The 45799-nt window shown below is 52.6% G+C and carries 42 protein-coding genes, 9 tRNA genes and 1 rRNA gene (1 of these 52 running past the window's edge); 25 read left to right on the plus strand and 27 right to left on the minus strand.

Annotated features, from left to right (window positions below):
• A protein-coding gene (locus GNT65_RS16060) for a methyl-accepting chemotaxis protein (protein ID WP_160798052.1) crosses the window boundary here: on the plus strand, positions 1-560 show its end. Its footprint begins 880 nt before the window's first position; 560 of the gene's 1440 nt are visible here — the last part of the coding sequence; its start codon lies beyond the left edge, outside the window; it ends in the stop codon at positions 558-560.
• Positions 561-567: 7 nt separating this feature from the next.
• On the opposite strand, the gene GNT65_RS16065 is transcribed toward GNT65_RS16060, so the two are convergent.
• From GNT65_RS16065 to GNT65_RS16090, 6 genes are all read right to left on the minus strand, one after another.
• Positions 568-1452 (minus strand): DMT family transporter, encoded by an 885-nt coding sequence (locus tag GNT65_RS16065; protein WP_160798054.1) that lies wholly within the window; start codon positions 1450-1452, stop codon positions 568-570.
• Between the two features lie 212 nt (positions 1453-1664).
• The gene (gene kdsA, locus GNT65_RS16070; protein WP_160798056.1) at positions 1665-2513 is read right to left on the minus strand and encodes a 3-deoxy-8-phosphooctulonate synthase; all 849 of its coding nucleotides are present in this window, start codon (positions 2511-2513) and stop codon (positions 1665-1667) included.
• Positions 2514-2564: 51 nt separating this feature from the next.
• Entirely contained in the window at positions 2565-3842 is a 1278-nt protein-coding gene (locus GNT65_RS16075; protein WP_160798058.1) for a DUF819 family protein, read from the minus strand.
• Positions 3843-3970: 128 nt separating this feature from the next.
• The gene (locus GNT65_RS16080) at positions 3971-4759 is read right to left on the minus strand and encodes a transglutaminase family protein (protein ID WP_160798060.1); all 789 of its coding nucleotides are present in this window, start codon (positions 4757-4759) and stop codon (positions 3971-3973) included.
• Positions 4759-5145, minus strand: a complete 387-nt coding sequence (locus GNT65_RS16085) for a SirB2 family protein (RefSeq protein ID WP_160798062.1) — start codon at positions 5143-5145, stop codon at positions 4759-4761. Before GNT65_RS16085 ends, GNT65_RS16080 begins: the two co-directional genes overlap by 1 nt.
• Positions 5146-5262: 117 nt before the next feature.
• On the minus strand, positions 5263-6177 hold the full coding sequence (locus tag GNT65_RS16090) for a LysR family transcriptional regulator (protein ID WP_244952207.1): 915 nt from the start codon (positions 6175-6177) through the stop codon (positions 5263-5265).
• A gap of 94 nt (positions 6178-6271) precedes the next feature.
• Between GNT65_RS16090 and GNT65_RS16095 the strand changes: the two genes are divergently transcribed.
• Positions 6272-6685, plus strand: coding sequence for a GNAT family N-acetyltransferase (locus GNT65_RS16095; protein WP_160798065.1), 414 nt, complete (start codon positions 6272-6274; stop codon positions 6683-6685).
• A gap of 119 nt (positions 6686-6804) precedes the next feature.
• Here GNT65_RS16095 and prmC read toward each other — a convergent pair whose 3' ends face one another.
• Genes prmC through hemA form a run of 3 tightly spaced genes read right to left on the minus strand, consistent with a single transcriptional unit; the run spans position 6805 to position 10035 of the window.
• On the minus strand, positions 6805-7647 hold the full coding sequence (gene prmC / locus GNT65_RS16100) for a peptide chain release factor N(5)-glutamine methyltransferase (protein ID WP_160798067.1): 843 nt from the start codon (positions 7645-7647) through the stop codon (positions 6805-6807).
• A 38-nt stretch (positions 7648-7685) separates the two neighbouring features.
• Positions 7686-8771, minus strand: coding sequence for a peptide chain release factor 1 (gene prfA, locus GNT65_RS16105; RefSeq protein WP_160798069.1), 1086 nt, complete (start codon positions 8769-8771; stop codon positions 7686-7688).
• A 13-nt stretch (positions 8772-8784) separates the two neighbouring features.
• Positions 8785-10035: a glutamyl-tRNA reductase gene (gene hemA / locus GNT65_RS16110; protein WP_160798071.1), complete on the minus strand. Its 1251-nt coding sequence runs from the start codon at positions 10033-10035 to the stop codon at positions 8785-8787.
• Between the two features lie 321 nt (positions 10036-10356).
• Between hemA and lolB the strand changes: the two genes are divergently transcribed.
• From lolB to GNT65_RS16125, 3 genes are all read left to right on the plus strand, one after another.
• On the plus strand, positions 10357-11007 hold the full coding sequence (gene lolB / locus GNT65_RS16115; protein WP_160798073.1) for a lipoprotein insertase outer membrane protein LolB: 651 nt from the start codon (positions 10357-10359) through the stop codon (positions 11005-11007).
• Complete coding sequence (gene ispE / locus GNT65_RS16120) at positions 10994-11848, plus strand: 4-(cytidine 5'-diphospho)-2-C-methyl-D-erythritol kinase (RefSeq protein WP_160798075.1); 855 nt, start codon at positions 10994-10996, stop codon at positions 11846-11848. Before lolB ends, ispE begins: the two co-directional genes overlap by 14 nt.
• A gap of 66 nt (positions 11849-11914) precedes the next feature.
• On the plus strand, positions 11915-12862 hold the full coding sequence (locus GNT65_RS16125; RefSeq protein ID WP_041509157.1) for a ribose-phosphate pyrophosphokinase: 948 nt from the start codon (positions 11915-11917) through the stop codon (positions 12860-12862).
• A gap of 80 nt (positions 12863-12942) precedes the next feature.
• On the opposite strand, the gene GNT65_RS16130 is transcribed toward GNT65_RS16125, so the two are convergent.
• The 13 genes from GNT65_RS16130 to GNT65_RS16190 all read right to left on the minus strand — a co-directional run bounded on the left by GNT65_RS16130 (position 12943) and on the right by GNT65_RS16190 (position 22019).
• Entirely contained in the window at positions 12943-14298 is a 1356-nt protein-coding gene (locus GNT65_RS16130) for a winged helix-turn-helix domain-containing protein (protein ID WP_160798077.1), read from the minus strand.
• A gap of 180 nt (positions 14299-14478) precedes the next feature.
• The gene (locus tag GNT65_RS16135; protein ID WP_160798079.1) at positions 14479-16854 is read right to left on the minus strand and encodes a multiheme c-type cytochrome; all 2376 of its coding nucleotides are present in this window, start codon (positions 16852-16854) and stop codon (positions 14479-14481) included.
• 829 nt (positions 16855-17683) lie between these two features.
• Positions 17684-17768, minus strand: a tRNA-Leu gene (locus tag GNT65_RS16140).
• A gap of 83 nt (positions 17769-17851) precedes the next feature.
• Positions 17852-17926, minus strand: a tRNA-Gln gene (locus GNT65_RS16145).
• Positions 17927-17973: 47 nt separating this feature from the next.
• Positions 17974-18058, minus strand: a tRNA-Leu gene (locus GNT65_RS16150).
• 133 nt (positions 18059-18191) lie between these two features.
• A tRNA-Met gene (locus GNT65_RS16155) sits at positions 18192-18268 on the minus strand.
• 20 nt (positions 18269-18288) lie between these two features.
• Positions 18289-18363: transfer RNA gene (locus GNT65_RS16160), tRNA-Gln, on the minus strand.
• Positions 18364-18388: 25 nt separating this feature from the next.
• Positions 18389-18463 (minus strand) — tRNA-Gln (locus GNT65_RS16165).
• Between the two features lie 48 nt (positions 18464-18511).
• Positions 18512-18596, minus strand: a tRNA-Leu gene (locus tag GNT65_RS16170).
• Positions 18597-18685: 89 nt separating this feature from the next.
• Positions 18686-18762, minus strand: a tRNA-Met gene (locus GNT65_RS16175).
• Between the two features lie 267 nt (positions 18763-19029).
• A complete protein-coding gene (gene ychF, locus GNT65_RS16180; protein WP_160798081.1) occupies positions 19030-20121 on the minus strand; it encodes a redox-regulated ATPase YchF in 1092 nt (363 codons plus the stop codon).
• A 70-nt stretch (positions 20122-20191) separates the two neighbouring features.
• A complete protein-coding gene (pth, locus tag GNT65_RS16185) occupies positions 20192-20779 on the minus strand; it encodes an aminoacyl-tRNA hydrolase (protein ID WP_160798083.1) in 588 nt (195 codons plus the stop codon).
• Between the two features lie 103 nt (positions 20780-20882).
• Entirely contained in the window at positions 20883-22019 is a 1137-nt protein-coding gene (locus GNT65_RS16190; RefSeq protein WP_181006337.1) for an FAD-dependent monooxygenase, read from the minus strand.
• 254 nt (positions 22020-22273) lie between these two features.
• Between GNT65_RS16190 and GNT65_RS16195 the strand changes: the two genes are divergently transcribed.
• From GNT65_RS16195 to lnt, 6 genes are all read left to right on the plus strand, one after another.
• Positions 22274-22576, plus strand: coding sequence for a hypothetical protein (locus tag GNT65_RS16195; RefSeq protein ID WP_160798087.1), 303 nt, complete (start codon positions 22274-22276; stop codon positions 22574-22576).
• A 98-nt stretch (positions 22577-22674) separates the two neighbouring features.
• On the plus strand, positions 22675-24099 hold the full coding sequence (gene miaB / locus GNT65_RS16200; protein ID WP_160798089.1) for a tRNA (N6-isopentenyl adenosine(37)-C2)-methylthiotransferase MiaB: 1425 nt from the start codon (positions 22675-22677) through the stop codon (positions 24097-24099).
• A gap of 243 nt (positions 24100-24342) precedes the next feature.
• Positions 24343-25386, plus strand: a complete 1044-nt coding sequence (locus GNT65_RS16205; protein WP_160798091.1) for a PhoH family protein — start codon at positions 24343-24345, stop codon at positions 25384-25386.
• The gene (ybeY, locus tag GNT65_RS16210; RefSeq protein ID WP_181006338.1) at positions 25379-25849 is read left to right on the plus strand and encodes an rRNA maturation RNase YbeY; all 471 of its coding nucleotides are present in this window, start codon (positions 25379-25381) and stop codon (positions 25847-25849) included. Before GNT65_RS16205 ends, ybeY begins: the two co-directional genes overlap by 8 nt.
• A 27-nt stretch (positions 25850-25876) precedes the next feature.
• Positions 25877-26752 (plus strand): CNNM family magnesium/cobalt transport protein CorC, encoded by an 876-nt coding sequence (gene corC / locus GNT65_RS16215; RefSeq protein ID WP_160798095.1) that lies wholly within the window; start codon positions 25877-25879, stop codon positions 26750-26752.
• Between the two features lie 26 nt (positions 26753-26778).
• Positions 26779-28347, plus strand: a complete 1569-nt coding sequence (gene lnt / locus GNT65_RS16220) for an apolipoprotein N-acyltransferase (RefSeq protein WP_160798097.1) — start codon at positions 26779-26781, stop codon at positions 28345-28347.
• Between the two features lie 110 nt (positions 28348-28457).
• Here lnt and GNT65_RS16225 read toward each other — a convergent pair whose 3' ends face one another.
• The gene (locus tag GNT65_RS16225; protein ID WP_160798099.1) at positions 28458-28958 is read right to left on the minus strand and encodes a zinc ribbon-containing protein; all 501 of its coding nucleotides are present in this window, start codon (positions 28956-28958) and stop codon (positions 28458-28460) included.
• Positions 28959-29079: 121 nt separating this feature from the next.
• Here GNT65_RS16225 and leuS point away from each other — a divergent pair, with 121 nt between their 5' ends.
• The 14 genes from leuS (at position 29080) to lipA (ending at position 43134) form a co-directional block, all read left to right on the plus strand.
• A complete protein-coding gene (gene leuS / locus GNT65_RS16230; protein WP_160798101.1) occupies positions 29080-31671 on the plus strand; it encodes a leucine--tRNA ligase in 2592 nt (863 codons plus the stop codon).
• A 68-nt stretch (positions 31672-31739) separates the two neighbouring features.
• Positions 31740-32234, plus strand: a complete 495-nt coding sequence (locus GNT65_RS16235; RefSeq protein WP_160798103.1) for an LPS-assembly lipoprotein LptE — start codon at positions 31740-31742, stop codon at positions 32232-32234.
• A complete protein-coding gene (holA, locus tag GNT65_RS16240; RefSeq protein ID WP_160798105.1) occupies positions 32234-33265 on the plus strand; it encodes a DNA polymerase III subunit delta in 1032 nt (343 codons plus the stop codon). Before GNT65_RS16235 ends, holA begins: the two co-directional genes overlap by 1 nt.
• A gap of 10 nt (positions 33266-33275) precedes the next feature.
• Entirely contained in the window at positions 33276-33917 is a 642-nt protein-coding gene (nadD, locus tag GNT65_RS16245) for a nicotinate-nucleotide adenylyltransferase (RefSeq protein WP_160798107.1), read from the plus strand.
• A 144-nt stretch (positions 33918-34061) separates the two neighbouring features.
• The gene (gene rsfS / locus GNT65_RS16250) at positions 34062-34391 is read left to right on the plus strand and encodes a ribosome silencing factor (RefSeq protein ID WP_160798109.1); all 330 of its coding nucleotides are present in this window, start codon (positions 34062-34064) and stop codon (positions 34389-34391) included.
• Complete coding sequence (gene rlmH / locus GNT65_RS16255; RefSeq protein ID WP_160798111.1) at positions 34391-34861, plus strand: 23S rRNA (pseudouridine(1915)-N(3))-methyltransferase RlmH; 471 nt, start codon at positions 34391-34393, stop codon at positions 34859-34861. The genes rsfS and rlmH overlap by 1 nt, the downstream gene beginning before the upstream one ends.
• A gap of 77 nt (positions 34862-34938) precedes the next feature.
• Complete coding sequence (gene mrdA, locus GNT65_RS16260; RefSeq protein ID WP_160798113.1) at positions 34939-36822, plus strand: penicillin-binding protein 2; 1884 nt, start codon at positions 34939-34941, stop codon at positions 36820-36822.
• Positions 36809-37915 carry a rod shape-determining protein RodA gene (gene rodA / locus GNT65_RS16265; RefSeq protein WP_160798115.1) on the plus strand — a complete coding sequence of 369 codons (1107 nt, stop codon included), beginning with the start codon at positions 36809-36811 and terminating at the stop codon, positions 37913-37915. Before mrdA ends, rodA begins: the two co-directional genes overlap by 14 nt.
• 62 nt (positions 37916-37977) lie before the next feature.
• Positions 37978-38934: a lytic murein transglycosylase B gene (gene mltB, locus GNT65_RS16270; protein WP_244952210.1), complete on the plus strand. Its 957-nt coding sequence runs from the start codon at positions 37978-37980 to the stop codon at positions 38932-38934.
• Positions 38915-39712, plus strand: a complete 798-nt coding sequence (locus tag GNT65_RS16275) for a septal ring lytic transglycosylase RlpA family protein (RefSeq protein ID WP_181006336.1) — start codon at positions 38915-38917, stop codon at positions 39710-39712. The genes mltB and GNT65_RS16275 overlap by 20 nt, the downstream gene beginning before the upstream one ends.
• A 135-nt stretch (positions 39713-39847) precedes the next feature.
• A complete protein-coding gene (locus tag GNT65_RS16280) occupies positions 39848-41020 on the plus strand; it encodes a serine hydrolase (RefSeq protein WP_160798121.1) in 1173 nt (390 codons plus the stop codon).
• 134 nt (positions 41021-41154) lie between these two features.
• Positions 41155-41421, plus strand: a complete 267-nt coding sequence (gene ybeD, locus GNT65_RS16285) for a DUF493 family protein YbeD (protein ID WP_160798123.1) — start codon at positions 41155-41157, stop codon at positions 41419-41421.
• Between the two features lie 95 nt (positions 41422-41516).
• Complete coding sequence (lipB, locus tag GNT65_RS16290) at positions 41517-42167, plus strand: lipoyl(octanoyl) transferase LipB (RefSeq protein WP_160798125.1); 651 nt, start codon at positions 41517-41519, stop codon at positions 42165-42167.
• A 1-nt stretch (position 42168) separates the two neighbouring features.
• Positions 42169-43134 (plus strand): lipoyl synthase, encoded by a 966-nt coding sequence (gene lipA / locus GNT65_RS16295; RefSeq protein WP_160798127.1) that lies wholly within the window; start codon positions 42169-42171, stop codon positions 43132-43134.
• Between the two features lie 105 nt (positions 43135-43239).
• Here the strand turns inward: lipA and rimI are convergent, their stop codons facing one another.
• The 4 genes from rimI to rrf all read right to left on the minus strand — a co-directional run.
• A complete protein-coding gene (rimI, locus tag GNT65_RS16300) occupies positions 43240-43683 on the minus strand; it encodes a ribosomal protein S18-alanine N-acetyltransferase (RefSeq protein ID WP_239881681.1) in 444 nt (147 codons plus the stop codon).
• Positions 43667-44017: a DNA polymerase III subunit psi gene (locus GNT65_RS16305; protein WP_160798131.1), complete on the minus strand. Its 351-nt coding sequence runs from the start codon at positions 44015-44017 to the stop codon at positions 43667-43669. Before GNT65_RS16305 ends, rimI begins: the two co-directional genes overlap by 17 nt.
• A 146-nt stretch (positions 44018-44163) precedes the next feature.
• Positions 44164-44240 (minus strand) — tRNA-Trp (locus GNT65_RS16310).
• Positions 44241-45686: 1446 nt separating this feature from the next.
• A 5S ribosomal RNA gene (gene rrf, locus GNT65_RS16315) occupies positions 45687-45799 on the minus strand; the annotation flags it as partial.

Below are 45799 nucleotides of genomic sequence, written 5' to 3' on the forward strand. Positions count from 1 at the left end.
CCTCGGATTCGGTGAGCACCCTCAAGGTCAATGCCACCAAGATCAACGAAGTGATCACCACCATCAACGCTATCTCGGAGCAGACCAACCTGCTGGCCCTTAATGCCGCCATCGAGGCCGCCCGTGCCGGTGAGATGGGCCGCGGCTTCGCCGTGGTTGCCGATGAGGTGAGAACCCTGGCCAGCCGCACTCAATCGGCTACGGTCGAGATCCAGGCGATGATCGAGAACCTGCAGCAGGAAACCAACAACATAGACAACATCACCCAGCGCACGGTGAAGCAGGCCGAATCCAGCCAGTCGCTGATCACCGAGATAGGCACAGACGTCAGCGCCATCAACGAGTCATCACAATCGGTTATCGACATGAGCTTCCAAATCGCCGCCTCCTCAGAGGAGCAGAGCGCCGTGGCCAACGATATCGCCTCCGAGCTGAGTGAGATACGCCAGCAGGCCAACGTGATCAAAGAGCTGGCCAACCAGTCCTCGATAGGCGTCAGCCAGCTGTCTCAGGCCTCCGAGAGCCTGGGTAAGATCCTCGCCCGCTACCAGACAGCCTAAGTCCGCATCATCCCCAGATGACTAAGATGGCCGCCACTGCAATCAGCAGCAAGGCGGTCATCTCTTTGGGCTTCACCTTCTGCTTCAGATAACTCCCCGCCACGATTAGGGTAAAAAACACCTCAACTTGACCTAAGGTCTTCACATAGGGCACCGCCTGCAAGGCCATGGCGCTGAACCAACCGATGGAGCCAAGACAACTTGTCACGCTAATAGCCAGGGTCAGCTTAGGCCGACGCCACAGGGCCGCCAGGGTCTGACGGTCCCGCCACCAGAGAAACATTAACAGGACTAGGGTCTGCACGCTTATCACCCAAAACAGCACCCAGGCGGCGCTGTGGGGAAAGGGCAGAGCCAACACCAGACTCGCCTCTCTGACCCAGAGTGAGGTAAGTGCAAAGGCGCTGCCGCAGGCGAGTCCCAGCAACAACACCTGGGGCGAGAGCCTGGCCCCTCCAGCCCCCTTACTCATCAGGAGCACTGCCACCGCGCCAATCACCACGCCGAGCCAGCCCAGCAGGCTCAATTGGGTGCCGAAGAACAGAGCGCCAAACAGGGCGGCGACAATCGCCTCGCTCTTGGCAAGACCTGCGCCGATGGCGAAGTCTCTGAGCTGAAACAGCTTCACCATCAGGCCGGTGGCCACAATCTGCATCAAGCCGGCGCCGATCACAAAGCCCCAGAATGGGGTGGGAAAAAGCGAGGCGCCAATTGCCTGTTCTGGCGGCAGCCAGATATAGAGGGCCATGAGATAACAGGCGGCGATAGGCCCTGCCCAAATAAAACGCGCCAGTGTCACCCCGGCGACCTTGACGTCCCGGCTCAGCTGACTCTGGAGGGCGTTACGCCATGACTGCATGAAGGCGGCGAGAAAGGTAAAGACAATCCACATAAGCGACTCTCTGGCGAAGGGGTTACTAGCCTAGCGTCAAACGACTTACCGCGCGAGTGAAAATGCCTCATGGAAGGTGGACTGTGATATTAAGCGTTGGGACGATGGCAAGCCAAGGCAAAGATGCCTCAACGGGCAACAAAAAGCCCCGCACTGGCGGGGCTTAAGCTTAACTGCAACTTTGACTTAATACAGTCTGAGTGAAGGCTCGCTTACTTGCTGGTATCGATTGGGGCGAAAGACTTCACCAGGTCGTCGATCGCCTTCATCTGGGTCAAATAGTTTTCCAGCTGATGCAGTGGCAATGCACAAGGGCCGTCGCACTTGGCGTTATCCGGATCTGGGTGGGCCTCGATGAACAGACCTGCCAGACCGAGTGCCATGCCGCTACGGGCCAATTCGGTGGCCTGGGCACGACGACCGCCGGCGCTGTCACTGCGTCCGCCTGGACGCTGCAGGGCGTGGGTGGCATCGAAGATCACAGGGTAACCCGACTGCTTCATCTCATCCATCCCCAGCATGTCGACCACCAGGTTGTTATAACCGAAGCAAGAGCCGCGCTCACATAGTATGATCTCGTCGTTACCCGCCTCGTTAAACTTAGTGATGATGTGACGCATTTCATGGGGCGCCAGGAACTGTGGCTTCTTGACGTTGATGATGGCGCCAGTCTTGGCCATGGCGACCACGAGATCCGTCTGACGCGCCAGGAAGGCCGGCAGCTGGATGATATCCACCACCTCGGCCACAGGCTGGCACTGGTATGGCTCGTGCACGTCTGTGATCAGCGGTAGCTTAAAGGTATCTTTAATCTCCTGGAAGATCTTCAGCCCCTCTTCCATGCCGGGGCCGCGATAAGAGTTCACCGATGAGCGGTTAGCCTTGTCGAACGATGCCTTAAACACATAAGGGATCCCCAGCTTCTGAGTAACTTCCGCATAGGTCTCTGCGATCTGCATGGCAAGATCTCGCGACTCGAGCACATTCATGCCGCCAAACAGGACAAAAGGCTTGTCGTTTGCAATTTCAATGCTACCTAACTTTATGGTTTTATTACTCATCGCTACTTCTCTCTTAAGAAGCCGGGGCATCCCCGGCAGGAATCAAATTCTTTATTGGGCCACGACCTGCAGTATCTGACCACACATCCATGCCATATAGGTGCCTACAGCATAGCCTAATACGGCCAGGAGTACACCGACAGGAGCTAGGGCCGGGTGGAAGGCCGCGGCCACCACGGGCGCCGAGGCTGCGCCGCCGACGTTAGCCTGACTGCCCACCGCCATATAAAACAGCGGCGCACGAATCAACTTGGCCACCAGCAACATGAAGCCGGCGTGGACTATCATCCATATGATACCGATGGCGAAATACCACAGGTTGGCCGGGTCAAACAGTTTCAACACGTCCATATGCAGGCCGATAGTCGCCACCAAAATATAGAGGAACGCCGAGGCGACCTTAGAGGCACCCGCCGCCTCGAGGTGGCGCACAGGCGTAAAGGACATAGCCAGGCCTATGGTGGTCACTGTCACGATCAGCCAGAAGAACTTAGAGGTCAGGCTGTAATCCCGGGTCCAGGGATAGTTAGCCTCGAAGAAGGGGCCGAGGAAGTCGGCTATCACATGGGCCAACCCCGTGATACCAAAGCCTACGGCGACTATCATCATCAGATCTCGCAGGCTGGCGATACGGGCATTTTCGGCGTGGTACTTCTCCACCTTCTGCTTGAGGGTCTCGATGGCGCTGGTATCGGCGCCCGTCTTAGCATCGATCTCCTTGGCCTTAGAGGCCATAAACAGCAGAACCGCCATCCAGATGTTGGCCACGATCACATCGACCGTCACCATGATAGAGAAGATGTTACCACCGGCCTCGTAGATCTCCTTCATCGCCGCCTGGTTGGCGCCGCCGCCGATCCAGCTACCGGCCAGGGTGGTCATGCCGCGCCAGACCGCATCCGGGCCGCTCACCCCGAGGATCTCAGGATTGAGGGTCGACACGATAAGTAAGGCAATTGGGCCCCCTATCACTATGCCGACTGTACCGGTTAAAAACATCACGATCGCCTTGGGGCCCAGGCTTAGGATCGCCTTGAGGTCGACACTTAAGATCAGCAGCACCAGACAGGCGGGCAATAGATAGCGGGAGGCGACAAAATAGAGGTTTGAGGTATCGCCATCCAGGATATGGAAGGAGTTGAGCAGCGAAGGCAGGAAATAACAGAGCAGTAGCGCCGGAATGAAACGGTAGAACTTGACCCAGAATGGGTGCTGGCTACTGTTAGTGTAAAACACAAATCCTAAGATCACCGCCAACAGGCCCAGGCCCGTGGCATCATTGGTGACTAACGCCGTGGCGTCATTGCTGACTATCGCGGTACTGCTCATCTCATCTCCCTTTTTATTTTTTGTATTGGTTATTTATTGTTGTAGTTATATTGCTCGCCACAAGTGCCAAATAGCACCGGCGGTAAGTTTCACCCGGCGCTGGGCCTTCCCGGCCTCGACGCTAAGGGTTAATGATAGACCTCAACCTCATCGTTGAGCTCTTTTAACTGTAATTTGACCAGCTCTGTCACCGGGTCATGGGGACTGTTGTCGACAAAGTGTTGCAGGTCCGCTGCGGCGACGCTGATGCAACCTAGCTGCTGGGCGATAAAGGCCCGCTCCCGATTAAGATTCAGATCGTCCTCATGCCACTGCAGCAACAAGTTACAGCACTCCATGGCACTCTCAAACTGGCTCGACAGTATGGCACCGGCCTTGAGCTCATGAAGCATGCGTGATACCAGGCGCTTGAGGCTGGCGGGCTTTAGATAACGCGGCTTAAAAGGCGCCCCATTACCCAGCTCGCCACGCACCAGCACGTGTAGCTGATGACGGCTCAGAGACAACCCGGTAAGCGGATCGATATAGCGTACCTTATCGTCGATACGACAGCTCAGTACCGTGGTACCCGGCAATAGTAGCGGCTGTAACTCGAGATCCAGCTGCTTACCCAGCAGCATTAGCACGGTTGCCAATGTAGTACTGTTACCCTGACGCGTGGTGATACAGCTAGCCAGATCCGCGGCCTCGACACTGAAATAGGACTCTCGTGGGCAGAAGCCGAGATCTTGATAGAACCACTGCAGCAAGGCCGCCAGACGCGCCTCTCGGTCCACCAGATAGTGACTCAGCACAGAGCCAGCCAGCTCAAACCAGGCCCACTTCGCCGCTTCTTTGTCGGAAAATCCCAGGTGCTCGGAAATATCAAAGGCGCTCTCTGGCAGAGAGAGCGCCTCATTTAAGATAAGGTTTGTCATTAACTCATTAATATTGCTTGTTTAAACATGGCTATTTTTGCAGCGTACATCACCCAGGCCAGCGCGCCCAGAGCGGCAAAGGTCTTGAAGAGTTTGTTACGGTTAGCCTTGAGCGAGATAGCCGCCAGGAAGATGTAAGCGATCACTGCGCCTATCTTCTCTGTCAACCAAGCATCCTGAAACGGATACTGCTTGATGATGAAACACAAGGTTAGGCCGGAGAGCAGCAGGAAGGTATCGATCACATGGGGCGCAATCTTAACAAATTTCTTGTCCATGATGGCCGATTGTTTCAGATGCAATGCAAATCGTACGATAAAAAACAGCACACTCACGCTAATCAGGGTGAGATGTAAATGCTTTATAACTGGGTATAAACTGTCCATTATATCTTCTTTCGTGGCTCGCAAAGGCGCTAGTGTACCCGATCAAGGGCCGGGGCACCAATATCGACACAAGCGAATTCAACATATCCACTTAAATTGAGTTAACCCCCTGGTTCATCACGCCTCATGGGTATCGAATAAGCCGTTAATCTGCTCCCTCAGCCAGAGATTCTCCGGGGTATTTTCGGTCGGCTTATAGCTCATCAAGGTCAGCTTGTAGCTAGGCATAGGCAGAGGGACATCGAACTCATTGAGCGGCAGGCTATGGGCAAGCAGGCGCGCCGCCTGACGCGGCAGGGTCACCAGATACCCCGACTCCTCCACCAGAAACGGCGCGTTGATGACATTTGGCAGCTGTATGGCGATATCCCGGCTCAGCCCCTGTAAGGCAAGTACCTGATCCACTATCCCTGTATCTGTTCCCCAGGGGGAGACCAAGATATGCCGACTGGCGAGAAAGATGTCGCGGTTCATCTTCATCACCTTAGAGCTTGCCAGCGTGCAATAGTCTCCCTCCCACCACAGGGACTCGGAAACTAGCCTGTGGCCCTCCGCGTCATCATGGGAAAAGCCCAAGGCAAGATCCAGCTGGCCCGTCTCGAAACGACTCAGGGGCATGCGCTGCTCATCGTGAATAAGGTTGAGGCGCACCTTGGGCGCCAGGGTGCTGATCCGCTTGGCGAGACGGGACATCAACATCAGGGCGGTAAAGTCGGTCACCGCGATGCGAAATGCATGCTGACTCAACGCCGGCGAAAATGCCTGCTTGGACAAAAGGCAGTCGCTGAGCCTGTCCAGCACCTGGCCGACCTCAACGCTGATGGCGTCGGCGTAGGGAGTCGGGATCATCGCACTGGCCGAGCGGATAAATAGGGGATCGTCCAGCTGCTGGCGCAGGCGAGAGAGCGCATGACTAAATGCCGACTGACTCAGATGCATCTGCTGGGCCGCCTGGGTCACACTGCGACAACAATAGAGCGAGTGAAACAACTTAAGAAGATTTAAATCAATATGATACAAACCATTATGCATAGATTTCATTTCCCAATGCAGATAATGCACTTATCAGATTAACACCGCTAGTTTAAGCTAGTCGGCATAGGAATCAACATCAAGGTAGTTATCCATGACCATGACATTTACCCAAGACACCAGCGCCGAATTTGCCGAGGCGGTGCAGCAGAAAATCGCCGAGTTTAACTGGCAGCGCTGGGAGGTGAGCGAGCGCTTACCTCTGGGACTAAAGCTTGAGAATGAAGCGGGTGAATTAGTAGCCGGCCTGTCGGCTCGCACCTTCGGCAACTGGCTGATGATAGACAACTTCTGGGTGAGCGAGTCGCTCAGAGGCCAGCATATCGGCAGCAAGATGCTACAAGAAGCCGAACGTATCGCCAGGGAACGCGGCTGCATCTACGCCATCCTGGATACCCTTAACTTTCAGGCGCGGCCCTTCTACGAGGCCAGAGGCTATCGACTGGAGTGGACACAGGAGCAGTATCCAAAGACGGGTTGCAAGTACTTCATGACCAAGACGCTCTAGTCGAATCTCAGTCTTATTTTACTACAGAGTAAAACGCCACGGACAGATCGCCGTGGCGTTTATGGTTTGAAGCGATAGGCTAACTCAGGCCAGAACTCTAAAATCGCCGACTAGCGACATTATCTGGGCCAGCGCCCCAGGGTACACCTGTCGTTGCTGCCGAAGTCACGTACCGTAGCTACCGCCTCGTAACCCAACTCGACCATCTTGTCTCGCACCGTGAGGGCCTGGCCGAAACCATGCTCCAGCAGCAGATAGCCGCCTGGTGCCAGGTAATCACGAGCCGCCTCGGCAATATGAAAGAGATCCGCATAGCCATGTTCACCGGCGGTGAGCGCGCTATGGGGCTCGAAGCGTACATCCCCTTGGGACAGGTGCTCGTCTTCTTCATCGATATAGGGCGGATTGGAGACGATCAGGTTAAAGTCATAGCGATTGATGGCGTCGAACCAGTCACTCTGAAGCACCTCCACCTGAGGCAGCTTGAGGTTGTCGCGGTTGGCCTTGGCCAGGGCGACGGCCTCGAGTACCTTATCCACAGCGGTGATCTGCCAGTTGTTTCGCTCGAAGGCCAGCGACAGGGCGATTGCCCCGGTACCTGTACCCAGGTCCAGCACCTTGGCATTCTCCGCCAACGGAAGATTGAGAGCTGTCTCCACCAAGATCTCTGTGTCGGGGCGCGGGATCAAGGTGGTGGGATTGACCATGAAGGGCAGCGACCAGAACTCACGCTCGCCGACGATATGGGCAATCGGCGTGCCTAGCTCTCGGCGACCGACCATCTGCTTATACTCGGTTACCTGCTCGCTGGTCAGACGCTCGTCTGGCCAGGTATAGAGGTAACTGCGCTGCTTATGAATGATATGCAGCAGCATCACCTCGGCATCGAGCTTGGCACTGTCAGACACATCCTGGAGTCGAGTAGAGGCCCATTCGAGGGCCTGTGCTAACGTCTGAAACAAAAAATTTCCTTAATCACCTAGCGGCAATGATAGCGAGGTTAGCCTTCGGAAAGGGCTGCTAACATGTCGGCTTGGTTTTCCTGCATCAGAGGGCCGAGGATGGCATCGAGATCCCCTTCCATCACCTCGTTAAGGCGGTAGAGGGTTAAGTTAATTCTGTGCTCGCTAACACGTCCCTGTGGGAAGTTATAGGTACGCACACGCTCAGAGCGGTCACCACTGGCCACCAGGTTACGACGAGTCGATTCCTCTTCGCTGCGGCGCTTTTCATCTTCCACAGCCTGAATACGCGCCGATAGCACGCTCATGGCCTGGGCACGGTTCTTATGCTGAGAACGTTGATCCTGACACTCCACCACGATACCCGAAGGGATATGGGTAATACGGATAGCAGAATCTGTCTTGTTGACGTGCTGACCACCTGCGCCCGAGGCGCGGAAGGTATCGACCTTAAGGTCGGCGGGATTTATCTCGATCGCTTCGGCTTCTGGGATCTCAGGCATGACCACCACGGTACAGGCCGAGGTATGAACTCGCCCTTGTGATTCGGTTTCAGGCACACGCTGCACGCGGTGACCGCCCGACTCAAACTTGAGCTTACCATAGACGCCCTCGCCCGAGACCTTCATGATCAGTTCTTTAAAACCGCCATGTTCACCTTCGTTGGCGTTCATGATCTCTATCTGCCAGCGATTAGCCTCGCAGTAGCGGCTATACATGCGGAACAGGTCACCGGCAAAGATAGCGGCCTCGTCACCACCGGCACCGGCACGGATCTCGACAAAGGCGTTGTTATCGTCTTTAGGATCTTTCGGCAACAGCAGGATCTGCAACTCGCCTTCCAGGGTTTCCAGGGTCGCCTTGGCTTCTTTGATCTCTTCTTGCGCCATCTCTTTCAGATCGGCGTCATCTTCATTGAGCATCTCCTGCGCCGAGGCAAGGTCTTCCTCTGCCTGACGATAGGCCTTGAAGCTCTTGACCACTTCTTCGAGTTGAGAATACTCTTTGGACAGAGCGCGAAAACGCTCCTGATCGGCGATGATTTCCGCATCACTCAGCAGCGCCAAAACCTCTTCATTACGCTCCAGCAAGCCTTCGAGCTTGCGAATAACACTGTCCTTCATTACAACGCTAACCTTAGTCTTTATCTAGTCCGAGCGCTGTTCTTAATTGTCCTAAGCTATTGAGGTCACCGCGGCGACTCGCCTGGGTGAGCGCCTGGGTCGGCGCGTGGATCAACTTATTGGTCAACTTATTCGCCAGTTCCAGTATTAGCTGCTCGCTATCACCGCCCTGGGCCAACTTATTGATTGCCCGTTCGACCAACTCATCTTTGATCGCCATGCTCTGGCTTCGGTATTCACGAATGCTGTCGACCGACTCTAACGATCGAATCCATTCCATGAATTGATGAGATTCCTCTTCAACAATTAATTCAGCTTTCTCGGCCGCCTCACGTCGGGAGGCCATATTCTGTTCAATAATGCTTTGCAGATCGTCAACCGTGTATAAGAAGGCATCGTCCAGCTCGGCCACTTCGGCCTCGATATCTCTAGGAACTGCTATATCAACCAATAACATAGGTTGATGACGACGCTGCTTAAGCGCTTTTTCTACCATGCCTTTACCCAGTATAGGTAATGGGCTGGCGGTAGAGGATATCACGATATCGGCCTTAGGGAGAAAATCTGGTATCTGTTCGAGCGTAATTGCCGTCGCACCGAACTCTTCGCACATGGCTTCGGCACGGGAAATGGTACGGTTAGCGACTATCATAGAGTCGACACCATTGTCTTTCAGGTGGCGCGCCACCAGCTCTATGGTCTCACCGGCGCCGATAAGCAGCACCTTAGTGGCGCTCAGTGCCGAGAAAATATGTTTGGCCATGCTCACCGCCGCGAAGGCAACAGAAACGGCCGCGGCGCCAATTTCGGTCTCGGTGCGCACCTTCTTGGCTACGGAGAAGGTGTTTTGGAACAGTCTGTCCATGGTGACTGCAACCGTGCCAGCCTCTTTGGCCTTCACGAAAGATTGCTTCACCTGACCTAAGATCTGCGGTTCACCCAGGATGAGGGAGTCGAGTCCCGACGAGACCCGCATCAGATGCTGTACGACCTGCTGCCCTTGATACTTGTACAGGCAGGGCAAAACATCTTCGTGGGATAACTGATGATAAGACTCCAGCCAGCTGATCACATCCGCCTCATCACCCGTGTTGCAATAGAGCTCGGTGCGGTTACAGGTCGAGACGATCACCGCCTCCCCTGTCTTAGTCCGACTGGCAAGACTCTTCATCGCTTCATGAATTTTATCAGGCGCAAACGCTACCTTTTCACGTAGGTCTACAGTGGCTGTTTTATGATTAATACCGATTGCTACAAGGCTCATCTGACTCTTTCTGGTCTCTAGGGTCTGTTAATCTTGCGAGTTCATTGACTACCGGCCCATAGGCCTGAATCGTCTCACTTAATGCCAGCCATTCTACGCAATTGAGTCGACTAAAAACAGAATACGCTTAACAAAACCGAATAATAATCTGGCTTGTCACAACTTTTTTCTATTAAACCTGAGGCTTAAAATTGAGCCGTCACGGGCTCGGACAAAATTAGTCATTGCTAACCCTAGCCTAGGCTGGCAGGAAATTTGGGATTAGTCGTTGGTATTTAAAGTCAGCCCTCGTATGATATGCGCTAGTCATTTTAGCCATAGATGAATAATTTGAACTACTTCACAAAAATATCGGCAAGCTGTGCGGCCTTACTGCTAATGACCCTCGCCGGCTGCGCTTCCCATATACCGACCGACTATGTCCCCACACAGGTAAAAACCGCTAATCAGGCAGAGGCCTGGGAGCTGCAAGGCAAGTTGGCGGTGCGTACCCCGGACGATAAATTCAGCACCAACCTTTACTGGTTCCATACCCAGACCAACGACGACTTGACCCTCACCACTATGCTGGGCACCACTGTCATGACACTCAACAAGACCCCAAATCTTGCAAGCCTGGAAATTGAAGACAAGGTCTATGAGAACGCCGACGCCGAAGCGTTGCTTAAACGCCTCACCGGTTGGTCGATTCCGGTCGAGACCCTGCCGCTGTGGATCACCGGGCAGATCTCCTCGCTGGATGAGGTGGTCGCCGTCGACGACCAGGGTCGCCCCAAGGAGGTGCTTAACCACACGGGCAGCAGCCCTTGGCACGTTAGCTTCAACAGCTGGCAAGCGCAGAGCGGCGCCGAACTGCCGAGACTGTTACAACTACAACGGGACGAAATCCGTTTAAAGCTGCAGATAAGCCAATGGCAGGCTCTGACGCCCAAGCGCGCATCACAACTGGAATCGACAGATGACAAGCAATAGATCTACCGCCTGGCCGGCACCGGCTAAACTCAACCTGTTTCTCCACGTCAACGGCCGCCGCGCCGATGGCTACCATGAACTGCAGACCCTGTTTCAGTTTATCGACTACTGCGACTACCTGGATTTTGCCGTCAACGACAGCGGCAGCCTCACCCTACATTCGGAGATGGAAGCAGTTGTTGCAAATAGCGATAACTTAATTCTAAAAGCTGCAAAATCTTTGCAGGAGTACAGCGGCACCCACCAAGGCGCCGAGATCTGGTTGGACAAAAAATTGCCAATGGGTGGTGGCATAGGCGGCGGCTCATCCGATGCTGCCACCACCTTAGTAGCCCTCAATCATCTTTGGCAGACCCAATTATCACAGGATGAACTGGCTAAAATTGGTCTCACTCTTGGCGCTGATGTCCCTGTTTTTATTAATGGTTTAGCGGCATTTGCCGAAGGGGTCGGCGAAAAACTAATCCCAGTCGAGGCACCCGAAAACTGGTACCTGATCCTGACTCCGGATGTACATGTTTCCACCGCCGAGGTGTTTAACGATCCCCAGCTACCAAGGAACACACCTAAGCTCTCCATGGATGATTTAATGAGCAGTGACTGGCATAACGATTGCCAACCCAGGGTCGCCGAGCGCTACCCCCAAGTTGCCAAAGCATTGGCGTGGCTGATAGAATATGCGCCGTCCAGAATGACGGGGACCGGAGCATGTGTATTCGGTATCTTCGACACACGCCAGCAGGCACAGCAGGTTTTTGCCAAATTGCCGGCGGATTTGTGCGGTTTCATCGCCAAGGGGACAAATAAATCACCATTAGCCTTGCGGTTAGCGCAAGGCTAAGTTCATGCGGGATAAGTAGATGTTATCCCGATCATTACAATGAAGCATACGCCTGAGGTCCATACAGTGCCTGACATTAAACTATTTGCTGGTAACGCAACCCCCAGTCTCGCCAAGAAGATAGCAGATCGCCTATTTTGTAAACTCGGAGACGCTGAGGTTGGCGTTTTCAGTGACGGTGAAATCAGTGTCCAGATTAACGAAAATGTACGTGGGGCGGATGTATTTATCATTCAATCTACTTGTGCACCTACTAACGATAACCTGATGGAACTCATCGTTATGGTAGACGCGCTACGTCGCGCATCTGCTGGCCGTATTACTGCAGTTATTCCTTACTTCGGCTACGCCCGTCAAGACCGTCGCGTACGCAGTGCTCGTGTGCCTATTACCGCTAAGGTTGTCGCCGACTTCCTATCAAGCGTAGGTGTCGACCGCGTACTGACCTGTGACCTGCACGCCGAGCAGATCCAGGGCTTCTTCGATGTACCTGTAGACAACGTATTCGGTAGCCCTGTGCTGCTGGAAGATATGCTGGGCAAGGAACTGGACAACCCTGTCGTGGTTTCACCAGATATCGGTGGTGTAGTACGTGCCCGCGCCGTTGCCAAGCTACTTGATGACTCAGATCTGGCTATCATCGACAAGCGTCGTCCACAGGCGAACGTTGCTCAGGTAATGCATATCATAGGTGACGTTCAAGGCCGCGACTGCATCATTGTCGACGACATGATCGACACAGGCGGTACTCTGTGTAAGGCTGCCGAAGCGCTGAAAGAACACGGTGCAAACCGCGTATTCGCCTACGCGACTCACCCAGTATTCTCTGGTAACGCGCCTAAGAACATCGCCGAGTCTGTGATCGACGAAGTGATAGTGACCGACACCATCCCGCTAAGCGAAGAGATGGCGGCACTGGATAAGGTGACTCAGCTGACCATGTCTAGCGTGATGGCAGAAGCTATTCGCCGTGTGAGCAACGAAGAGTCTATCTCTGCGATGTTTAAGCACTAATCACAAGCTTCATGCTTGACGAAAAAAGCCACTCTTATGAGTGGCTTTTTTGTGTCATCTCCAATCCAATTCTCTTTTCATTAGAGTGACACTTGCTCCCTATGAGCCCATACCATAGTCTCCCCCCACAAGGGTAGCATCCATACACCGCTATCATCATCTTGATGAAGTTGCCTCAACACCATTCGCTCATTCTGCAGTACATGTTTGCGGATCTCGCGGTATATAGTCGCAGACTCTTTCGAGATCTGTTGTGGACTGGTGAAGGAACTATCATCTACATCCACAAGGAAAGTGCGAACAGCTTTGCCATCTACTTCACTTTGCGTCAATTTAAAGTCACCACTAAATTGATAACGAATAGAGATCTCTTTAAGCATGTCATCGGTAATACATGCTGCTGCAACCAACTTACCTCGGTTTGCAGAATCAAATATCATTGATAAGCGAACATCTGCACGAACTATATTCTTACTGTCAGAGTAGTAGTAAACATCGGCTCGATAGACGTCTTCAACCACGCTTTTATCTGCTGGTGCAAATTTATCTAAGAGGATGTTGTTATAGGTCACTTGCTCCATTCTGAGCTTAGTATCCGCTAACCATTGAATATCAAGAGGTGGAGTAACGTCACCCACAGATCTGACTAAATTAAGTGGCTGTTTGTCAGTGCAACGACCATTAAATTGGTTACATAACGCCACAGATTCATAACGACCATTTTCAAAAGCAAACAACTGTTTTTCGCTGGCATTTTTAAAAATACTGTCATAGTTAAACCAATTATCAATCACACCTTGGGTGGTAATACTTTCTGCTTGGTCATCTAATTGCACTGTGTATAACAACGATTCGTTTCGCGCCAATGAGAAAGGCTTTGCAGTAATCGAAGCTACATCAGGTTCAGTAAGCAAAGAAAGGTAATTAACGGTGGCTTTTAATCCACCTGAAAAATGCAGCCCTGCAATTAACACAATAACAATACTCAATACTGTATTACGATAAAATCTCAGCTTGGTTGACTTAAGTTCACTTTCACTCTGAATTGAAATCGCTGTCGTTGATCTTCTGTCAGGAGTTTCCTGACAGCTTAGCGTGCCTACATTAGCTGCCACCGCAGGAGATCCAGTTTCTACCGTCTCAGTAATGCACAAGCTGTATCCGTAGCGCGGGATATTTTTTATTTCAATGTCTGTTTTTCCATGTAACTTTTTTCTTAAGCTACTCATGCATTGAGTCAAAGATGAAGGCGCAACGACTCTGCCAGGCCAGCCGGCGGCATTTAGAGTCTCTTTACTAACTACCTCACCTACATTCTTAACTAAGCTTTTTAGTACTTCTAATTCAGAGAGCGATAATGCACAACGAGTCGAAAGTTTAGTATCGACTAACTCTCTGGCATCCAAATCAATCATTAAAAATTCTGTAATCTTCACAACCTAACCCCTACTACTTTTAGCAGCCCCCAAGCAGTATTCTACGGCACTTTATTAATCCTAAATCTGACATAATGCTGAGTTCCAATTAAACAATTGACGCTTTGTTAATATTTGTGATCCCCGTAAAAAAAGACCCTAGCAAAAAGCTAGGGCCAAAAATATTGCAGGATGAAAACTTTATTTCAGGTTATGTGATTCCTTTAGGTTATTTAAATCATGACACACTGCACATGACTCTTCGCCTGTGTACTGACCTAGCTCCACACCGAACTGTGCTCCATTTTGTTTCATATGACTCACAACATCTTTACGCACTTGACGGCGATCTTCACCCTCTTCGGCGGCACGTTTACCATGACAGCTTAAGCAAACTGCAGCGGTTGGTGATACATAGGCATCAGCTTTAGCATCCACCGCGTAACGCTTGTTGCCGCTGGTATCTTTACCATTTGCAGGGTCTAGACCGTCATAGGTATCCATATAATCAAGATCCAGCGCCAATGGCTTACGACCCACTAAGTACTTGGCATCAAAGCTATCACCTTCGTGACACTTCACACAGTTAGCAAGATCAGCTGAATACTCAACATTACGCTTCCAGCCTTCACCACCTTGGTTTGCACGGTTGTTTGCATGCATAGCATGAATCCATACTTTCTGATCAGGGTGGCTCATAGTTAACTGCTCAACATAGTCAGCATCACCTTGCTTAGTATGAGAGTCACGTACAACCTGAGTCGGTGGGTTATTCGCATTGTGACAAGCTAAGCATTCTTCACCGGCATTTGATGCGGTTGTCCAGTCACGCTCACCACGAGGAGATAAGCTTTTCAGCTTAATCATCTCATCTAGAATACCGTCACCATCGTTATCCACTGAGCCCGATGCACAGGTAGTACCGAAGTATGCTGGATCATTCTTAGTAACAGCGTGACAGCTACGACAGTTCAGTGTCATTTGAGCCATGCCATCGCTATCGCGAGTTGTCATACCATGGCATGAACCACACTTTTCGTTGGTAACGATTTGACGGCGAGGTCTTTCAGGGATAAGGCCTTTATCATCAAAGAAGTGTAACCAGTTGAAGCCTGCGGCACCTTGGCCCCAAACACTCGATGTTTCCTTACAAGACTCGAGGTTTTCCCCCTTCTTATCCATACAGAACCAGATACGCGGCGTGACCATACCATAGCTATCAGTTAGGCTACCTTCGAACTCATCTTCTAGCTCAAAAGGACCTATCTCATAGGTCGTCTTACCGTTCTCATAGCTCAGTACGATAGGATCTTCTACATAGCCAGGGAAGTTCTCCTTATTGGTGAATACGCGTAGGATTTTACCACGCTCCATTCCCATATCTTGACCACCCCAGTTGATGTAGAACTCTGAGTAATAGAAGAAGTCGACTTTATCTAGTTGCTTATTCATCGACTTACCATCTTTGTCGAGAATATCAACGGTAAGCTGTACATAACCGGTTTTAGCCGTATCTAAACCAGAATCAATGTTTTTCTGAGCTTGAGGTACTGCCACCATTTTGGCATCGGTCACAGTCAGATGCACATTTTCACGACGAGAGGTCTGTCCCTTATAGGTCGCTAAATGCACTGTCTCAACAACTTCTGGCGTATGGCAGTTTGCACACTGAGCATTATCTTCATATGGCCAGTGGTTAACGCCCTCTTTGAAGTTCACATCGGTATGACAGGTAATACAGGTTTCTTGGGTCGGTACTGTCTTCCAGTTAGTGTAATCAACAGCCTGCTCATTTTCGGAGTGACAGTTATCACAACCACCTACAGGCGCAGAAATCACACCAATATGCTTATCATGGGCAAGCATAGGAAAGACTTTAGAGGCACTGCTAACTTTATTGTCTGTGTGGCAAGAGATACAAGTTTCCACTTCTTTGTAGTGACCACCATGAATGGTGAAGTCATCGTGACAACCAGTACAGTTTTGATTGTTGATCACACTCTTAGTGTAAAGCGGTGCTTCGCCATTATTACGAAAATCATGGCTTTTGTTGGCATAGGCTAAGGTTTTTCCACCCAGTGTATCGCCACCCGTTGTGACAATGAGACGTAGTGTCTTGTCATCTGTCACACTAAAGGCTGTTTCTGTAGTCACATCCTTTAGGAACTTATAAGTATAAGTGCCATCTTGGTTGTCGGTTAATGTGCCACATTTAGCATACTTGCTGCCAGGGCAAGACTCAGAGCTAAGTAGCTTCCAGCTATTGGCATCACCATTTTGACCTTGTTCTAGGCCAGATAAAATAAAGCCAAAGTGCTCTAGGCCAACAACGGGTAAGTCTTTCTCATTAGTAACCGTAAAGGTCACTTCACTGTCACTGGCGACCAATACCTTATCGACATTCACTGCTAGGTCGGTTGCAGAGGTCGCCACAGTTAAACCAGGCTTACCATCTTTACCGTCAGTGCCATTAGCACCGTCTGCGCCTGGCGCGCCATCATCGCCACCACAGCCCGTTAAGGCCAGTCCGATGAATGCTGCTAAAGCAGTAACTTTTATATTGACTCGTTTCATCATCTGTTCCACTCACTTTTTATTTAGCCCTCTTTATTGGGGCAAGCGAAATGTAACTAACCGAGTGCAATTAAAGTGTGACCGTCTCGATTGCATTTTAGAACAAATTACTCAACGAGAAATACTGCACAAACAAAGGTGAAATTGTTAACAACCCAACCAATACAGGTTAACAACCCCAAACATATTGGTTATAAAAATGTTGACCGCAACAGAAAAAGCGTGATTGTTAGCACTAAAACGGCTAACAAAAGTTAACAAAAGGATGATTTGTTACCAAACATTAGGATTTATTACCGCTCAGCACTTATCCCACCAGCAAACCATTACAATTGATCTCGAAGAAGTACCCAATATCCGACACTGCCCCCATGTCATGACTCAAAGATAAAAAGACTTCTTGCGAAGGGCGCACAGCAAAACACATAACAAGCATTTTAAACACGTCTGATATTGTTTGTGCTCCCAGATCTCATTCACTTACTCCTCATCAGTATCATCTAGGCACTTCGTACGATTAACATGCGTAGATCGCCCCTATCTTCTTTATTGACAAGACACTTTATGAAGGGATGAATAAAATAGGAAGCGCAGAGAGCACTATTGGCGAATATAACTAAAGAAGCGCTAAACTCGGACAACAAATCGATTAGCTACTGAAAATACCGACGTCGATCTCAATTTAATGAACGCTCCAATAAAGCGCTGAGTAATCATTGATTAACTACTCTTTTAAATAAATTGGTATCGAATCTCTAAGAAGCGGCCAACAACTAGCAGGCTTCAGATACAAAAAAGCCTGTCACTTGGACAGGCTCTTCGTATTTTATAATGGTACGGGAGGAGAGACTTGAACTCTCACACCTTGCGGCACCAGAACCTAAATCTGGCGTGTCTACCAATTCCACCACTCCCGCACTGCATCTGGTTTTATATCCTGACAGGATAGCGAGTTCATTGCTCGCAATGCATCAATTTTATATCTAGATGAAGATAAATATGGCTGGGGTACCAGGATTCGAACCTGGGAATGCCGAGATCAAAACCCGGTGCCTTACCGCTTGGCGATACCCCAATAAGTTTTTTTGTCGGGTTACAGGCGATACCTGCAAGCCTAAATAATGGTACGGGAGGAGAGACTTGAACTCTCACACCTTGCGGCACCAGAACCTAAATCTGGCGTGTCTACCAATTCCACCACTCCCGCTTAGCATCTAGTTTTATATCTTGATGAAGATTCTAGTCATATGTCTGAGCCTAGAGCTCAACTAACTAGCAAATCTCTAGTTTTACATCTAGAGCAGATGGCGCCGATAACGGCGGATTTACCTGAAATAAGATGGTAGCTATGGCGGGACTTGAACCTGCGACCCCAGCATTATGAGTGCTGTGCTCTAACCAGCTGAGCTACATAGCCACATTTATCTTATTGATAAATGGCTGGGGTACCAGGATTCGAACCTGGGAATGCCGAGATCAAAACCCGGTGCCTTACCGCTTGGCGATACCCCAATAATCAAGTTAAGCAAGAGGAAAATGGCTGGGGTACCAGGATTCGAACCTGGGAATGCCGAGATCAAAACCCGGTGCCTTACCGCTTGGCGATACCCCAATTTTCTTGCTTAAGACTAAAGGTAGACAACCTCTAGTCAAAAATAAATGGTACGGGAGGAGAGACTTGAACTCTCACACCTTGCGGCACCAGAACCTAAATCTGGCGTGTCTACCAATTCCACCACTCCCGCACTGTCTCTAGTTTTACATCTTGAAGAGATGGTGGCCTATATTGTCTGGACCAAGTCCCTGCCACAATCAATTTTACATCTTGAAGGGATGGTAGCTATGGCGGGACTTGAACCTGCGACCCCAGCATTATGAGTGCTGTGCTCTAACCAGCTGAGCTACATAGCCATCGATATTTCGCGCCCCTCTTGCTGAGGAACGGGGCGTATTATGCTTATTCAGCGTAGGCAGGTCAACAGCTTTTTTTCGCTAATTTAAACTATCTTAGCCGTTCGCCTATAAACTCACCAAAGTGAACAGGCCTTATGCAATTCGCCCCTAAAAACCTGCAATTAACGCCTATTTTCAGCCGCGAGATAAAGCAAAACGGCCCGATAGGAGTATCGAGCCGCTTAAGCGTTTGTCGGTTTTCGCCGCTAAACGCGGCGTCAATCCCTATACGTTGAAGAGGAAATGCATCACATCGCCATCTTTAACCACATAGGTCTTACCTTCGACACGCAGTTTGCCCGCATCCTTAGCACCCGCCTCACCCTTGTAAGCGATGAAGTCATCATAAGACATCACCTGGGCACGAATGAAACCGCGTTCGAAGTCGGTGTGGATCACACCGGCCGCTTGGGGGGCACAGGCGCCGACTGGCACAGTCCAGGCGCGAACCTCTTTCACACCTGCGGTAAAGTAGGTGTGCAGATCCAGCAGTTGGTAACCGGCACGGATCACACGGTCGAGACCTGGCTCTTCCAAGCCTAAGTCGGCCATGAACTCGTCACGATCTTCTGCATCCATCTCGGCCAGCTCAGATTCAATTGCTGCACACACAGCCACAACTACCGCATTCTCTCTGGCCGCGATCTCGCGTACCACGTCCAGATGTGGGTTGTTCTCGAATCCATCTTCGGCAACGTTAGCGATATACATGGTTGGCTTGAGGGTCAGGAAGTTAAGATAGTTAACCGCCGCTAACTCCTCTTTACTGAGATCCATTGAGCGCAGCATGTGGCCTTCGTCCAGCACGGGGCGCATCTTCTCCAGCACGCTCACCTCGAACTTAGCATCTTTATCGCCGCCCTTAGCACGCTTTTGCTGACGAGTGATGGCGCGCTCACAAGAGTCCAAGTCGGCCAGCGCCAGTTCTGTGTTGATCACTTCGATGTCGCTTGCAGGCGATACCTTGTTAGCCACGTGCACGATATTGTCATCTTCAAAACAGCGCACCACGTGACCGATAGCATCGGTTTCGCGAATGTTTGCCAGAAACTTGTTACCCAGGCCTTCCCCTTTAGAGGCACCCGCTACCAAACCCGCGATATCGACGAATTCCATAGTGGTTGGCAACACACGTTCAGGCTTAACGATTTCCGCCAGGGCCTCCAAACGTGGATCCGGCACAGGTACCACACCCGTGTTAGGCTCGATCGTACAAAACGGGAAGTTTGACGCTTCGATACCCGCCTTAGTCAAGGCGTTGAACAGAGTCGATTTACCTACGTTTGGTAGGCCGACGATGCCACATTTAAAACCCATATTATTACCTTTATTCAATTAACCTTATCGCCAATGCGATAATGAAGCTGTTCACTGCCGAATGGTCTATTTAACCGGCCTTGTAAGAGTGCAACCTGTGCATCGCCTTACTCATATCTTCCTTAAAGAGCACCTCGGTGGCGCGCACCGCCTCGTCAATGACCTCTTCGATGAGGCGTTGTTCGGTCTGCGGCGCCTTGCCCAGCACATAGTTGCTGACCATGCTTTTATCACCTGGATGGCCAATGCCGATACGCAGTCGATAGAACCCCTTGTCGTTGGCGAGCTTGGCGATGATATCTTTGAGGCCATTGTGACCACCATGACCGCCACCCAACTTAAACTTGGCCACGCCCGGCGGCATATCCAGCTCATCGTGAGCCACTAAGATCTCATCGGGTGCAATACGGAAGAAGTTTGCCAAGGCCCCCACCGACTTACCACTGAGGTTCATGAAGGTGGTTGGGATCAACAGACGCACATCTTTGCCGTACAGGGTTGCCCTAGCGGTCAAGCCATAGTATTTGCTGTCGGGCACCAGGCTGACACCACACACCCGGGCCAGCTCCTTGACATACCATGCACCTGCGTTGTGCCGAGTCTGCTCATATTTGTCGCCTGGATTAGCCAAGCCTACGATAAGCTTTATATTGCTCATTTCACCCTTGTCCGTTCGCAAGTGCCAATAAAAAACGCGGCATTTTAGCACTCAATCGAGTCGGCAACAAATTTATCCCGGACAAGGGCAATATGGCCTGAGCTTATAGCCCCATGGCGTACTTGAGCACCTTCTGCTTGATAGGGCCGTCTATGTTCGCCAGTTTGAGGGCACCATTTCGCAGCAGTTTCAGTGGCAGGAGATCGTTGCTAAAGCCGGCATAGAAGAGATCCATGGTGGTCATCATCAGCTGATTGTCGGTGTAACGCTTAGCCTGATAGGTCATGAGCACCTCCTTATCCCACCAGCATTTATGGTTGGCGATGGCATCGGCAAAGGTGTCTATCAGGGCGCTGACATCCTTAAAGCCCAGGTTAACGCCCTGACCGGCAAGCGGATTGATGGTATGGGCGGCGTCGCCCAGAATGACCAGATGATCATCAAAGTAGCGCTGGGCGTGGCGACGGGTCAACTTGAAGCTTCCCTTAGAGAGCACCTTGAACTCACGGGCCAGGCGCTTGGGAAAATGGGCATCTATCTGCTCATGCAGCGCCTGATTACTTAAACTTTGCAGCTGCGCGATGCGACTGGCATCGTCATACCACACCAAAGAGGCATGCTTACCAGGTAGCGGAAGCAAGGACCGCGGCCCCTTGGGGGTAAACTGCTGCCAGGTGACATCCTGCTCTTCTTGCTCGGTGGCGATATTGATCAGCATGGCCGACTGGGCGTAATCCCAGCCCGTTACGCCGATCCCGGCCCACTGGCGCACCTGAGAGTTAGCGCCATCGGCGCCCACCAGCAGCCGAGTCTCTATCTCGCTACCATCGTCCAGGGTGAGACGAATGCCACCTTCCATGCGGGTAAACTGACTCACCTTAGCCGGGCAGAGCAGGCTGAGATTGTCATGGTGGTCAAATTGCTGCCACAGGGCCAGCTGCACCAGGCGGTTCTCGACGATATGCCCAAGGTGAGAGGCACCAATCTGGTCGCTGTGAAACTGGGTGATGCAGCCATCGATTTCCCAGGTTTCCAGCCCCTTGTAGGCCACCTGACGCATCTCGCCGAGCACAGACAGGGCGCCCAGACGCTCGAGCAACTGCTCCGAGGCAACGCTAATGGCCGATACCCTAAGATCCAATGCCTGCTCACTGTCGTAGGCCTTAGGCGCATAGGCCTCAACCACGGCCACCGACAGGCCAAGCTGCGCCAACCCGAGGGCCGTCGCCGCCCCCACCATACCGCCGCCTAATACGACAACATCTTTTACTAAGGTCTTGCGCTGGTTCTGACTCACCTTGGGTACGACTCCCTACTTCTATTACCAAATATGTCACATCGACAGATTGCGTGTGTAAATGTTACCAGGCAGGCAACTACTCACACTCAGTTACAAAGGCACGACGCATGGCTCAAATACGGCCTTTACACTCTCAATTCACAGCCAACTTGCAATACGGCTAACCAACAATGCTGAGTGTCATGGAGTGTCCTATGAAAAAGTTACTGATAGCCAGCCTAGTCACCGCCGCCAGTCTAATGTCGGCCTCGGCCCAAGCCACGTCCGCCCCTGAGATGGAGAGGATGACTGTAACCTATCGCAACTCGTTAGATTATGCCCTACATCAATATACGATTGAATTAATGAGCCATTATAGGGCCGAGATCCAAACAAGCATACAGCTTCAGGCCAAAAACAGCAGTCAGGCGATGGCCGAAGCCTTCTTTAGCCAGACAGGCCAAAGGCAGGTCGCCCTGGTGAATTTCTCGGTCGAAGGATCCACGCGCACCGAGTAAATTCACGCTTATGACGCGCAAAAGCTAGCCAGCAGGCGGCACAGAGGGTAAAATGTCGCGCTATTTTTCCCAGTAGTTGCAACAACGGCGCAAAACTGATGAGTAAGAAACTCCACATTAAAACCTGGGGCTGTCAGATGAATGAGTATGACTCATCAAAGATGGCCGACCTGCTCGACGAATATCAAGGCTACACCTTGACCGAAGAGGCCGAGGAAGCAGATGTACTGCTACTCAATACCTGCTCGATTCGTGAGAAAGCACAGGAAAAAGTATTCCACCAGCTGGGTCGCTGGAAGACGCTAAAAGACAAGAACCCTAACCTTATCATAGGTGTCGGTGGCTGCGTGGCGTCTCAAGAAGGCAAGGCGATCAAAGACAGAGCTCAGTGTGTCGACCTGATCTTCGGCCCACAGACACTGCATCGCCTGCCAGAGATGATCGATCAGATCCAACAGGGCGGTAAGGCCGTCATCGACGTCAGCTTCCCCGAGATCGAAAAGTTCGATCGCCTGCCAGAGCCGCGTGCCGAGGGCCCAAGCGCCTTCGTCTCCATCATGGAAGGCTGTAGCAAGTATTGCTCTTTCTGCGTGGTGCCATACACACGTGGTGAAGAAGTCAGCCGTCCGCTAGACGACGTGATCCTAGAGATCGCTCAGCTCGCCGAACAAGGCGTGCGTGAGGTTAACCTGCTAGGCCAGAACGTGAACGCCTATCGCGGCGCGACCCACGATGACGATATCTGTACCTTCGCCGAGCTGCTGCGCTATGTGGCCGCCATCGACGGTATCGATCGTATTCGTTTCACCACCAGCCACCCGATCGAGTTTACCCAAGACATCATAGATGTGTATGAAGACACGCCCGAGCTGGTGAGCTTCCTGCATCTGCCGGTACAGTCAGGTTCGGATCTGATCCTCACCCAGATGAAGCGTGGCCACATGGCCATCGAATATAAGTCGATCATCCGTCGTCTGCGTAAGGCAAGACCCGATATCCAGATCAGCTCTGACTTCATCGTCGGCTTCCCTGGCGAGTCTAAGCAGGATTTCGCCGACACCATGAAGCTGATTGAAGATGTGCAGTTCGACCACAGCTTCAGCTTTATCTACAGCGCGCGTCCTGGCACGCCCGCCTCGGACCTGCCTGACGATGTATCTCTCGATGAGAAGAAGGAACGCCTGGCGATTCTACAAGACAGGATCACCCAGCAGGCGATGCGCTACAGCCGTCAGATGCTAGGCACAGTGCAGCGTATTCTGGTTGAGGGGCCTTCGGTGAAGAACCCGATGGAGTTGCGTGGCCGCACCGAAAATAACCGCGTGGTGAACTTCGAAGCGGATCCTAAGCACATAGGTAGCTTCGTCGATGTCGAGATCGTCGATGTGTTTACCAACTCACTGCGTGGCAAGTTCATTCGCGGTGAAGATGAGATGGATCTACGCCGCGACCTGCGTCCATCAGACATCCTGGCCAAGCATAAGAAAGATGATGACCTTGGGGTGACTCAGTTTATCCCTTAGACACCTTCTTAAGCGTGGATAGAAAGCGGCCCCAGGGTCGCTTTTTTATTGCCCATTTCTATCACACATTTTTACTGCGCCTTGAATCGATAAACCTTTTAGGGACGGCCAGTTTTCAATCAAATGGTGCAATCAAATAGCATTAGCAATTAAACTTAATGCCTCGTAAACTGTCACTATAGTCTGTTGGGAATAGTCCCCCGACGGCACCCGCTTTAACGACAAACGCAACTGGAGCTATTTTTGTCAAACAAACTCACTACGCTCAATCTGTATCTCGAGCCGTCTGATACCCGTAGGCTAGCCTCACTCTGCGGGCCCTTTGATGACAATATCAAACAACTCGAGCGTCGCATCGGCGTCGAGATCAACTATCGTAACAACCATTTTCAGATTGTCGGTCAGGCCCACAACTGCCTGACGGTCAATAATCTGCTCAAACAGCTCTATATCGAGACCCAACCGGTACGCGGCAGCACGCCAGACCTGGAGCCCGATAAGGTGCACATGGCGATTCAAGAGGCGATCGCCCTGGAAGCCGAGGCCCCCCGCGATGACAAAGAGCTCTATATCAAGACTAAGCGTGGCGTGGTCAAACCCCGCAACCCCAATCAAAGCGATTATGTAGCCAATATCGTGCGCCATGACATCAGCTTCGGTATCGGCCCGGCCGGTACGGGTAAGACCTACCTGGCGGTCGCCGCTGCGGTCGATGCCTTGGAGCGTCAGGAAGTGAGACGCATACTACTGACCCGCCCTGCGGTCGAAGCCGGCGAGAAACTCGGCTTCCTGCCCGGCGATCTCAGCCAGAAGGTCGATCCTTACCTGCGTCCCCTGTATGACGCCCTGTTTGAGATGATGGGCTTCGAGAAGGTCGAGCGCCTGATCGAGCGTAGCGTCATCGAAGTCGCGCCCCTGGCCTACATGCGCGGCCGCACCCTGAATGATGCCTTTATCATCCTGGACGAGAGCCAGAACACCACGGTGGAGCAGATGAAGATGTTCCTCACCCGTATCGGCTTCAACTCCCGCGCGGTGATCACTGGTGACATCACTCAGATCGACCTGCCCAAACATCAGAAATCCGGCCTGCGCCATGCCATCGAGGTGCTTAGCGAAGTCGACGAGGTGAGCTTTAACTTCTTCCAGGCCAAGGATGTGGTACGCCACCCTGTAGTCGCCCGTATCGTCGAGGCCTATGAAGCCCATGACCAGAAAGTAGCCAGCGAAAAGGCCAAGCGAGAGAGCCAGTTTAAGGCTGAGGAGCCCAAGCACCATGATGCCTGATAGCCCAATAGCGCTGCACCTGGATCTGCAACTAGCGACCCAGGCCGAGCAGCTGCCGACCCAGGAGCAATTCGAGTCATGGGTGCGTCTGGCACTTGGCAACGCCATGCCCGAGGCAGAGATGACCATACGCCTGGTGGATGAAGCGGAAAGTCAGCAGTTAAATCATACCTATAGAGGCAAAGACAAGCCGACAAATGTGCTATCATTCCCGTTCGAGTCGCCCCCAGAGGTAGAACTGCCGCTGCTGGGCGACTTAGTGATCTGTGTGCCTGTGGTCGAACAGGAGGCAGAGATCCAAGGAAAAAGCCTCGAAGCCCACTGGGCCCACATGGTTGTACATGGTTGTCTGCATCTGCTAGGGTATGATCACATCATCGATAGCGAAGCAGAAGAGATGGAGTCTATAGAGACTCAACTTATTGAAAGTTTGGGATTTCCCAATCCTTACAAGGAGCAATAGCCGACCAATTCTGGTCAGGAAATTACTATGAGTGACGATAACCCACCGAGTAGCAACGCCCATAAGAAGGGCTGGTTTGAAAAAGTAAGTCAGTTATTCCAGGGCGAACCACAGAGTCGCGACGAGTTAGTGGAAGTGATCCACGACGCTGAACAGAGAGAAGTGATCAGCGAAGACACGCGCGAAATGATTAAAGGTGTTTTAGAAGTCTCCGATCTGCGCGTGCGTGACATCATGATCCCACGGGCACAAATTGTGGCGCTAAAAATAGACAACACGGTAGAGGAGCTGCTGTCGACCGTCATAGGCTCGGCCCATTCCCGCTTCCCCGTAGTCAACGAAGATAAAGATCATATCGAAGGCATACTGCTGGCCAAAGATCTGCTGCAGTACGGATTTAAGGATAGTGACGAGCCCTTCTCCATAGAACAGGTGATTCGTCCGGCCGTCGTAGTGCCAGAGAGCAAGCGCGTAGACGTACTACTCAAGGAATTCCGTTCCCAACGCTACCATATGGCGATCGTCGTCGATGAATATGGCGGCGTCTCAGGTCTGGTGACCATCGAGGATATTCTCGAAGAGATCGTCGGCGAGATCGAAGATGAGTTCGATCACGACTCCGCCGAAGAGACAGAGATCCGCAAGGTGGGTAAACAGATCTACATGGTTAAGGCTCTGACCCCCATCGACGACTTCAACGAGACCTTCGGCACTCAGTTTAGTGACGAAGAGTTCGATACCGTCGGCGGTCTGGTCTCCCACGCCTTTGGCCACCTGCCCGAGCGCAACGAGAAGATCACCATAGATGAGATTGAATTTAAGGTGATTAGTGCCGATACCCGCAGGCTGGTTCAGCTCAGGGTAAAACTTCCCGATCCCCAGACCGAAGAAGAAAGCGCTTAAATCTTCGATCCCTTGATGAGGCTGTAATGCTGCTACGACTTAGGGCAATTGCCCATCATCCTGTAATACGGCTGGTACTCGCCTATCTGGCGGGTGCCAGTACCGCACTGGCCTTCGCCCCCTATGAACTTTGGCCCATCTATCCCTTGGCCATGGCGTTCGCCCTGGGGCACAGCCGCTCGCTGACACCGAAACAAACATTTCTCTACTGGCTAAGCTTCGGCTTCGGCTGTTTCTCTGTGGGGATCAGCTGGGTGCACGTCAGTATAGACACCTACGGTGGCCTGCCGCTTATCGCCTCACTCGGGCTCGTGACCATCTTGGCTCTCTACCTGGCAGTTTACCCAGCGCTGGCGGCTTACCTCGCCATCAAGCTGGTACCAAGCTCGCTAGCGCTTCGCTATCTCGCCGTCTTCCCCGCCGCCTGGATTCTCACAGAGTGGGCCAGAGGCTGGGTGCTAACCGGCTTTCCCTGGCTCTGGGCCGGCTATAGCCAGACCAATGGCCCCCTGGCCCCCCTTGCCAGCAACATAGGCGCCCTGGGACTCAGCCTGGTATTAGCCATGCTCGCCGGCGCCTTGGCCTTCATTTTCACCCATAGCAGTAATAGTCTGCGTGCACATGGGTTACGGGCAGCACCACTGCTGCTAATCACAACTCTTGCCGGTCTGGGGGCATACGCCAGCGCTCAACTATCACCCATTACCCCAACCGGTAAGTCGGTCAAGGTGGCTCTGGTGCAAGGCAATATCGCTCAGAGTATGAAGTGGCAGCCAGAAGCACTCTGGCCTACCATGCTAAAATATATGGACCTCTCCAGGCCGTCGCTGGCCGACACCGACCTGTTTATCTGGCCGGAGGCCGCAATCCCCGCGCCCGAGTATATGGTGGAAGAGTTTCTCGATAACGCCAACAAGGTCGCCAGCCTGAATAACAGCGCCATCATCACTGGCATCATCAGCAAGCAACAGAATCACTTCTATAACTCGCTGATCGTCCTGGGTAACCACCAGCAGTTACAACAGGAGAGCGCCGATTATCGCGGCGATGGCAGCAACGAGTTTCGCAAGCATCATCTGCTGCCCATAGGTGAGTTTGTGCCGCTGGAAGATCTGCTCAGGCCGCTGGCCCCCTTCTTTAATCTCCCCATGTCTTCCTTCGCCAGGGGCGACTTCAAGCAGCCTAATCTGGACGCAGTGGGACATCAGGTAGCACCGGCCATCTGTTATGAAATCGCCTTCCCAGAACAGTTAAGGGCCAATGTCAATGGGGGCACAGAGCTGCTGCTCACCGTCTCCAACGACGCCTGGTTCGGCCGCTCAAACGGGCCACTGCAGCACATGGAAATTGCCCAGATGCGTGCCATCGAGCTGGGCAGGCCACTGCTGAGGGCCACCAACAATGGGGTCACTGCCGTGGTCGACCCAAGCGGCAAAATCACCCATAGCCTGCCACAGTTTGAAACCGGGGTGCTCAAGGCCGAGGTGCCGCTGGTTGCGGGCAGCACAGGTTTTGCCCGCTGGGGTCAGACACCGCTATTGCTGCTGTGCACCATCATATTAATCGGCGCCGTGATCCGCAGACTAAGGATCTAGCCCCTTGAGTTCCCTTAAAGCTGAAACAAAAAACCCCGCATAATGCGGGGTTTTTTATTTTAATGTCAGTCAGCTAGCTGTGCTGGGCCTGTCGATGGTTAGAACCGCGATTATGGCAACAATGCCTCACGGGTAAACTGGTCGCCATCGCACTCGGGACAATCAGGGATCACCCCGGGGAATTCGATGCGCATTTCGTGACCGCAACCGGTACAGACCATGATCCCCTGACCCACTATCTCGCCACTCTGATAATAGCCGTGATGTTTGAAGTCTTGGGTCACCTCATGCCACTCCACCTGACTCCTGTCGGTTATCTCACTCAGCCAGTGCCACAGGGTATTCTCGGCGGCGATGACGGTAGGGCTATGGCTAAAATCCGTGGCGTTCTTTTCGGCCAGGTAGCTGCCGATATCACGCTTTAAAAAATCTTCCACTAGGGCAAGCTCCTCCTCCTTGGCCTGCTCCTTAAGCAACAAGAACTCCTTACTCGCCGTGACAGTCTTATATAATTCCTTTGCAGTCATTGAGTTATCTTCAGAGAAATCCGATTTCACCTGCTCGAATAGGGCCTGGTAAAGCGATAGCAACTCGGTACTTCTTTCACTCATGTTCAATACTCCTTCATGCGAACCTTTTTAATGACTCACTTCTAGTTTATTCTATGCAGATCTAACTCGCGCGCAAGATGCGCAAGATCAAATAAATAGGCGGCATGGCCGGGAATCATCAATGCAAGAGCAATATCTACCTTCAGAGATTGAAGCTAAGGTGCAGCAGCACTGGCAAGACACTAAAACATTTGAAGTAACCGAGGACGAAAGCAAAGAGAAGTTTTACTGTCTCTCTATGTTTCCATACCCTTCAGGCCGACTGCATATGGGCCATGTCCGCAACTACACCATAGGCGATGTCGTTGCACGTTACCAGCGTCTGCAAGGAAAAAACGTATTACAACCCATAGGTTGGGACTCTTTTGGTCTGCCTGCTGAGAACGCCGCCATCAACAACAAGACGGCACCGGCCCCTTGGACCTACGAAAACATCGACTACATGAAAAACCAGCTAAAGATGCTGGGTTTCGGCTACGACTGGAGCCGTGAGATCGCCACCTGTACCCCAGAATACTACCGTTGGGAACAGTGGTTCTTCACCAAGCTGTACGAGAAGGGCCTAGTCTACAAGAAAACAGCCTCGGTCAACTGGTGTCCAAACGATGAAACAGTTCTGGCTAACGAGCAGGTACAAGATGGCTGCTGCTGGCGCTGTGACACCCCAGTGGTGCAAAAAGAGATCCCACAGTGGTTTATCAAGATCACCGACTACGCCGAAGAGCTACTAAACGACATCGACCAGCTGGACGAGTGGCCTGAGCAGGTCAAAACGATGCAGCGCAACTGGATCGGCCGCAGCGAAGGCATCGAGATGACCTTCCAGGTCGAAGGTAGCGATCAAAGCTTCGACATCTACACCACTCGCCCCGACACAGTCATGGGCGTGACCTATGTGGCAATCGCCGCCGGTCATCCGCTGGCGCAACAGGCAGCAGAGAACAATCCAGTGCTGGCCGAGTTTATCGAAGAGTGCAAGAACGCAGATACCAGTGAAGCCGCCATGGCCGCCATGGAGAAGAAGGGTGTCGACACCGGCCTCAAGGCAATCCACCCGCTGACCGGTAAGCTGGTGCCTATCTGGGCAGCCAACTTCGTACTGATGAACTATGGTACCGGGGCCGTGATGTCGGTACCGGGTCACGACCAGCGCGACTACGAATTTGCCACTAAGTATGGCCTGCCCATCGAAGGCGTGATCAAGCCAGTAGACGGCGAGCTGGATATCAGCGAAGAAGCCTACACAGAGAAGGGTATCTTGTTTAACTCTGGCGACGCATTCCCGGAGCTGGACGGCTTAGACTTCCAGGCGGCGTTCGATGCCATCGACGCAAGACTCTCTGCCGAAGGCAAGGGTAAGCGCCAGGTGAACTATCGTCTGCGTGACTGGGGTGTCTCCCGTCAGCGCTACTGGGGCGCGCCAATTCCTATGGTCACCCTGGCCGATGGTACCGTGATGCCAACCCCAGAAGATCAACTGCCGGTGATCCTGCCCGAAGATGTGGTCATGGATGGTATCCAGAGCCCAATCAAGGCCGACAAAGAGTGGGCCAAGACCCAGGTTAACGGTCAGGAGGCCTTCAGAGAAACCGACACCTTCGACACCTTCATGGAGTCTTCTTGGTACTATGCCCGCTACTGTAGCCCTAAGGCCGACCAGATGCTGGATCCTGCCAAGGCCAACTACTGGCTGCCGGTGGATCAATATATCGGTGGTATCGAGCACGCCTGTATGCACCTGCTCTACTTCCGCTTCTTCCACAAGCTGCTGCGTGACATTGGCCTGGTAAACAGCGATGAGCCGGCCAAGCGTCTACTGACCCAGGGTATGGTGCTGGCCGATGCCTTCTACTACACAGATGAGAAGGGTGTCCGTGTCTGGGTATCGCCAAACGACGCCAAGGTTACCGAAACCGATGACAAGGGTCGTATCGTCAAGGCCGTCGACAGCCAAGGTCATGAACTGGTTTACACCGGCATGAGCAAGATGTCTAAGTCGAAGAACAATGGTATCGACCCACAAGAGATGGTAGACAAGTACGGCGCCGATACCGTGCGTCTGTTCATGATGTTTGCCTCGCCACCAGAGCTGACGCTGGAATGGCAAGAGTCGAGCGTAGAAGGGGCTCACCGCTTCATCAAGCGTCTGTGGAAACTGGCTCACGACCATGTGTCACAAGGCCCAACGGTTGCCCTGGATGTTGCCTCACTCAATGGTGACCAGAAGGCGCTTCGCCGCGAACTGCACAAGACCATCGCCAAGGTAGGTGACGATATCGAGCGTCGTCAGATGTTCAACACCGCCATCGCCTCTGTAATGGAGCTGATGAACCGCCTACAAAAGGCGCCGATGGCGAGCGAGCAAGACAGAGCCCTGATGCAGGAAGCCCTGTGCGCCGTGGTGCGTCTGCTCTACCCTATCATCCCGCACACCAGCTTCGAGCTGTGGCAGGCTCTGGGGCACGAAGAGTGTATCGAAAACGTGCTTTGGCCGGTCGTCGATGAGTCGGCGCTGGTCGAAGACAGCAAGCTGATCATCGTTCAGGTGAACGGCAAGCTGCGCGCCAAGGTAACCGTGGCCGCCGACGCGGACAAAGAGACGGTGGAAGCTGCCGGTATGGCAGAAGAAGGTGTTATCAAACACACCGAAGGCAAGACGGTACGTAAGGTGATTTATGTACCTGGTAAGCTACTAAATATAGTCGCTAACTAATTGCCCGCCTTACTCGGCCACCTCTGGTGGCCGAGTCTTATTAAACATGGAGATAGATGGCTTAGCCTATGCTTATTAAACGCTTATGTTTTGCAATCTTAACCCTCTCGGTGCTGCTTAGCGCCGGATGCGGTTTTAAACTTCAGCGCAGCTACTCGATCCCAGATTCTCTTAAGACGCTCACTCTGAGCAGCCAGGACGAATACAGCGAGCTGACCCGTCTGGTGCGCGAACGCCTGCGTCTCAACAGCATCACAGTGGTGGAAAACGACGCCAGCGTGCCTGCCGTTCGAATCCTCAACGACTCACTGGACAGAAGCACCCTCTCCCTCTACCCCACGGGAAATGTGGCAGAGTATGAACTCAACTATCATGTGCGCTTCGCGGTGCAGTATCCTGAGCGAGAGGCCAAGGCCTTCGAAGTCGACATTCACCGTGACTACCTGGACGATCCCCGCACCGCACTGGCAAAGAGCCGTGAGATGGAACTCTTGGTGAAAGAGATGCGCATCCAGGCCGCCGACAGTATCATCCAGATCCTGGCGTCTATCGAGACCAACTGATGCGCGTCTATCCGGATCAGCTCGTCAGGCAGCTCTCGCCGCTCAAGCCCTGTTACCTCATCTTTGGTGACGATCCCTGGCTGTGTGAAACCAGCAAGCGGACGATCTTAGATCAGGCAAAACGAGAAGGTTTCGAGGAGCGCATAGCGCTCACCCAAGAGGCGGGCTTTAACTGGCGTGAGCTTCAGGACGAGTGGAACAGCATGAGCCTGTTCGCCAGTCGCCGCATCATAGAGCTTCACCTCCCCCAGGCCAAACCCGGCAGCGAAGGCAGCAGCCAGCTACAGAGTCTGATGCAGCAAGAGAATCCAGATATTCTTCTGCTGATCACAGGGCCAAAGCTTGCCAGCGAACAGACTAAGTCGAAATGGTTTAAGCAGTTGGACGAAAAGGGTATCTATATCCCCTGCGCCACACCCGAAGGGCCACAGTTTCAGCGCTGGTTACAGACCCGCATCCGCGAGGCGGGGTTAAACCTGACTCAGGACGCCCAACAGCTGTTGCTGAGTCTATATGAGGGGAACCTGCTGGCTGCGGATCAGGCGATACAGCTACTGCAGCTACTCAGCCCCAGCAGCCAGATAACCGCCGAGCAACTGCAGCACTACTTCGAAGACCAGTCCCGTTTTAGCGTATTTCAACTGGCCGACTGCCTGCTGGCCAATCAACAGGAGAAGGCCCAGCATATCCTGGCCCAGCTCCAGGCCGAAGGCACGGCGCTGCCCATACTGCTATGGGGGCAATTTAAGGAGCTGACCACACTGTTACAGCTCAAGCAGGCTCAGGAGGCAGGCACGCCACTACAGAGCCTATGGAGCCAGTTCAGGATCTGGGACAAACGCAAGGGGCTGTATCAGGGCGCCCTATCTCGCCTGAGCCTAAACCAGATAGAGACGGCACTGGCCAGCGCCTCGAAGATCGAGCTTAAGCTCAAGCAACAAGGTGCTGAAGACTGGACCGCCATGAGTCACCTCTGCCTGTTGTACGATCCCAAGGCTCACGCTCACCTCAGCCATATCGAACTCGGCTAAGGATAGGCAGGTGAAGATAGGCATACTGGGCGGCACCTTCGACCCCATACACTATGGCCATGTCAAGCCGCTGCTTGAGGTGCAGGCCGCCCTGGGCCTCGACGAAATCTGGCTGATGCCCAACCATATTCCACCACATAAGGACGGCACTAATACCTCAACACAGCATAGACTGGCGATGGCCCAGCTTGTGTGCCAGCAATATCCGCAGCTCAAGCTATGTGACATAGAGGCAAGCCGCGATCAGCCTTCCTATTCGGTAGAGACTCTGAAACACCTGCGTCAGACTCATAGCGAGGATCAGCTGGTGTTTATCATGGGGATGGACTCCTTCGTCGGTCTGCCCACCTGGTATCACTGGCAACAACTGTTCGACCTGTGTCATATCGCCGTATGCCAGCGTCCTGGCTGGACGCTAAATAAAGACAGCGAGATGGCCACCCTGCTCGACACGCGCCGTGCCGACAAGAATAAGTTGGACGAGGCTGCCGACTCTGGTTGTTACGGCGGTCTCATCTTCCCAGTGACCATCACACCCCAGCCCTACTCCTCTACCGAGATTCGCCGCCAGCTGAGCCAAAATCGCCTGGCACCAGATGCCATGCCACGAGTCGTGGCAGACTATATCGCCGCCCATCACCTCTACCGCTAACCTCACGTTAACAAGCTTTCAAAGGCATTTTAAAACCCCGTCATTTCACCACCGCCAGCCGCTAATGCTGGCACTATTAGCAATTACTTTGAAGGGATAACCTGTTATACTGCCTCGCTGTTAAAAATGAATGAGGAAATTAGCGTGCAAAGCGCCGAGCTTAAACAGTTTGTAGTCGACAAGGTCGAAGATTTAAAAGCGAAAGATATCGTAGTACTAGAAGTCACCGATAAGTCGAATGTCACCGACTATATGGTGGTCTGTTCGGGTACTTCTAAGACTCACGTCAAAGCGATCGCCGAGAACGTGGTACTCGAGGCCAAACGTGCCGACCTACACATCCATGGCGTCGAAGGCCGTGACAGCAGCGAATGGGTGCTGGTCGACCTGGGTGACGTGATTGTTCACGTGATGCAAGACAAGACCCGCGACTTCTATCAGCTTGAAAAGCTGTGGTCTGAAAAGCCAGCTTAATGAAGTTACAACTCGTTGCCGTGGGCACTCGCATGCCCGCCTGGGTCACCACAGGTTTCGAAGAATATCAGCGTCGTTTCCCCAGGGACATGGCCTTCGAACTGACTGAGATCCCTGCCGGGAAGCGTGGCAAGAATGCCGACATCGCCCGCATCTTGCACAAAGAGGGCGAACAGATGCTGGCGGCCATCCCTAAGGGAAACCATATCGTCAGCCTGGATCTGCCGGGTAAGAACTGGACCACGCCCGAGCTGGCGACTCAGCTCAATCGCTGGCAACTGGACGGTCGCGATGTTAGCCTGCTTATCGGCGGCCCCGAGGGACTGGCCCCCGCCTGCAAACAGGCGGCAAATCAGAGCTGGTGTCTGTCGGCCCTGACCCTACCCCACCCCCTGGTACGCGTCTTGGTGGCCGAGAGCCTATACCGCGCCTGGAGCATCAACAACAACCACCCGTATCATAGAGAGTAGTGCACCGCACGACACTCGAGTCAATCGAGGGATAGACGATGATAGTGACAACCAACATACTGCCGGAGAGAGTATAATTGGCGCCACGTAAACGGATGGCCATGCATGATCATGCAGCCGAAGCCTCATTGTTCAAACGCCGCGCCATCTTTACCTTTGGTTGTGTGATAATCCTGCTGAGCATACTGCTTGGCAACCTATATCATCTACAAGTCCTGTCATACAAAGACTATGAGACCCGCTCCAACGACAACCGCATTCGCGTGGTGCCCGTGGCACCAAGCCGCGGCCTGATCTACGACAGACATGGCCAACTGCTGGCGGAGAATCAGCCCTTCTACTCGCTAGAGCTGATCCCAGAGAAGGTTAAGGACATCCCCGCAACCCTGGACGAGCTCGCCAAGGTCGTCTCCCTAAGCAAGGATGAGAGAGAAAGCCTGCTCGCCTCTCTCAAATACCACCGCCGCTTCAAGCCGATAACGGTGAAAAACCGCCTGTCGGAAGAGGAAGTGGCCGTCTTTAGCGTCAACCAGCACAGGTTTCCGGGCTTCTCCATCGACGCGGGCCTAAAACGTCACTACCCCTATAATGGATTACTGACCCATGTACTGGGTTATGTAGGCCGTATCAACAACCGGGATCAGGCAAGCCTGCAACGCAACGGCCAATGGCAGAACTACGCCGCCACCAAGGATATTGGCAAGCAGGGGATCGAGAAGTTTTATGAGACCCTGCTACACGGCATGCCAGGCCATCTGGAAGAAGAGGTCAACAACCGCGGCCGCACCATTCGCACCCTTAAGTCCGTCGCGCCGGAGCCGGGCCAGGATATCTACCTGACGCTGGATCTCCAGCTGCAGAAGAAGGCGATGGAATTGCTGGCCGGGCGCCGCGGTTCGATCGTCGCCATGGATCCCCGCGATGGCGGCATACTGGCCATGGTCTCCAGTCCCAGCTATGATCCAAACCAGTTCGTTCATGGCATCAGCTCTAAGGCCTACAGTGACCTGCTCAACGCCCGCTCCCGCCCCTTGATCAACCGTGCCACCCAGGGACAATACGCCCCGGCATCGACGGTGAAGCCCCACATGGCGCTGCTTGGCCTGGAGGAGAAAGTCGTGACGCCTAAGACCCGGGTATGGGACCCAGGCTTTTGGCAGATCCCCGGTGTAGAGCGTAAGTACCGCGACTGGAAGCGCTGGGGCCACGGCTGGGTTAATGTCAATGGTGCGCTGGTGCACTCCTGCGATACCTATTTCTATGACATGGCTTATAAGACGGGCATAGATAAGATCAGCAACTTCATGCAAAAGTTCGGCTTTGGCGAGCGCACCGGCGTGGATATCTTCGAAGAATCGGCCGGCAACATGCCATCCAGAGATTGGAAGCGCCTCAAATACAATCAGCCCTGGTACATAGGCGATACCATCTCTATCGGGATTGGCCAGGGTTACTGGACCACCACCCCACTGCAGTTAGCCAATGCCACAGCCATCATGGCCAATAAGGGGGAGCGCTTCGTGCCCCACCTGCTGAAGTCAATCAAGAATGACACCGTCAAGGTCGACACGCCGGTGGACAAGATGGCCCCTGTGGTGCTGAAGAACGCCCACAACTGGCAGCTCATCAATGAGGCGATGAGAGACACCGCCCACAAGTCACGCTTCGTCGACGCCGGCTATACCGCGGCGATGAAGACGGGTACCGCCCAGGTATTCAGCGTGGCCGAAGATGAAAAATATGACGCCGAGAACATCGACGAGCACCTGAGGGATAACGCCTTGATCGTCGCCTACGCCCCCTTTGAGGCGCCGCGCATCGTGCTGGCCGTGGTACTGGAAAATGCCGGCTGGGGTGGCGCCAACGCAGGCCCCGTGGCCCGCGCCTTGCTAGATGAGTATATGCTACGCGACAACCTGCCCTTAGAAACCGCCGGGAGCCCTCACAATGAACGCCCATAGCCATAGACCCAACATCTGGCAGCGCATGCATATCGACCTGCCACTGCTTCTTGGGCTGCTGGCGCTCATGTGCTATGGCCTGTTTGTCATCTATTCTGCCGGTGGCGAAGATATGGCGCTGATGGAGCGTCAAGTGATCCGTATGGGGTTGTCGCTGGGGATCATGCTGTTTGTCGCCCAGATCAACCCAGAAGTACTCAGGCGTTGGGCCTTCCCCATCTATATCGCCGGGGTGATCTTGCTGCTTGGGGTGCACTTCTTCGGCGAGATCAACAAGGGCGCCCAACGCTGGCTCAACCTGGGCTTCATGGAGTTTCAGCCTTCAGAGTTGATTAAGCTGGCCTTCCCTATCACCATGGCCTGGTATATCAGCAAGTTTCCCCTGCCGCCGAAGAAGCGTTACCTGGCGGGCGCCGGAGTAATTCTGCTGGTCCCCACACTGCTCATCGCCAAGCAGCCGGATCTGGGCACCTCCATCCTGGTGGCGGCCTCGGGGATCTTCGTGCTGTTTCTCTCTGGCATGAGCTGGGCCATCGTAGGCAGTTTCATCGGCGGCGTGCTGGCCATGCTGCCCGTGCTCTGGTTCTTCCTGATGCACGACTATCAACGCACCCGGGTATTGACCCTGCTTGATCCGGAAAAAGACCCGCTGGGCGCCGGCTATCATATCATTCAGTCTAAGATCGCCATCGGCTCCGGGGGGGTCTGGGGTAAAGGCTGGCTCGACGGCACTCAGTCTCAGCTGGAGTTTCTGCCAGAACGCCACACCGACTTCATCTTCGCGGTTATCGGCGAGGAGTTTGGCCTGATCGGCAGCCTAATTCTGCTCTGTCTCTACCTCTATGTGATCGGCCGCGGCCTGGTTATCGCCTCGCGCGCACAAACCAGTTTTGCCCGTTTACTCGCTGGCAGTATTACTTTAACCTTCTTTGTATATGTCTTTGTGAATATTGGCATGGTATCGGGACTACTCCCAGTGGTGGGTGTGCCGCTGCCTCTCATTAGTTATGGTGGCACCTCTATGCTGACCCTAATGACAGGCTTCGGGATCCTGATGAGCATACATACCCACAGACGATTCATTGACCGTTAAAGGAAGACGATTTGAAACCAGTTTCACAGCTATTTTTCGCCCTGCTCTTGGGTGGCGCCAGCATGCTGGCCCAGGCCGATGATAAGGTGATCCCCCAAGAGGGTGACATCAGCGAATTGAAGACAGCCTTCACCGAGCAGCAACTGAGCGCCGGCTTTTCCCAGGCAGAGATAGACAGCTTTCTCGCCAGCGCCCAATACAACCAGAAGGTGATCGACGCCATCACCACCCCATGGGAAGCCAAGCCCTGGTTTCAATATCACCCCATCTTCCTGACCGATAAGCGTCTGGAAAAGGGGCTGGATTTCTGGCACAGCCATGATACGACCATCGCCAAGGCGGCCAAGACTTATCAGGTAGATCCCGAGATCATTGTCGCCATTATCGGCATCGAGACCTTCTACGGCGGTTACATGGGCACCTACCCGGTGATCGACGCCCTCTACACCTTGGGCTTTCACTACACGCCGCGAGCCGACTTCTTTCGCAAGGAACTCGCCCAATTACAGACCCTAGCCAAAGAGGAAGGGCTGGATCTGAGTGCGCTAAAGGGCTCCTACGCCGGCGCCATGGGTTATGGTCAGTTTATCCCCTCCAGCTATCGCCATTTCGCGGTGGATTTCAGTGGCGATGGCCGCCGTGACTTAGTCGGCAATCCGGTCGATGCCATCGGCAGTGTCGCCAACTATTTCCATCAACATGGCTGGCAGAAGGGGGCACCTGTCACCCTACCGCTGACCACACATCATCTGCCCGCGCATCTCAAGGCCTGGTCAGGAGAGAAGCTCTCCTATAAGGTTGCCGATATCCTCTCGCCAACCATCTCCCTGGCACAGAATGTCGATCTGGATGTGCAGCAACCGGCGCTGCTGGTCGAGCTAGAACAGCAAGACAGCAAAGATTACTGGTTGGGACTAAACAACTTTTACGTGATCACACGATACAACCGCAGCCCGCTGTACGCCATGGCGGTATATCAATTTAGCCAACGACTCAAAGATGCTTATGCGAAACAGTAACGCCCTGTCACTGCTCTCCTTCATCCTGCTATTGGTTTTGGCTGGCTGCTCGTCCCAGAGCGGCCGCTATAAGATTGCCGACGACCTGGCGCCGACCGACGCGCCCGATGTCTCTAAGGTAGAAGACGCACACCCCAAGTTTGAGCCCTATAGTCGCGGCGGCAATCGCAAGGAATATTCGGTACTGGGCAAGACCTACCGGGTGCTCGACACGGGAAAAGGCTATCAGAAGACGGGCATCGCCTCCTGGTATGGCGCCAAGTTTCATGGTCACCTCACCTCCAATGGCGAAACCTACGACATGTATTCCATGTCGGCGGCCCATAAGACACTGCCGCTACCAAGCTATGTAAAGGTCACCAATCTGGCCAACGACAAGACGGTCGTCGTCAGAGTAAACGATCGCGGTCCCTTTCACGATAACCGCATCATAGACCTCTCCTACGCCGCGGCGCATCGCCTGGACATGCTCAAGACGGGCACCGCCAAGGTGAAGCTCGAGGTGATCTACATAGAAAATCCCGAGTCGGTGGCCCTGGCTGCGCTGCAAGAAACCAAGCTTCACTATGTACAGGTGATCGCCTCCTCCGATAAGGGGCGCATAGATCATCTGGCACAGACCCTGGCCGACAAGTATCAGGTAAAGACCCGTATCCAACAGAGCGGCAACCTCTTTCGGCTACAGCTCGGCCCCATAGGACGCCAGCAGATCGCCTCCCAATTGCACCAAACCCTGCAGCAAAACGGCTACCCCCAGAGTTATCTGGTGACAGAATAAGGTAACGACTCGAAATCGGTGTGCTTTTCCTTAAGATTAAGGAACCTTCACTGATTTCGAAGGTCGACTAATGTTATACTCGTCCGCAATAGCGCCCAAATTTTTGCATTCAACCAAAAGACGTGCCTTGATAATATGAAATTACTGAATCACAGCTTTAAAACACTCCTCATTGCCTCCTCTCTCTCCTTCACGGCAGCCAACGCGGCACCCGTTGTCACGCCAGATGCACCTAAGGTGGCAGCTAAGGCCTTTATCCTGATGGATTACAACTCCGGCCAGATCATCGCCGAAGAGAACGCCTATGAGAGCCTGAACCCTGCCAGCCTGACGAAGATGATGACTAGTTATGTGATTGGCCACGAGATACAGGTTGGCAACATCTCGCCACAAGACAAGGTCACCATCAGTAAGAATGCCTGGTCGAAGAATTTCCCCGACTCATCCAAGATGTTTATCGAGGTGGGCAAGCAGGTATCGGTCGATGATCTTAACCGCGGCATCATCATCCAATCGGGTAACGATGCCTGTGTCGCCATGGCCGAGCATATCGCCGGTACCGAAGATGGCTTCGTGGATCTGATGAACTCCTGGGCCAAGCAACTCGGCATGCGCGACAGTTACTTCGAAAACTCTCACGGCCTGGATTCTGAAAACCACAAGACCACAGCCTACGATATGGCACTGCTGGGCGCCGCGCTGATCCGTGATGTCCCTGAAGAATACCGCGTCTACTCGGAGAAATCTTTTACCTATAACGGCATCAAACAGTATAACCGTAACGGTCTGCTATGGGACAAGAGCCTGAATGTCGATGGCATCAAGACGGGCCACACCTCGGGCGCCGGTTACAACCTGGTGACCTCGGCAACTAAAGATGGCATGCGCCTGGTGTCTGTGGTCATGGGCACCGCCAGCGAATCGGCCCGTAAGGCCGAGAGCAAGAAGCTACTCAACTATGGTTTCCGTTTCTTCGAGACCATCACTCCCTACAAGGCTGGTGATAGCTTCGTCTCCCAGAAGATCTGGTACGGTGACAGAGAGTCGGTGGACCTAGGTGTACTGACCGATACCCCGATCACCATCAATCGTGGTCAGGCTAAGAATCTCGAAGCCAACTATGAGCTGAATAAGGAGCTGACCGCCCCAATCGCCAAGGGCGAAACCGTTGGCCGCATCTACTTCCAGCTAAACGGTAAGGATATTGCCCAGTTCCCGCTTGTTACCCTCCAAGAAGTTAACGAAGGTAGCTGGTTCAGCAAGCTGATGGACTACTTCAAGCAGATGTTTGCCAGCTGGTTTAGCTAATTCGATTAGCCCAAATGCATTGCATAGTAAAAAGTCACCTAAGGGTGGCTTTTTTGTTTTTAGCCTCTCAGACTTGAATTAGGTATAATACCCCCCATTTTATAGCCATTCAGTTAGGCAAGAGATAGACAGCTATGTTAGACACCAAGTTTCACGAACTCCTCGAGTTTCCTGCGGCCTTCCCATTCAAAGTCGTAGGCGATGCCAGACACACTCTCGCCGACGATGTAGTTGCCGTCGTGCAGCGCCATGTACCAGGCGACTATATGCCAACCTCTAAGGTCTCAAGCAAGGGCAGCTACCACTCGATCACCATCAAGGTCACAGTGAACAGCAAAGAGCAGATCGAACTCCTCTACGTTGAGTTAGCCGCCATCGAAGGGGTCAAGCGCGTCCTCTAAAACGCCATTCCCAAATAGGAAATGTGATCTGCCTTACATTTCTTGATTTCGCGCGTATAATAGGCGCACTTAAACGCTGAGGGGAGAGGTTGCCCTTGAAAGATACGGTTTTACATATTCGTCATCTTGGACGCCAAGATTACGAGTCGGTATGGCACGCCATGCAGGAATATACCGATAATCGCGACGAAACTAGCCAAGATGAGCTTTGGATCGTCGAACATCCTCCGGTTTTCACTCAAGGCCAGGCAGGCAAGAGTGAGCATATTCTCAACCCCGGCGATATCCCCGTCATTCAAGTCGACCGTGGTGGCCAAGTAACCTATCACGGCCCCGGGCAGCTAGTCGCCTATCCACTACTGGACATCAAGCGTCTCAAGATCGGCGTTCGCCAACTGGTGACCGACATCGAGCAGAGTATCGTCAAGATGCTCGCCCTCTATGATATCGAGGCCTACCCCAAGGCCGACGCCCCGGGTGTCTATGTCGACGAGCGCAAGATAGCCTCACTGGGGCTGCGGATCCGCAAAGGCTGCTCCTTCCACGGTCTGGCCCTTAACGTCGATATGGATATGGCTCCCTTCCAACGCATCAACCCCTGTGGCTATGCCGGATTGGAGATGGCTCAGTGTAAGCCACTCAAGGGGCCACAAAGCGTCGAAGAAGCCGGCGAGAAACTGATACAAACCTTTAGCCAAGAATTGGGCTATCAACATCTAGAACATCATCAAGGGTTAACAGACTAATATGAGTAGGCCTGAAAGATTACAACCCGGAGTCAAATTACGCGATGCCGACAAGGTCTCTCGTATTCCGGTCAAGGTCGTGCCTTCCGAGCGCGAAACCATGCTACGCAAACCCGATTGGTTGAGAGTCAAGCTCCCGGCGTCGAACCAACGTATCGTCGACATCAAACAGGCGCTGCGTAAAAACGGTCTGCACTCTGTATGTGAAGAGGCATCCTGCCCTAACCTTGCCGAGTGTTTTAACCATGGCACCGCCACTTTCATGATCTTGGGCGCCATCTGTACCCGTCGCTGCCCCTTCTGCGACGTGGCCCATGGTCGTCCACTCAAGCCTGACGCCGAAGAGCCGGTAAAACTGGCGCAAACCATCAAAGACATGAAACTGAAATATGTGGTGATCACCTCGGTGGATCGTGACGATCTACGCGATGGTGGTGCCCAGCATTTTGCCGACTGTATCCGCGAGATCCGTAAGCTCAATCCTGAGATCAAGATTGAAATCTTAGTGCCCGATTTCAGGGGCCGTATCGACGCCGCCTTAGACATCCTAGCCACCGAGCCACCCGATGTCTTCAACCACAACCTGGAAACGGCGCCAAAGCATTACCGTAAGGCACGTCCTGGAGCGAACTACCAATGGTCTTTGGATCTCTTGAAGAAATTCAAGGAACGTCACCCGGATATTCCAACTAAGTCTGGTCTGATGATGGGACTTGGCGAGACCAATGAAGAGATCGCCGAGGTGCTTCGCGATCTGCGTGCACACAATGTTGAGATGCTGACACTCGGTCAATACCTGCAGCCATCTAAGTTCCACCTGCCGGTAGAGCGTTACGTGCCGCCAGCCGAGTTTGACGAGCTGAGAGACTATGCCGAAGAGATAGGCTTTACCCATGCCGCTTGTGGCCCTATGGTGCGTTCAAGCTACCATGCGGATCTACAGGCGCAAGGAAAAGAGGTCAAATAGCCTAAAGCCTTACTTAGACACATGTGTCTTTAGCATTTAAAGCTCAGATATAAAAATAGCGCCGAAAGGCGCTATTTTTATATGCTCAAAGATACACTCAAACCGTTAGAACAAACGCTCCATCAAGATAGCGTCTTCTTTTCCTTGTTCCAGCTGATAATAGTTAGCCCGCATCCCCGTCTGCTCGAAGCCCATCTGACGATATAAGGCTATAGCCCTTTCATTAGAAGCCCTTACCTCTAACATCATGCGTTCGGCTCCCTGAGTCGCTGCCAGCTCGATTAACGCCTCTGTGAGGCGTTTACCTAAACCTTGCCCCTGAGAGGCTGGCCTGACACAGATATCCATCAGGGTGGCATCCTCGAAGAGTTGGTGCAGAATACTAAAGCCCAACAGCTCCTCATCATCAAAGAGACCGATGACATGGTAGAAACGCCCGAAACAGGTCTCGAGATTACTCAGCGACATGGGGAAACGATGACAGGCAGATTCCAGCTCATACAGCCTGGGAGCATCTTCTTTGGTGAGCGTCTTAAGCATCAGTGTCATAGGCATCGCTCTCCCAAATATGCTGCCATAGCTCGCGCTTGGCCTTAGACTCTTGCTCGAGAACGGCGATAGGTGCAGAGCAGATGGCGCAAGCCACCTTTGGTAGCCTGAGACTTCGCATATCCCAGAATACCTCTTTAATGCTGCTAAGCGAATCGCTGACGACGACCCGCTTATCCTGCTCGGGAAAGAGTGCCAACACCTGACGGATTAGCGGGTGTTCGTCTGAAACGCTCGCGCCTCGATCCACCAGAATATGGCACAGGGGAAGTTCTACTCCCTTCTCTACCCAACGGGTAATGCCCATCGCATCTAAATATGCACTCGGTTCCAAATCGCCTCCAGACAAATGCTAACCCCTTAAGGATAACCTCTGCCCAGGCGAGTGTCACGACGACCAGAGACTATGTGAACTTGAGTGAAATGATAAAACTCAGAAAAGCAAAAAGCCGTTCATTTCTGAACGGCTTCTCTAGAATGTGGCAGGGGTGGCAGGACTCGAACCCGCAACCATCGGTTTTGGAGACCGCTGTTCTACCAATTGGAACTACACCCCTGTTGACGTGGGGCATTATGCTAAAACCCCTTCCAAAGGTAAAGGACTTTTTATGGCTAACTCGCTCAATTGCGGCTTTTTCATGCAAGACAGCGAATATTAAGTCATATCTTCACATTCCCGCCCAAAAAACTGCCACCTACCTAGATGAGCTGCCGCCATCGACTGGTGCTAAACGCTAATAATTATTGAGATGACAGGCCTAAGATTACTCAAGCAGGCTATATAGACAGGTGTAGTCAAAGGCGAATAACAACCCCGCCTAAAGCATTCTAAGTGGAACCGACATAGTCTTGCGTTCATGCTCCTTGAATCGAGAACCTAGAGACGAGTATTCCGGAAATTCTCATTTTATCCGGAGCGCCACAAACGAAGACCTTACTGCCGATTCCACTCGGTCTTTACAGCAGCTTTTAGCGACTCAGCTACCATATGAGCTCTGAATAGTTCCGCCAGGTTCACTACATAGCACAGTACAAATAGATGCTTCTATGAGTAAAGCCACTCTCAATCGATGCATTCGTTTCTAATCATCCAAGTGTCGATATAGGACAAAGACATAAATATAGGAGAAAAAGAAGGAGAAGGAGAAAGAGAAGTAAGTCAATTCTCACTAGAACGGCTGTAACCTAAGGTCATAACTTTGATAGCAGAGGATCAGCATCACAGCAAGAATCTCGAAATCAAGAATCCACAATACTCTCGCATGGAAGATCAAGCCATTCGCTTATTCAGCGTTCTTAAACCGGATGGCTATTGGTGTGCGAAGTGGGAGTCTGGTAAAAGCATGGAATACACTTTTAGCCTCTCACATAGGGACGTAAGACATCCGATTAGAACTGAACACAGGAAATAAACATTCCAGCTACTTTGTCAAAAGCAAAAAAACGGTAGCAGCTGAAAATGACCTACTCAGTTCTCGCAGCGAACACATGGGGGTGAAAGTGAGGCGCTTTAAATACGCAGTATTTAGCCTCACTTGAACGCGGAGAAGCTATGCTTCGTAGCCGGAGACCCCGCTCAGCGGTGGGGCGACGTCGGGAGTAGGCATTCATGCCTACTAAGTGAATAAGCCACCTGACTTTAATTAAGGTGGTTTCGAGAGAGTACGTCGATAATTTCATAAACCCCAATCGCAAAAAAGCCACCTTATTCAGGTGGCTTCTTCACTTAATTAGGCGCCTGTCATGGCCAGCTTCGAGCAGAGCTCTCCGCGTTCATCCCTTGCATCAAACTACGTTTGATAAACGCAAGTGCTTCACCATACCACCACCACGGACGGTGGAAGTGTCGATTTTGCAGGATGCAATTATCGACCAATCACATGGAACTGCACCTCACTGCGTTCGGGCTCTTTACATTCCCCATGTGCGAGTCGATATTTCAAAAGCGTATAAACGAAAAAATCCCCAGCACACTGTGCTGGGGATTCTTTCGTTTATTAGGCGCCTGGAAATGACCTACTCTCACATGGGGAGACCCCACACTACCATCGGCGCAATTGCGTTTCACTTCTGAGTTCGGGATGGGATCAGGTGGTACCACAATGCTATGGTTTCC

This window comes from Shewanella insulae (assembly GCF_009831655.1).
In the GTDB taxonomy this organism is placed as follows: Bacteria; Pseudomonadota; Gammaproteobacteria; order Enterobacterales; family Shewanellaceae; genus Shewanella; species Shewanella insulae.

Bases quoted from the DNA above. Each gene is read 5' to 3' on its own strand.
- GNT65_RS16065 (WP_160798054.1), bottom strand. From the start codon at position 1,452: ATGTGGATTGTCTTTACCTTTCTCGCCGCCTTCATGCAGTCATGGCGT.
- holA (WP_160798105.1), top strand. From the start codon at position 32,234: ATGCGCGTCTATCCGGATCAGCTCGTCAGGCAGCTCTCGCCGCTCAAG.
- pth (WP_160798083.1), bottom strand. From the start codon at position 20,779: ATGAGCAATATAAAGCTTATCGTAGGCTTGGCTAATCCAGGCGACAAA.
- ychF (WP_160798081.1), bottom strand. From the start codon at position 20,121: ATGGGTTTTAAATGTGGCATCGTCGGCCTACCAAACGTAGGTAAATCG.
- GNT65_RS16190 (WP_181006337.1), bottom strand. From the start codon at position 22,019: ATGGTGGGGGCGGCGACGGCCCTCGGGTTGGCGCAGCTTGGCCTGTCG.
- GNT65_RS16080 (WP_160798060.1), bottom strand. From the start codon at position 4,759: ATGACAAACCTTATCTTAAATGAGGCGCTCTCTCTGCCAGAGAGCGCC.
- miaB (WP_160798089.1), top strand. From the start codon at position 22,675: ATGAGTAAGAAACTCCACATTAAAACCTGGGGCTGTCAGATGAATGAG.
- ybeD (WP_160798123.1), top strand. From the start codon at position 41,155: ATGTTAGACACCAAGTTTCACGAACTCCTCGAGTTTCCTGCGGCCTTC.
- mltB (WP_244952210.1), top strand. From the start codon at position 37,978: ATGCTGGCCCAGGCCGATGATAAGGTGATCCCCCAAGAGGGTGACATC.
- GNT65_RS16085 (WP_160798062.1), bottom strand. From the start codon at position 5,145: ATGGACAGTTTATACCCAGTTATAAAGCATTTACATCTCACCCTGATT.
- GNT65_RS16280 (WP_160798121.1), top strand. From the start codon at position 39,848: ATGAAATTACTGAATCACAGCTTTAAAACACTCCTCATTGCCTCCTCT.
- rodA (WP_160798115.1), top strand. From the start codon at position 36,809: ATGAACGCCCATAGCCATAGACCCAACATCTGGCAGCGCATGCATATC.
- ybeY (WP_181006338.1), top strand. From the start codon at position 25,379: ATGCCTGATAGCCCAATAGCGCTGCACCTGGATCTGCAACTAGCGACC.
- GNT65_RS16195 (WP_160798087.1), top strand. From the start codon at position 22,274: ATGAAAAAGTTACTGATAGCCAGCCTAGTCACCGCCGCCAGTCTAATG.
- kdsA (WP_160798056.1), bottom strand. From the start codon at position 2,513: ATGAGTAATAAAACCATAAAGTTAGGTAGCATTGAAATTGCAAACGAC.
- ispE (WP_160798075.1), top strand. From the start codon at position 10,994: ATGACAAGCAATAGATCTACCGCCTGGCCGGCACCGGCTAAACTCAAC.
- lnt (WP_160798097.1), top strand. From the start codon at position 26,779: ATGCTGCTACGACTTAGGGCAATTGCCCATCATCCTGTAATACGGCTG.
- GNT65_RS16075 (WP_160798058.1), bottom strand. From the start codon at position 3,842: ATGAGCAGTACCGCGATAGTCAGCAATGACGCCACGGCGTTAGTCACC.
- lipA (WP_160798127.1), top strand. From the start codon at position 42,169: ATGAGTAGGCCTGAAAGATTACAACCCGGAGTCAAATTACGCGATGCC.
- rimI (WP_239881681.1), bottom strand. From the start codon at position 43,683: ATGACACTGATGCTTAAGACGCTCACCAAAGAAGATGCTCCCAGGCTG.
- GNT65_RS16225 (WP_160798099.1), bottom strand. From the start codon at position 28,958: ATGAGTGAAAGAAGTACCGAGTTGCTATCGCTTTACCAGGCCCTATTC.
- lolB (WP_160798073.1), top strand. From the start codon at position 10,357: ATGAATAATTTGAACTACTTCACAAAAATATCGGCAAGCTGTGCGGCC.
- rlmH (WP_160798111.1), top strand. From the start codon at position 34,391: ATGAAGTTACAACTCGTTGCCGTGGGCACTCGCATGCCCGCCTGGGTC.
- GNT65_RS16095 (WP_160798065.1), top strand. From the start codon at position 6,272: ATGACCATGACATTTACCCAAGACACCAGCGCCGAATTTGCCGAGGCG.
- GNT65_RS16090 (WP_244952207.1), bottom strand. From the start codon at position 6,177: ATGCATAATGGTTTGTATCATATTGATTTAAATCTTCTTAAGTTGTTT.
- leuS (WP_160798101.1), top strand. From the start codon at position 29,080: ATGCAAGAGCAATATCTACCTTCAGAGATTGAAGCTAAGGTGCAGCAG.
- hemA (WP_160798071.1), bottom strand. From the start codon at position 10,035: ATGAGCCTTGTAGCAATCGGTATTAATCATAAAACAGCCACTGTAGAC.
- GNT65_RS16275 (WP_181006336.1), top strand. From the start codon at position 38,915: ATGCTTATGCGAAACAGTAACGCCCTGTCACTGCTCTCCTTCATCCTG.
- GNT65_RS16235 (WP_160798103.1), top strand. From the start codon at position 31,740: ATGCTTATTAAACGCTTATGTTTTGCAATCTTAACCCTCTCGGTGCTG.
- corC (WP_160798095.1), top strand. From the start codon at position 25,877: ATGAGTGACGATAACCCACCGAGTAGCAACGCCCATAAGAAGGGCTGG.
- GNT65_RS16135 (WP_160798079.1), bottom strand. From the start codon at position 16,854: ATGATGAAACGAGTCAATATAAAAGTTACTGCTTTAGCAGCATTCATC.
- prfA (WP_160798069.1), bottom strand. From the start codon at position 8,771: ATGAAGGACAGTGTTATTCGCAAGCTCGAAGGCTTGCTGGAGCGTAAT.